This window comes from Phaeobacter sp. CECT 5382 (genome assembly GCF_001457775.1).
Lineage (GTDB): Bacteria > Pseudomonadota > Alphaproteobacteria > Rhodobacterales > Rhodobacteraceae > Pseudophaeobacter.
In genome coordinates, this window is sequence record NZ_CYSG01000017.1 from 1 (window position 1) to 57,671 (window position 57,671).

A 57,671-nucleotide genomic window follows, 5' to 3' on the forward strand; every position below is an offset into this window, starting at 1 on the left:
CACCGCCGATGGCCCCACCACGCGCCCCAGCCTGATCACGCCGCACCCCGACCGGGTGATGAAGCTGGACTGGTTCGCCGCGCGTGATTTGCATTGCCGAAACAAAGGCGTGCTCAACGCGGTTGCCGCCAATGGCACGCCGTTGTCTGATCATGAGTGCGTCTGGTGCGAGATCGAACTGCCCTAGTCCTGAAAAGACGCAGCCCTCTTCTGATCAGAGGGTGACGGCAGCAAAGGAAAGCCGCACTCGCAGGCCAGGATCGGCATTTTCCAGAGCCAACCCTGCCCCGTGCAAATCGGCAATCGCCTGGACTAGGCTCAACCCCAGCCCACTACCGGGCGTGGTGCGGCTTTGCTCCAGCCGATACAGACGGCGCAGCACGTTCTGTTGCTCCCCTTCCGGAATACCGGGGCCGTGATCACGCAACGTCAGCGCAACGCCCTGCTCATTTTGGCTCACGCTGATTGCGATATCGCTGCCTTCGGGCGTGTGCCGCAGGGCATTTTCCACCAGATTGGCCAGCATCTGCCCCAACAACCCCTTGTCGCCCAGCATCCAGACGGGCTGATCCGGCAGGGACAGTGTCAGGCGGCGGCCTTCTTCTTCCGCCACCGGCTCGTAGATTTCGGCAAAGGTCGCGGCAATCGCCGCCAGATCGGTGGGCACAAATCGCGATTTCGGCGATCCTCCTTCCAGCTGTGCGATCTGCAGCAGCGACTGAAAGGTTTCCACGATGCTTTGGGTTTCGACGATGGTCTGATCGGCAATCTGGCGTGCCTCGACGGGCAGATCCTCGATCTGCTGCAGATCTGCCAGCTGCACGGCGACACGCTGGATCGGGCTTTTCAGGTCATGGGCAATATCGGCCGAAACCTGTTTCAGCGCCGCCATCGAGCTTTCCTGTGCTGCAGCCATGCGGTTGACGCTGTCACCGATGCGCGCCAGATCACCCCGCGCCATGCTTTCGGGGGCCACCCGCGCGGTTAGCTCGCCAGAGGTCAGCCGCGACAGCACCGCATCCAGATCCGCCAGGATGCGCGCTGCACGCCGCGCCAGCAGCACGCCACCCAGAACCGCAATTGTGATGGTCGGCAACAGGCTGAACAGGAACACCCGCAAAAAGGTCTCACGCAGATCATGCAGCGGCTTGGCGCTTTGGGCGATGGTCAAAAGCCCGCCATGGATCCGCTCGCTCAGCAACAGGAACGATCCCTGCACCGGGGTTGGATCCGCCCCCAGAACCACCAGCCGAAAGCCCTCGTCTTTTTGGGTGATCGCGGCGTTGCCGGCAATGACCCGGCCACCGGGATGACGATAGCTGAGCAAGCGTCGGCGCGGGTCGGTTTCTGAGGTTTGGGCATTGACCAGCACCGCCAGCGCCTGCGCCGACGGTGTGGCGCGAAAGCTGATCATGTCCTGGATCAGGCTGTCCTGAATGGCGCGCTCCTGGGCGTTATGGGCCACATAGTAAGTCACCCCAAGGCTGAGCGCGCTGGTCAGCAAAAATAGCAGCGACAGCCACAGCGCCTGACGCATGGGCGATGATTTCAACAGCCCCAAAACACGCAGCTCAAAGGAGCGAAATCCTGCCTCACGCTGCAATGCGATACCCCGCACCACGCACGTTTTCGATCAGATCCTGATAAAAAGGCCTGTCGCCCTTACCCCGCAGTCGGGAGATATGAGTCTCGACCAATTGGGTTTGTGGATAAAAATTGATGCCCAAAACCGCCTCGAGCAGCATGGTGCGGGTCTGCACCCGCCCCTTGCGCCGCAACAGATGCTCCAGCAGGGTGAATTCACGCGGCAACAGCGGAATGTCCACGCCCGCGCGCGTCACCCGGTGATGCACCAAATCCATCTGCAGATCCGCCGCCTGCAGCGTGGTTTCCTGCTGCTGATAGCCCGGACGGCGCGCCAGGGCCGCAACCCGCGCAGAAAGCTCGCCAAAGGCAAAGGGTTTCACCAGATAGTCATCGGCGCCGGCCTCCAACCCCTCGATGCGGTCTTCTACCCCGCTGAGAGCGGTCAGCATGATCGCAGGGGTGCGTTGGCCTGCACCGCGCAGTGTCTTGATCAGCGACAACCCGTCCAGCCCTGGCAACATCCGGTCCAGCACCAAGATATCGTAGTCTGCGGTGGTGGCCTGCAATAGGCCATCGCGGCCATTGGCAACCAGATCAACCGTGTGGCCCTCCTGGCGCAATCCTTTGGCAACAAAAGGACCGGTGGTCTTGTCGTCTTCGATCACCAGAATTTTCATGCCGTCCCCCGTATTTTGCCGTGTCGCACCCAGAGCTGCCTGATGTCAGGGCAAAGCCGTGTTTGTGACATAGGTTCTCTGAGCGAAAAAATCACATTACAGATCTGTATAAAAGACGACAGGTCCTTGAAAGACTGCCCGCCCATCTTGCCAGCATCAGACAAATGCAATGCAAGGAACAGCCCATGACCCGCACCGCCCTTCTTTCTCTCAGTGCCGCAGCCTTGGCCAGCTTTGCCCCTTCGGCAGCACTGGCTGTCCCTGCTGGTGGCTATGCCGATCTGGTGGAAACCGTATCGCCATCGGTTGTCTATGTCGAAGTCACCAATAGCGGAAAAGGCCAGCCAAGCAGTCGCGGCCAGAAAGACCACAAACACGGCGAGCGCAACAGCGAAAGTCCTGGCCAGCGTCACGGCCAGGACCGCGGAGAACGCCAGGACAACCGTTTTGGCCGCCATGGCGATCAACAGCTCCAGGAATTCATGCGTCGCTTTGGCTTTCCCGATCAAGATTTCGGCCAAAACCGCGGCCAGAACCGGGATCACATCCGCCCGATGAAATCCGCAGGCTCTGGCTTTATCATCGCCGAGGACGGGCTGATCGTCACCAACAACCACGTGATCGCAGGCGCCAGCGAAGTCACCGTGACACTGGCTGACGGCAGCAAGCACGAAGCCAGCATCGTGGGGGCTGATCCGCTGACCGATATTGCCCTGTTGCAGGTGACCGTCGAAGATGCCCTGCCAGTGGTGGCATTCGGCACCTCCGAAGAGCTGCGCGTCGGTGAAGAAGTCATCGCCATGGGCAGCCCCTTTGGCCTGTCGGGCACTGTCACTTCGGGCATTGTGTCGGCCACCTCGCGCAATATCAACGCCGGGCCATTTGATGACTTTATCCAGACCGACGCTGCCATCAACCGGGGCAATTCCGGCGGGCCTTTGTTCAACGCCGAAGGCGACGTGGTCGGCGTCAACACAGCAATCTATTCCTCGGGTGGCGGCTCGGTAGGGATCGGATTTGCGGTGCCTTCAGATCTGGTGCGCGATATCGTGGCCGATCTGCAGGATGATGGTGAGGTCGACCGCGGCTGGCTGGGGGTTCAGATCAAACCGCTGTCGCCAGATGCGGCCAATGTTCTGGGGATCGAACCCGGCAAGGGCGTGATGATCGAAAGCGTGGTGGCGGATAGCCCTGCGGCGGCGGCGGGCCTCAAGGCGGGGGATGTGGTGCTTTCCTTTGCCGGGGCCGAGGTCAGCGAGCTGCGCGATCTGACCCGCGCCGTGGCAATGGAAGCCCCCGAGGCGCAGAGCGAGATCGAGATCCTGCGCCGCGGCAAGAGCCTCACCCTGGAGGTAACGCTGGGCAATCGGGCCAGCCAGGACGCCTAACCCACGCCATCAACATATCGAGATCCGGCGGTGCCTTGTTGGTTACCGCCGGGTTCGCATCCGGTCTTGCTTTTGCGTGCTGCAGTGCAGAACCGGCAAATGACGTTTGGTCGAATGCCTATTCCACCAATTTAAGCAGCTGCCCAAGACAAAACCTCTCGGCTAGGCTTTTCCCTCGGGAAGAGGAAACCCATCGGATGGGACAGCCAGGGAGAGGCAGCCATGAGCGACTTACAAACCCAATATCGGACCTGCAACATCTGCGAGGCCATGTGCGGGCTGATCATCAGCCATGACGACACGCAGGTGCACAGCATCAAAGCCAACCCCGATGACCCCTTGTCGCGCGGCCATATCTGCCCCAAGGCCATCGCCCTTCAGGATTTCCGCACCGACCCCGACCGCGTGACCACACCGCTGAAAAAAGTCGACGGCGCCTTTGTCCCGATCAGCTGGGATGAGGCCTTTGACTATGCCGCCGAGCGGTTGATGGCCGTACAGAACGCACATGGCAAAGACGGCGTTGGCGTCTATCTGGGCAATCCCAACGCGCATAAATTCGGCAATCTGCTCAACCTGCCGACGCTGGTCAAAGCGCTTGGCACCAGCAACCGCTACTCTTCCGCTACCGCCGACCAGATCCCGCATCACGTCGCCTCGATCCATATGCTGGGGCATCCGATGCTGATCCCGGTGCCGGATATCACCCGCACCGACATGATGCTGATCCTCGGCGGCAATCCGGTAGTGTCCAATGGGTCAATGATGACAGCACCGGGGTTTGGCAAACACATGGACGCGCTTCAGGCGCGCGGCGGCCGCGTTGTGGTCATCGACCCGCGCCGCACCGAAACCGCCACCCGCGCCGGAGAGCACCTATTCATCCGCCCCGAAACCGATGCGTTTTTGCTGCTGGCACTGATCCACGAGATCTTTGCCGCCGGGCTGCAAGATCTGGCAGCGCTGGCCGATGTCACCGATAGCATCGAGACGCTGAATCAAGCCGTGCAGCCCTTCACGCCGGAATTGGCGGCCGAACAGACCGGTATCGACGCGCAGGTGATCCGTGATCTGGCGCGCGATTTCGCCAGCGCCAAATCCGCCGTCTGCTATGCCCGCATGGGGGCTTCGACGCAAAGCTTTGGCAGCCTGTGCCAATGGGCCAATAACACGCTCAACATCATCACTGGTAATTTCGACAGCCCAGGCGGGGCAATGTTCACCACCCCGGCGCTGGATTATGTCGGCATGACCAGCCGCAAGGGCAAGACGCGCAGCTATCCGGAAAAACGCTCGCGGGTGTCTAATCAGCCGCTTTATAACGGTGAATTCCCGGTCTCGGTCATGGCCGAAGAAATGGAGACCCCCGGCGCGGGCCAGATCAAGGCACTGGTGACGGTCGCAGGCAACCCAGTGCTGACAGCGCCCAACGGGCAACGCATCGGGCGCGCGCTTGGTCAGCTGGATTTCATGATGTCGATTGATATTCATATCAATGACACCTCCCGCCACGCCGACCTGATCCTGCCCGCCACCGTCGCGCTCGAAGAAGACGTCTACGATATGGTGTTCCACAGCTTTGCGGTGCGCAACACGGCAGCCTTTGCCGGGCCGATCTTTGCGCCGCCCAATGGCAACCCCGCCGAATGGGAGGTGATCGCGCGACTTGCGGCCAAGCTCACCGGATCAAACCGCATCGGCCCCTCCCCGAGCGAAGTGCTAGGCATGTTGCTGCCGCAAGGCTATCACGCCGATAAAGTCTCGGTGGAGAGCCTGCTGGCCGCCCCCAACGGGTCGATCGATCTGGGCCCGCTGGTGCCCAATATCGTAGATCGGCTGGAAACACCGGATGGCCGCCTGAACCTCGCCCCTGAAGTGTTTCTGGCGGATCTTCCGCGGCTGTTGGATTTTGCCACTGCCGCCTCGACCGATTTCCCGCTGCTGATGATTGGCCGACGTCAGGTGCGCAGCCACAACAGCTGGACCCAGAACAGCCCGCGTCTGGTCAAGGGGCGCAATCGCTGCACCGTACAGATGAACCCACAGGATGCCGCGCGCCTGAAGCTGACAGACGAAGGGGATGCCTTGATCGAGAGCGCGGTGGGTCAGGTGACGATGCCGGTAGAAATCACCGATGATATCGCCCCCGGCGTGATCTCAATCCCGCAGGGCTGGGGCCAGCGCAAGGGTAAACTGGAGGCAGCAACCAAGGTGCAAACCGTGTCGATCAATGATCTGACGGATGACAGCCGCATTGATCCCATCAGTGGCAATGCCGCCTTTAACGGTGTGCCGGTCCGCGCCAGCGCCGCAAAATAGTGCGCCATAGCAACAACAGCAGCACAGGGTGCCTAGCCTGTGCTGCTGCTCCCTTTTCAGTCCTGATTCATCTCGGCCACGGCGGTCAGCGTGACCTCGACCGGCGCATTTGAGGGCAGGCTGGCGACGCCAACGGCAGCCCGGCTGCCAATGCAGCCTTCTCCCAGCTCTTCTGCCAACAGCTGGGACGCGTAGTCCGCCAATTTGGCATGGGCGGTGAAATTTGCATCCGCATTGAGGAAAACAGTCAGTTGCAGCACCACCGTGATCACTTCATCCGGGTGCAGTTGCGCACGGGCGGCGGTCAGGGCGTTGCTGGTCGCCAGCCGTACCGCATCGCGGTGGGTTTCCAGCGCATCTGCGGCCTGAATTTGGCCACTGAACTGCAAGACCCCATCGCGGCGCGGCGTCATGCCCGAGGTATAGATCATATCGCGGTGACGGCGTGCCGACACATAAAGCCCCTGCGGAACCGGCTGACCTTTCACGGGCTGACCTGTTGTCACGCTCATGCCCGATACCTCTCGACCATCTCGACAATCCGCTGTGCCGCGGCGACCGCGGCGGCGTGGTCCTGCGAGAAATTCAGCCGGATACTGTCGGAACAGTCAGTGCCGAATTCTGCCCCCGGCGTCACCGTGACCCCGGCCTGCAGGCGCAGCAGTTGGACAAACTGCGCATAACTCACCGCCAGTGCGGGCAGCTGCGGAAACAAATAGCTGCCGGCCTGCGGCGCGGCACAGCGAAGTCCCGCAGCGTGAAACACCGCCAGAACACCATCACGGATCGCTTGATGCTGGGTGATGCGCTGCTGCAGCCAGCCCTCGGGCTCTTGAAACCAGGTTTCCAGCGCGGCCTGATTGTACCCGGCCGCACGCAGTGAAACGATGGCCTGCAGCTGCTCCATCCGGGCGATGATCTCGGCACTGCCAAAGGCCACCCCCAATCGAAACCCGCTGAGAGATTCTGTCTTTGACGGGCCCATGATGGTCACAAGGTTTGCAGGCGCTTCCGGATGGGCGCGCAGGTGGCTGTAGCTTTCGCCCTGATACAGCATCCGCGAATAAAGCTGATCTACCACCACCGCCACATCATAGCGCACCGCCAGTCTGGCGATTTGCGCGATCACCTGCTCCGAACACACATGCCCGGTGGGATTGTTGGGCGTGGAAAACACCAAAACCCGCGTGCCCGTCTCAAAAGCCTGTTGCAACCGGTCCAGATCAGGGCCGTTTTCGTCGGGGCTATCAGCACTGTAGCGCAGCGGGATCGGCACCACCTCGCCGCCAAAAAACACTACCAGTTTGCGATTGGCAAAATAGTCGGGGTCAACCACTGCCACTTTGGTGCCCTGATCCACCAGCGCGCCAAGCGCCAGAAACAGCGCGCCCTGCGTTCCTGGGGTGATGATCAGCTGCTGCTCGGGCGAGATCGGCGCACCGGTGAAATCCGCCAGCCGGTTTGCCAAAGAGGCGCGGATCATGGCATCACCGCGGTATTCGGTATAGGCCTGCGCGCCGCCACGCTCAAAGCCTGCGTCCCAGGCAGCTTTGGCCCCGGGCGTGGGTGCAAAGGCATCCACATCGCCATGGGAGAAATCCACCGGCACTCCCGCGATCGGCGCGCCGCGCATCAGGGCTGCAAGATGGTCGGTCTGCTGGCGCAGTTCCTGACCGGGTGCGTTTTCCGCGCCCAGGGCGGCGAATTTTTCCGCAAGTGTTGCCATTGGCATAATCCTTTTCAGCTAAGCTGCGCGTTGGTCTTGGCCCATTGGCTAGCATCAATCAAAAAATACAGATAATATGTTTTCCTATACTCAGGAGTCACATATTCTATGGATACGCGTTTCATTGACTCACTGGTTCTCGTGGCGGAAACTGGCTCTTTTGCGGCCGCCGCGCGGGCCCAGAACCTGACCCCGGCCGCAGTCGCGCAACGGGTGCGCAGCCTGGAGGCGGAGCTGGGTGAGAGCCTGATTATCCGGGTTGGAAAACACGTGGCCCCGACGCCCGCCTGCCAGTCGGTGCTGGAACAGATGCGCCATATCGCCAGCGCGGTTGGCCAGCTGTCGCGCGACATCGACACCACTGGCCTTGGCGGCCCGCTGCGCATCGGTGCCATCTCGACCGCGCTGAGCGACCGGTTGCCGGGGGTGTTGAAATGCCTTGCAACACAGGCGCCCAAAGCCCGTCTGACGATCACGCCCGGCAGTTCTGAGGCGCTGTATACCAAGTTGCTGAACACCGATCTTGACGCCATCTTTGTGGTCCGGCCTCCGCTGGCCCTTCCCAAATCGCTTGGTGAAATCACGCTGGAAACGCAGGGCTATGTGCTGATAACCCAGGCAGATGACCTACGCCCGGCGTCAGACATTCTGACCCAGGACAAAGCGCTGATCTATGACCGCAACAGCTGGGGAGGCAACCTGATAGAGCCTTGGTTGCGACGCCATATCGCCCCGCACAGGATCCTGTGCGAGTTGGACGCCCTAGAGGCCATCGCCGCCGCTGTTTCGCAGGGGTTGGGTTTTGCCATCCTGCCCCATTGGCCGGGGATGGACGCCCTGCCCGGCCTGCGCCATCTCACCCTGCCTGATCTTGATCACCAACGTGAATTGGTTCTGCTGCACCGGCGGCTGAGCCCGGGAATTATCGATCTGCTGCGCCGTTAAACAGGTCCGTTTTGCGCCGCAAGGCTGTCAGTAAAACAGGATTTCAGCGCCGCAAGCGCCGGTTCCATTTCTGCCTCGTCAAAGCCGCAAAACCCCAGGATCAGGGCATTGTAGCCGGTCGCCACCGTGGCATATTTTGACAGGGGCTGCACTTGCACGCCGCGCGCTGCGGCCCGCCTGACCAGATCGGTATCGCGGAATCTTTCGTCCAGATGCAGGATGATCTGCATCCCCGCCTGAACATCCCTGATCTGCCCGTAGCCTGCGAAATCACGCATGAGGTGGTCCAACAGGAACCGGCGCCGTTCAGCATAGATCCGGCGCACCCGACGCAGGTGCCGGTAGAATTCACCCGAGTTCATGAACTCTGCCAACGGCTGCTGAGGCATGTAGCTTGCCTTCAGACCAGAACGCCGCATCCGCTGGCGCATCGCATCAATCAGATCCACCGGCACAATAGCATATCCCAGGCGCAGCGAATTGGAAAAGATCTTGGAAAAGCTGCCGATATAGATGGTGCGATTCAACCGATCAAACCCCGCCATCGCCGGGATTGGACGTCCCGCATACCGAAACTCGCTGTCGTAGTCATCCTCGACAATCCAGGCGGCATTGGCCTCGGCCCAGCGGATGTAGTCCAGCCGCCGGTTTGGCGACATAGCCCCGCCCAAGGGGTATTGATGCGAAGGCGTCAGCACCACAATGCGCGGGCCTGCCTGCTCCCCATCCGTCTGCGCCCCGTCTGGCTGCTGCTCCGGCAGCTCTGCGCCCTGATCATCAACGCCGACAAAATGCGGCACCAGCCCCTGTGATCTGACGAAACCCAGCAGTGGCAAATAGCCGGGATCCTCCAGCCCGACCAGATCACCTGCCACAGTCAGCGCGCCCAAGCAAATCTCCAGCGCGTCCGTCGCCCCGGCGGTGACGATGATCTGTTCCGGGCTGGCGGTGATACCGCGCCACTCGGCAACATGGGCGGCGATGGCCTGGCGCAGCTCATAATTGCCAAAGGTATTGCCCCCGACCAGCATCGCCTGCGGATTGGCACGACAGATCCGCGCCACCGTCTTGGCCCATTGGCGATGCGGAAACAGGCGCATGTCAGGCTGACTCGGCTCAAAGGGCATCGGCGGTAGAACCGCTTCGGGCTGGCCTGCAGACACAGGCTGCTCAGCTATGAGGGCAGGCTGCGCCAGCTCCACCTCACCCTGGGCGCAGATCGTATAGCCTGACCCCTGCACACTGTGCAGATAGCCTTCGGCGACCAGCTGTTCATAGGCGGTGACCACTGTGGAACGCGACACGCCAAGCTCGGTGGCAAAGACCCGCGTCGCAGGTAGCCGCCCGCCCTGCGGCAAGGCCCCGGAAATCGCCCGCATCCGGATGGCGGCACAGATCTGTTCAAAAACCGGGGTCTTTGCCTGGCGGTCGATTGCAAAGACCAGACCCGAAATATTCTGCATTTTGGAATGCCTGTTTTTAGGATCTTTCACAGATACTACCCAACCAAAATGCCCACAAGCCTACAGATCTTTGATCCACCCACAGGCAGATAGTTTAGTTTTTCTAATCTATTCTCAGAAAATCTGCGGGTGTAAAGATACATCCCACTTTCTAATATCGCTGCAATCAAACCCAAACCACCCGCACTGGAGGAAACGATGTTTCTCAGGAACGCATGGTATGTCGCCGCCTGGAGCGAAGAGATCAGCCATGATCTGCAACAGGTCAAAGTACTGGGCGAAAAGATCTGCATGTTCCGCACCCAGGACGGTGAAGTCATCGCGCTGGAGGATGCCTGCCCCCATCGCAAGCTGCCTCTGTCCAAGGGGCGGATCAAGGGTGACACTGTCGAATGCGGCTATCACGGGCTGACCTTTGATTGTGCTGGCCAATGTGTCTGGGCACCCGGGGCCGGGCGCATTCCTTCGGCAGCACGGGTACGGCCCTATCCGGTGCATGAAAAATACGGTCTGGTCTGGATTTGGATGGGCAATGCTGCAATCGCCGATGTCGAAGAAATCATCGATATTCCCAATTTTGACAGCCCGGACTGGGGTCTCAACCGGGGTGCTGCGATGGAGCTGAACTGCAACTATCTCTTGATGTGCGACAATCTGCTGGATCCGACCCATGTGGCCTGGGTGCACGAGACCTCATTTGCCACGCCCGCCACCAAGGACACGCCACTGCGCGTGACCAAAACCGACGAGGGCATCATCGTACACCGGTGGATGATGGATCACGAACCTGCCCCCTTTTACAAAAAGGTGGTCGAATTCAGCGGCAACTGCGATCGGCTGCAGCATTACGAGGTCCGCTACCCGGCCCATGCACTGATCAAGGCGGTGTTCACGCCGGCGGGCACCGGGGGGCCTGACGGACAGCTGGACCCAAAGACCTTTGTGATGGACAGCTACAATTTTATGACCCCCACCACCGAGACAGAGACCCGCTATTACTGGTTCCAGCTGCGCAATATCCGCCCCGATGATGACGCCCTGTCGCAAATGATGAGCGAGGACGTTCGCAAAGCCTTTGAGGAAGACCGCGCGGTGCTGGATGCGGTACAGATCGGCATGAGTGAGAAAACATCGCCGCATATCGATCTCAACATTGATGCCGGCCAGCTACGCTTTCGCCGCCAGCTGGAGGCGATGATCGCCGAGGAAGCCATGGTTGACGAAAAAATGGCCTAACCCCGCGCCGCCTATACAGTCAGACAAAAAGCCCATATGATCGCGCTTAATAATAAGGCAGTAGAGTGAGGGCAGCAGGGTTCATGAAGGCTACATTTCGCGACGTCAAAGCCGACATCATGGCCAAGATCACCTCTGGGGAATGGGCGCCGGGCGCCCATGTCCCCAACGAGATGGATCTGGCGGACACCTATGGCTGCGCGCGCGCTACAGTCAACCGGGCTATGCGCGAATTGGCAGACGAAGGCGTTGTGGAACGCCGCCGCAAGGCAGGCACCCGCGTGCGCATGGCACCGCTGCGACAGGCACGGTTCTCGATCCCCATCGTGCGCACAGAGATCGAAGACCAGAACTGTGAATACCGCTATGCGCTGGTCAGTCGGACTGTTCAGGACGCCCCCCACTGGCTGCGCGCGCGGCTGCAGCTGGCGCAGGACTGTCCTGTACTGCACCTGACCTGCATGCATTACGCCGATGGCCTGCCCTATCAGCATGAGGACCGCTGGATCAGCCTGACCGTGCTGCCGCAAGCTGAAACAGCCGATTTTACCGAACTGGGGCCCAATGAATGGCTGGTCTCTACTGTGCCCTTCTCGGACGCTGAAATCGCCTTTTCGGCCACTGTTGCCTCCACAGAAATGGCCGATTATCTCGGATGCACCCAGGGCGAAGCCCTGTTTACGGTCGAGCGGTCTACTTGGCTACAGGATCAGGCGATCACTTTCGTACGCCAAACATTCCGACCTGGCCACCGGATGACCACACGTTACTAGCTGAAGGCGTTCCACTGCCCCAATAAGGCGCCGCATTCGAAGCAGCACGGACCCGGTTGGATCCGTGCTGTTCCAATCAACCGTTCAGTCAGCCCAAAATACCCGGCAGGCGCAGATTGTGAACGCGTGCGCATTCCTTTGCGTCCTCGTATCCCGCATCGGCATGGCGCATCACGCCCGAGGCGGGATCGTTCCACAACACCCGCTCCAACCGTTTCGCAGCCGCATCGGTGCCATCGGCGCAGATCACCACACCTGAGTGCTGCGAAAAACCCATGCCAACACCGCCGCCGTGGTGCAATGACACCCAGGTCGCGCCTGAGGCCGTATTGGTCAGCGCGTTCAGCAACGGCCAGTCAGACACCGCATCCGAGCCGTCCATCATCGCTTCGGTTTCGCGATTGGGTGAGGCAACAGAGCCAGAATCAAGGTGATCCCGACCGATCACCACCGGCGCGCTCAGCTCGCCACTTTTGACCATCTCGTTGAAGGCAAGCCCTGCTTTGTGACGATCGCCCAGACCAATCCAGCAGATCCGCGCCGGCAGGCCCTGAAAGGCGATACGTTCATCAGCCATATCCAGCCAGTTGTGCAGGTGGGTGTTTTCGGGAAACAGCTCTTTCATCTTGGCGTCGGTCTTGCGGATGTCTTCGGGGTCCCCCGACAGCGCCACCCAGCGGAACGGGCCAATGCCGCGACAGAACAGCGGCCGGATATAGGCGGGCACAAAACCGGGGAAATCAAAGGCGTTTTCTAGCCCTTCCTCCAGCGCCATTTGCCGGATATTGTTGCCGTAGTCCACCGTCGGAACACCCATGGCGTGGAACTTGCACATGGCCTCGACCTGCACCCGCATAGAGGCGCGTGCGGCTCTATCCACTGATTTAGGGTCGCTTTCACGCCGCTCTTTCCATTCGCCCATGGTCCAGCCAAGCGGCAGATAGCCATTTATGGGATCATGCGCCGAGGTCTGATCGGTGACAATATCGGGCCGCATGCCACCGGCTTCTGCACGGCGCAGCAGTTCCGGAAACACCTCTGCAGCATTGCCCAGCAGGCCAACCGATTTGGCCTCGCCCGCTGCGGTCCAGCGTTCGATCATCGCGAGCGCTTCGTCCAGGGTTTTGGCCTTTTCATCCAGATATTTGGTACGCAGGCGGAAATCGATACTGTCGGGGTTGCACTCCACCGCCAGACAGCAGGCACCCGCGAAAACCGAGGCCAGCGGCTGCGCGCCGCCCATGCCACCAAGGCCACCGGTCAAGATCCATTTGCCGGTCAGATCACCGCCATAGTGCTGACGACCCGCTTCGGCAAAGGTCTCGTAGGTACCCTGCACGATGCCTTGCGTTCCAATATAAATCCAGGACCCGGCGGTCATCTGGCCGTACATCATCAAACCCTTTTTATCGAGCTCGTTGAAATGATCCCAATTGGCCCAGTGGGGCACCAGGTTAGAGTTGGCGATCAGCACACGCGGCGCGTCCTCATGGGTTTTGACGATTGCGACGGGCTTGCCGGATTGCACCAGCAGGGTCTCGTCTGCCTCCAGATCCTTGAGGCTGTCAACGATAAGATCAAAATCCTTCCAGGTGCGCGCGGCGCGCCCGATACCACCATAAACCACCAACTCATGCGGGTTTTCTGCGACATCGGGGTGCAGATTGTTCATCAGCATCCGCATCGGCGCCTCGGTCAGCCAGCTTTTGGCGGTGATCTCGGGCCCAGTGGGCGGAAAGATGTCGCGGCTGTTCTTGCGGGGATCGGTCATGAGTTTCCTCCGGTCTGCGGGGCCCAACTGGCCAAGTCTGTGAGAATGGTTTGAAGATGCACGCGCAGGCGGTTTGCCTTGGCCTCATCATAGGTCCAGGGTGCGGCCTCATTCGCCAGATAAGTGGATTGCGCCAGTTCCATCTGGATCGCATGCAGGCCTTCGTCGGGACGACCATAGTGGCGGGTGGTCCAGCCGCCCTTAAAGCGCCCGTTCAGAACCGCGCTATAGCCCTTGGCGACGGCGCAGGTCCCTACCACCAGTGCCTCGATCTGCGGATCACAGGTTGTGCCCAGATTGGTGCCGGTGTTGAAATCTGGCAAGGTTCCGTCAAACAGATACGGGATGTTCGAGCGGATCGAGTGGCAGTCAAAAAGTATGGCAAACCCATGCAGCGCTTTGATGCGCTGCAGCTCGGCCTCCAGCGCCGCGTGATAGGGCGCATGATAGCGCAGGCGACGCGTTTCCACCTCAGTCGCATCTGGCTCCTGATCCCAGATCGCATGCCCGTCGAAATCCGTCAGGGGCACCAACGTTGTGGTGTTCTGGCCGGGATATAACGACACCCCGGATGGGTCGCGATTGGCATCGATCACATAGCGATGGAAGGTGGCGCGCACGGTGGTTGCCCCACCCCAATTTCCGTCCAAAACCCCATCATAGAGCCTATCAACATGCCAATCTGTGTCATCCAGCCCCCTGCCCCGCGTGTTTAGCTTTGCCGCCACTTCAGCGGGCACAAAGGTACCGGTATGCGGCAGGCCGAGCACCACGGGACTGTCGCCGCGCTTGATCTCTACAGGAGACATCATGCCGACAGATCCGGCATTGCGATATCGCGCACATTGGCGATATCGCCATTGGTAATCAGGGCGGCGGCCACCTCGATATCCGGCGCGGTGTAGCGATCATCACCCAGAGGCGGTACCACCGCGCGAAGCTTGGCCATCACATCCTGCAAGGCCGCACTGGTGGGCAGCGGCGCGCGGAATTCAACGCCTTGTGTCGCGCAGAGCAGCTCAACCCCGAGAATACGTTCCAGATTGGTCAGCATCTGCCCCAGACGTCGCGCGCCATGAGCGGCCATCGACACGTGGTCTTCCTGGTTAGCTGATGTTGGCGTACTGTCGGTCACGCAGGGATTGGCGAGATGCTTGTTCTCGCTCATCAGGGCTGCCGTGGTGACTTCGGCGATCATATAGCCGGAATTCAGACCCGGATTTGGGGTCAGAAACGGCGGCAGATCATGGCTCAGCACCGGATCAACAATCAGCGCAATGCGGCGCTGTGCGATGGCGCCAATCTCGGCAATGGCCAGCGCGATCATATCGGCGGCAAAGCCAACGGGTTCAGCGTGGAAATTGCCGCCCGACACGATCAGATCGGCTCCGACCAATACCAGCGGATTATCGGTGGCGGCATTGGCTTCGATCTCCAACGTGGTGGCAGCCTGACGCAACACATCCATCGCGGCGCCCACGACCTGCGGCTGGCAGCGGATGCAATAGGGATCCTGCACGCGGGCATCACCGTCACGATGACTTTCACGAATGACCGAGCCCGCCAGCAGGGCGCGCATGGTGGTCGCGGCTTCGGTCTGGCCACGGTGACCGCGCAAGGAGTGGATTTCGGGCTGTAGCGGCGCGGTTGAGCCCATGATGGCATCAGTGGTCAACGCTGAGGTCACCAGCGCGCTTTGTGCCGCAGCCCAGGCGCCAAACAGTCCCGCCAGCCCAAAGGCGGTGGAAAACTGTGTGCCATTGATCAACGCCAGCCCTTCTTTGGGGCCCAGCTCCAGCGGTGCAAGACCGGCAGCGGCCAGCGCCGCATCACCTGGCATCACGCTGCCCTGATACTCGGCCTCGGCAGCGCCCATCATAACCGCAGCCATATGCGACAGCGGTGCCAGATCGCCAGAGGCCCCAACCGAGCCCTGCGCCGGGATTACAGGCGTCACGCCGCGCTCCAGCATCGACTCCAGCAGGTCGACCACGGCCAGCCGCACACCGGAGGCTCCCCGCCCCAGGCTGAGCAGTTTTAGCACCATCATCAGCCGCGCATGAGCACGTGGGATGGCAGGACCCACGCCGCAGCAATGGCTGAGGATCAGATTGCGCTGCAATGTGGCGGTGTCTTCGGCGGCGATCTTGACGCTGGCCAGTTTGCCAAAGCCGGTGTTGACACCATACACGGCAGCCTCGCCTGCAGCGGCAGCTTCGATACGGCTATGCGCCTCTTCAATAGCCGGACGGCAAGCCGCGTCCAGGCGCACCGCGCATTCCTCGCGAAAGACGCGTTCCAGATCCGCCAGCGAGGCAGCACCGGGGGTGAGTGTCAAAATTTGAGCCGTGGTGTCCGTGGTCACAAGGTGCCTCCAAAAATACGGGCGTGAAGCGGGTTGAAGCCGATGCGATAGGCCAGTTCTGCCGGGTGGGAGGCGTTCCAAACCGCCAGATCGGCGCGCTGGCCAACTTCGATCGTGCCGCAATCGGTCAGCCCCAGCGCGCGGGCGGCATGGGTTGTCACCCCGCGTAGCGCTTCTTCAGGGGTCATGCGAAACAGGGTACAGCCCATGTTCATCGCCAGCAAAAGGGATGTCATTGGGGCTGATCCAGGATTGCAGTCCGTGGCCAGCGCCATCGGCACCCCTGCCGCGCGCAACAGATCAATCGGCGGCATCTGGGTTTCGCGCAGGGTATAAAATGCGCCGGGCAGGATCACGGCCACGGTGCCCGCCGCCGCCATGGCATCCACGCCTGTGCCATCGAGGTATTCGATGTGATCCGCCGACAGTGCGCCATAGCTGGCCGCCAGCTTGGCACCGCCCAGATTGGACAGCTGTTCGGCATGCAGTTTCACCGGCAGGCCAAGTTCGCGTGCGACGTCAAACACCCGCGCGATCTGATCCGGCAAAAAGGCAATGCCTTCGCAAAATCCATCCACCGCATCCACCAGCCCCTCGGCATGGGCCGCGCGCAGGGTTGGGATGCAGATCTCGGTGATGTAAGCATCGCTGCGGTCTTTGTATTCGGCAGGAACCGCATGGGCCCCAAGGAAGCTGGTCACGACGCGAATGGGGCGGTGATCGGATAGAGCGCGCGCTGCCCGAAGCATGTTCAGCTCTGTCTCGCGGTCCAGTCCATAGCCAGATTTCACCTCGATCAAAGATACGCCTTCGGCCAGCATGGCATCGACGCGTGGTAGCGCCTGTGCCACCAGATCCACAACCGAGGCCGCACGGGTGGCGGCCACGGTCGAGATGATACCGCCTCCTGCCCGCGCGACTTCTTCGTAGGTGGCGCCATTCAGTCGCAGCTCGAACTCAGCGGCGCGATTGCCGCCATGTACCACATGGGTGTGACAGTCGATCAGCGCGGGTGTCACCAGTCGGCTACCCAGAGAGGTCTGTGCCAGATCGGCATAGTCTGTCGGCAGCTCTGTGCCAGGGCCGACCCAGGCGATCTTGCCGTCGACCACAGCAATCGCTGCCGCCTCGATCAGCCCATAGGCCCCTGCCCCCTCTGCTGTCCCGCCTGCCAGGGTCGCGGCGCGGACATCCGTGAAAACCTGCGTTTCTGCCTGCATCATAGCCTCTGCAAAATCTGACTTCTCTCTTTTCTAGTACAAATCAATATGTCATATGTCTATACATAAAAAGAGGTATATGATGACGGCTATCTTTGCAAACCACGCTCTTGTGGCAACCGGCTGGGCGCAAAACGTGCGCATCACTCTTGACCAGGGTTGCATCACTGGTGTGACCCCGAATTCCAAGGCTGCCCCGGAAGACACCCGCGTCGACTGCCTGCTGCCAGCGCTGGCCAATCTGCACAGCCACAGCTTTCAACGCGCCATGGCGGGGATGACCGAATACCGTATGGCAGGTCGTGATAGTTTCTGGACCTGGCGCGATCTGATGTATCGGTTCACCGCCCATCTGAGCCCCGACCAGATCGAGGCCATCGCAGCCCTAGTGTTTCTGGAGATGCAGGAAGCTGGTTATGCCTCGGTAGGAGAGTTTCACTATCTGCACCACCAGCCCGATGGAACGCGCTATGAGAGTTTGAGCGAGCTTTCGGACCGGATCATGGCCGCCGCCAACACCACCGGCATTGGCCTTACGCATCTGCCGGTGCTCTATAGCTATGCCGGGGTCGGCAAACAGCCGCTGGAAGCGGGCCAAAGCCGGTTTGGCAATGATGTAGCACAGTTCTGCCAGCTGGTGGACCAGGCAAAATCCAACATCACTGCCCTGCCCGCCGACTGCCGCGTGGGCATCGCCCCGCATTCACTGCGCGCCACAGCCCCGGATGATCTGGCCCAGGTGCTTGCGGCGCACGGTCAGGGCCCGGTGCATATCCATATCGCCGAGCAGCCCAAAGAGGTTGCCGAGGTTCAGGCCGGGATGGGTGCGCGCCCGGTCGAATGGCTGCTGCACAACGCGCCTGTCGATCGAAACTGGAGCCTGATCCACGCCACCCATATGACCGAGGCCGAGACCCGCGATATGGCCCGCTCCGGCGCTGTCGCCGGGCTGTGCCCGATCACCGAGGCCAATCTGGGCGACGGTCCCTTCAATGGTCCCAGCTATCTGCAGGCGGGCGGTGCCTTTGGGGTGGGATCCGATTCAAACGTGCTGATCTCGCTGACCGAAGAGTTGCGCACGCTGGAGTATTCGCAACGCCTACGCGATCTGTCGCGCAATGTTATGGTTCTCAAAGAAGGCTCGGTTGGTCAGGCGCTCTATACTGGGGCGGCGCGCGGCGGTGCACAGGCACTGGGGCGTGCCGCCGGAGAGATCACCATTGGCCAGCTCGCCGATCTGGTAGCCATCGATAGCCAGCACCCATCGCTTTGTGCGCTGAAACCTGATCAGCTACTGGATGGGCTGGTCTTTGCCGCCAAGGATCACGTCGTCACCGATCTGTGGTCCGCAGGCCGTCACGCAGTTGAGGCCGGCCGCCACAAGGCCCGTGACCAGATCATTGCAAAATATCGTCAGGCCATGGAGCAATTGTTGGCTGTACTTTAGCGGTTTGTACTCTAGGGTTCTGGGCCCTTTTCTGGGCTCGTATATGTCGAGCGCCTTGCCAGGCCCGTCAAAAGCTCCGCCGCAAAAAAACGACGGAGCAGAAAGCCCCGTCGTTTGATCTTGAACGGATCGGTTTCAGGTCAGAAGTCCTGCCACATATCCTTTGCAGCATTGCCATCCATCTGAACCGAAGCCTGAGAGGCTGGCATCTCGTCAAGGTCCCAATCCGCCTCCCCATGCGCCGACGGCGCGGCACTGGCCGCCGGAGCTGCCATCGGGGTCGCTGCAACTGGGGCTGTCGGACGATGCGCTTTGCCTGCGACCTTGAACTGGCTCACCAGATTGGTCAGCTCGCCTGCATCGGTATTGAGCAAATGCCCCGCCGCCGTTGCCTGTTCAACCATGGCAGCATTCTGCTGGGTCACCTGATCCAACTGGGTCACCCCCGTATTGATCTCGTTCAGGCCGGTGGACTGTTCCACCGCCCCTTCGGCGATATCGCTTACCAGTTTCGAGATATGGCCGACGCGCTGAGTGATGCTTTGCAGGGCATCGCCAGCTTTTCCGACCAGATCTACGCCGCGCTCCACCTGTTTTGAGCTGTCGCCAATCAGCGTCTTGATCTCCATCGCCGCATCCGACGACCGCTGAGCAAGGGCGCGCACCTCGGAAGCCACAACCGCAAAACCGCGACCCGCTTCGCCTGCCCGTGCGGCTTCGACGCCAGCATTCAGCGCCAGAAGATTTGTCTGGAAGGCGATGTCGTCGATTACACCAATGATCTGACCGATATGGCTGGAGGACTGCTCGATTTCGGTCATGGCCGAAACAGCACTTTGCACAACTTCACCGCTGGCTTCGGCTTCCTGTTTGGCCTCGGCCATGATGCCTTCGACGCTACGAGCGCCCTCAGCTGCGGATTTCACGCTTGCTGTCAGCTCTTCCAGAGCGGCGGCTGTTTCTTCCAGTGTTGCCGCCTGGCTTTCGGTGCGATGGGACAGATCATCCGAAGATTGGCTGATCTCGGATGCACCGTTGCGGATACTATCTGCGGCATCGATCACCTTGGACACTGTGTCATTCAGGGTCGAAACGGTCTTGTTGAAATCAGCGCGCAGGGCTTCGTGGTCGCTGCCAAACGCCTCGCGAATATCGGATGAGAAATCACCCTGTGACAAACGTACCAGACCAGCACTAAGGGTTTCCACCACATGCTGCTGCTGCTTTTGCTGGTCTGCACGGGCTTCTTCGGCGCTTCGAGCGCTGCGCAATTTTTCCTGCATCGCAACAAGGGTCTTGCCGATCTCGCCAACTTCATCGCCCCGTTTCGCATCGGGGACGTCTGCGTCCAACTGTCCGGCTGACACATCCGCCATATTGGCACAGATACGAACAATTGGTTTGGTGATCGAGCGCGCAAACAAAGCGCCCAACACAGACAGAATTGCGGTCACCACAAGCGTAATGACAATCAGCAGATTACGCTTTTTATTAACCGGCGCCATCAGTTCGTCAACGTCCTGTTCGACGACCATTGCCCAGTTGGCATAGTCCAGCCCAACGGGGTTGGTGTAAGATACAACTTCGTGACCATTCAGGCCGATAGCCGCCTCGTAGAAATGGCTCTTGCCATCAAGGGCTGCGGTAATGTGATCGCGGGCCGAAAGTTCCTGCAGAACCTCATGACCGCCTTCGAAACGAGACTCAGTTCGCGCCAGGTTGTCATCACCGACAATAAAGATCTCTGTGGTCTCGCCGAGCCCATCGATGTTGTTTGACATAGCACTGAGGATGGCGACTGGCATCTGCAGCGCCAGAACACCCAGGAACTCATTTGTAGGCCCGTAAAGCGGGGTTGCGATAAATCCGGCGGCGGCACCGTTGCTGGGCGCATAGGGTTCCAGATCGACAAAGTGATAAGATCCGGCTGTACTTCTGTTTGTCTCGCGGAACAACTCTGCGAGAGTGGAATCCTTATAGGGACCGTTCATCAGGTTCGAGGTATAGTCCGTCTCTTTGAACACTGAATAGACGATATCGCCCTCTGGGTTGATCAAGAAGGCATCATAATACCCCTTGGTTTCGATCAAGGTTCGGAACCCGTTATGATAGTGCTCATGATCGTAGTGATAGACTTCATCGCCAGAGGCGCGATCTAGCAGGTGCTTTGACCCAGTCGCATTTGGATTGTCAGTGACATAGGCTTTGGTCAGGATATTCCCTGCCTGTGGGCCAAGCGCTGCCCAAGATTTGGAGAAGGCCTCCATAGCTTCGGTGGTTGCAGGGGATGCACCCATTGTCTGCAGATCGGCTTTGACAGTCGTCATTAACTGCTTAATCGCAGAGCGCCGGTCGGCAACCAGCGACGCCATCTGTTTCTCAATTGTGGTGTAGGCGTATTTCTGGAAGTTATAAAGGGTGACGCCGATGAGTATCGTCCCCATGAGGATACTGAAACTAATGATAAAAAGGGGAAGCTTTTTCGAAAGCTTCATAGATCGTACATTGATCATGACATTCTCCAACTATGGTCCGTCCAAGGATCTTCACTTGGACGGGTGAGAGTTAAAAAACTGACAAGTACAATCTTTGGGTGTTTTCCTGATAAACCTAAGCCTCCTTTGAGTGGTCTTTTGACGCTATCCTGCGTCAAAAGACAATAAAACTGAGTTGTCGGAGACATTTGGTGCCAAAAAAATAAGCGCTTTCGCCGAATCCTCACGAATCATCTCAATCGGAGACCGCCATCAGCTCCAAAGGGAGGGGCTGCTAATAGTCTGATGTTACTTTCAAAGGTCGATTACTCCATAAGCCTTTGAAATTTATCCATAATTAAAATTGTCAGCTGACAATCACACGGAACAGGCTGCTTTTTCCCGGTTTTTCAGGGCCAAAAGCATGGGACGCACGGAAAATCCCCCGGCAGATGCCTTTTGGGCAAGGCGACGTAGATAGGCTCCGGGGCTTCGGATTTCAGACGCCCGCTGTAGAATGCAAAGCACTGAAATGGCGGCTTCCAAGGGTCCCATATGCTGTTTGGCCTGTGACAGCACAGGTTGATCAATTCCCAGCATTGGTGCCAGCCGATCTCCTAGATGGAGCAGGTCCTGCCAGCTGCGCACAGGGTTTGGAAAAAACGCCAGGGCTTCACTGCAGCTGCCTAGGATTTGGTTTAGCTCTAAATCCCGATGTGCAGGACAGGTACTCTTTGTTTCTAGTCTCGCCTTGTCAGAGCAATCATTGGACAATGTCAGTTCGGAATTTTCCAAAGCTGTTTCCGATGCATTTTTTTCTAAGCCTTCAGAGTCAAAATCTTGTTTTAATGAATCCTGTATGTGCCGCTCATTTTGAACGTCAGTGGTGCTCATTTCGGCGGCAGCAAGATCACAGAAGCGGGGACGGGCAGGGGGCGTATCCTGATTTGACAGTGCTTCGGAAAGAGCGGTTTTCAATCCGGTAAGGGCATCCAGGTCGGGTTTGCGGCGCAGCACCTGACGGGCCTCTTCGACCAGAGGGCAAGCGGGGTTCTGCTCCAGTCGGCTTTGCCGGAGCACAGCAACATGATCGCGCAGGATCATTAGCTGGTGATGCGCCGTACGGGCCTGTGCGGCCTGCTGCACAAGGTGGTCGCTATGGCGAGCCAACGGAGAGAGATCGAACCCATAGGCCTGCTGCACCGCGCCAGTGATGCGCCGGGCAAAGCGTTTATGATTGGCGCTTGCATGACGGCTGACAACCCCCAGCGAGACCAGCTTTGCCAGGTGTCGCCGCAGCGTGCTGTCGGGCATGCCATTCAGCCGTGAGGCCAGCACCCTGTTGGAGGGAAAGACAATGCAGCTGTTCACATCCGGGGTCAGGGTCCGGTCAGGCCAGAACGTCAAAAGGGCCTTCAGAACGCCTAGCGTGCGGTGGTTCAGCTCATACAGCGTGGCGGCATCTGTCAGGGCCTGCAACAGGGCCCATTTATCATATGGATCTGTGGGGGCAGTTGCCGATGCATGGGATCCTTTTGCAGGATGCTGCGACAAGGCAGCCGTCCTCGGCCGCCCAAATTCGCTTTGGGACGCGTGTTTCATAGTGAAATTCACGAAAGACAATAAAATACAGGCCCCGCAAGAACAGCGGAGTTGACAGGGTCAGGGAAGGGGAGGTATCTCGAAGGTGCTAAGTTTGAGAATGGCCTTCCGGGATGCGTCTTGGGGGGCTTTTCTTTTTGCTACTGTCCTCTGGCTCGTGCCTCCTGTTTAAGTTTCTTATGGGTCATCTGGTGCGGGTCAGTCGTCCTGTGGCGTCTGATCTTGCTGCCAGCGGGCATGCAGATCTTTCAGCAGCTCATCGGCATGCTCGTTCAGCCAGACATCAAACCCGTCAGCGGTACGGGCAGGCACGTTCAGCGTCAGCCCCCGTTTGGTGCTACGAATATCGGCCAGCGCCTTGCCGTCAACGCCGCGCAGCGTGCGTGGTTTGCTGGGGGCAGGGGGGCTGGGTTTTGTTGCGGATTGCTTTTGCCCGGCCCGTTCAAAAATCGCCTCAAAGCGCGCATCTGAATCGCCTTCGCTGAATTCGGGACGGTTTAGATAGGCCATGGCCCGTGATTTGGCGGCGCTGTCCTCAAAGAGTTTCGCCAGCGCCAGCCAGCGGTCGCGGCCAATGCCGGGGGCAGATCCGATCTGGCGCAGAAAGGGCAGATCAAAGGCCTGGCCGACCTTCAGCATGCGGCTGACCATTGGCAGGTCGATCGAAAGTGCTGCGGCAATTGTCTGCCGGTCATAGTCGCCGTCATGCAACTGCGCGGCGAAACTTGCCTTTTCTATGAAAGACAGATCTTGGCGGGCGGTGTTTTCCTGGCCCTGGGCCAACACCAGCGCATGATCGTCCAGCTGGCGGACCATGGCCTTGACCGGGAGACCAAGATCCTTGAGCGCCTGCAAGCGGCGGCGCCCATAGACGATCTCGTAGCGTCCAGACAGTTTGGGATGCGGGCGCAGCAGAACTGGCACCTGTTGACCATAGGTCGCAAGACTGTCGCGCAGCTGCGACTGCGCGGCGCTGTCGTGACCCAAGCGGTCCTCGACACCGGCGTCATCAATCAGGCTGGCGTCGATATCCTGCACTGCATTTTCCTGCAGTTTCGACAGGGACGACTGCAAAGCCCCCACAGCCCCGCGCGGCATCATGCGGGCCGCCGCAGATTTGGTGGCCGGTGGTGTTGTCGGCGTTTCGGCGCTTTTTGTCGGGCCGGGTGTCAGAATACCTTTGCGTGCCATCAGCGTCCCCAGGCCTTTTGGATCAGGTTCTCGATTTCATCATTCACCAGGTTGAGCGAGTCCAGCGCGCGATCATAGGTGTTGCGGTGAAACTGCGAGCGTTCAACCTCGTAGACGGTTTGTTGTGTCAGGCCGGCGTCGGAAATCGCAGTGGATTTCAGCATCGGTGCCACCATGACCTCGTCGTCGAAGAGCTGACGCAGAAAGGCGACCACCTGCTGCTGCGGCCCGTCGTTCGGCTCATAGCGATTGATGAGAAAACGCAGGAAATCGAAATCCATGCTGGCCCCCGCGTTGGAGACCACATCCAGAAGATCGGCACTCATCTGCAGAAACTGCGACATCGAGGCGACGTCCAGCATATTGGGCACGATGGTGATCAGGATGCCCGTAGAGGCACAAAGCGCCGACATGGTGAGATAGCCCAGCTGCGGCGGGCAATCAAAGATGATCACATCGTAGTTAGCCTCAACTTCGGCCAGGGCGGCGGCCATGCGGGCAAAAAACGCCGGCTGCACGTTGTTGATCAGCGCCTGTGGTGTCTCGTGCTCAAATTCCTGCAACATCAGCCCACCCGGAGCGAGGTCGATCCCGGTGAAAAACGTCTGCTGGATAACCTGGCTCAGGGGCAGGGGCTCGTCATAGCGGATCGCGTCATAGATGGTGCCGGATTCGAGGAAATCATATTCGGGGCGATAGCCAAACAGCGTCGTCAGCGAGGCCTGCGGGTCGATATCGACACATAGAACGCGATAGCCTTTCAGTGCCAGCCGTTGGGCTGCATGGATGGAGGAGGTCGTCTTGCCGGAGCCGCCTTTGAAATTGAGAAAGGACAGCACCTGCACCTTGTCACCTTCGCGCCGACCGCGCAGATAGGTGCCCGGCGTCTTAGCTCCGGCTTCCAGAACCTTGCGGATCTCCAGCAGATCACCGGCGGTGTAGTGCCGTCGGCCACCAGGGGTCATATGGACCTCGGGGATGCGGTTGTCAAAATGCAACTTGCGCAGGAAGGATGCGGAAATTCCCAGCAGATCAGCGGCCTCGCCAGCACTGAAACGTCGCAATTCCTTGCGCGCGTCCGGGGCAAATACCTTGAGCATATGGCTTTCAAGCGCAGCCGTGAGATTTTCGGCATTCTCACGCACACGCTGGTTTATATGGATCGGATGTGTCACCACTGTCCTCTGTCTTTTGGCCCTATTTCAGGCTCTGCTCTGGTAACGCTGTTTTTCGTCAACGCTATTTTTACCGTTTCTTTAAGCAAGTCGGAGCGGCCAAAGCAACAGATTCTTTTGCCTATCTATCCACGGGTTATCCACAGGTGGACAGGTTTCCGTTGAGGTTTGAGCTCTTGCATTGGTTTAACTGATTGTAAAATATGTAATTTTTTTGCTTTCGGCTCCCAAAAGTGCCTGCAAGCCGAGCCGACGAGTGAGGCCTTTCCGCAGGTCTCCCGGCCAGCCCGCAGGGGATCCTAGCTATGCGAGCGCCGAATCAAGCGGGCAGGTCAAATTCAGTCTAATCCTGCTAAACAGGCCCAATTCAGGCTCTAAATAAGCCTATGCGAGCTTTGGTGAGACGCGTTGCCCCGTCACGTTGCTGAATATTCGGTGTCGCTCAAGCGCGGGTGCCGCCATCGTAAAACTGCCTATGCGCGCCCCAGATAGAAAACATTTGGGTGCAGAGTCGGGTCAGGCTAAGGTCGTTGGAACAAATTTTTGATACCGTAATGAGTGAACATAGCCAAATGGACAGCATTGCACGACACAGCGGATCCACCAGCGGGTCCGATGTTGGATCCTACAATGGTTCCTACAGTGGATTTTCCGACCACAGCAGCCTGAAACATTTCAATCAATTGGCCACGCCGATCTGGGTTTTTGATGTCGACAGGCATCAGGTCTGGTGGGCAAATCCGGCGGCACTGGAGTTCTGGGAGGCCAAAACGCTGGCCGAGCTGCAACAGCGGGATTTTTCCTCTGACAGCGACATGGTGCGCATGCGTCTGCGCCAGATCGTCGGGCAGGCCAATGGCAATGAACGCCTGCAGGACACCTGGACGCTGTATCCCAACGATGCTCCCAAAACCGTCATCCTATCCTTTCTACCGGTGCTGATCGAAAAGGGTGTGAGCGCGGTTCTGATCGAGGTGAAGCAGTTCATCGACAAATCCGCCGACGAAGAGGCCATACGCATTCTTGAAGCCGCCAAAGCTTCGGCATTGATGGTCAGCACCTTTTCGCTGGAGGGGCGATTGCTGGCGCAAAACCCGGCCGCGCTGAGTTGCTATGGGCGGCCATCCCTAGCCATGAATGACAATGATATGGCTGGCCGCCTCAAGGATCCGGCAATGGCCGGGCGTCTGCTTGAAATCGCAAGAACTGGCAAAAGCTGCGACACCGAACAGGTCGTCTGGACGCAGAACGGGGCCAGGGTTCACCGCATACGGGCCCGCCGAGGGCGTGATCCGGTAACCGGCGCCTTTGTCACCGTTGTCAGCGAAGAGGATGTGACCGAACAGGCCTCATTGCGTCTGCGCATGCAGGAGCTGAACACCGAGCTGGAAGCCCGGGTTGCCGAACGTACAAGTCGGCTGCGTGACAGCGAGGAACGCTATGCGCTGGCGACCCAAAGTGCTGCGATCTGGGACTGGGACGTGCAGCGCGACCATCTCTATGTCTCGCCAAGTTTCATCAAATCACTGGGCTACGAGGCTGGACCTTTTCGTGAACCTCTGAGCTCGGCAAGGATTGCTGATTTCATTCATCCGGATGACCTGAGCTCCTGCCTTGCGGAGCTGGAACGACATCTGCAAGAGCCCTGTCAAGCCTTTGAACACGACCTGCGGCTGAAGACGGGATCGGGTGGCTATCGTTGGTATCAAGGGTCCGGAAGATGTCTGTGTGATCGCGACGGCACGCCGGTCCGTTCAGTGGGTTTGCTGACAGATATTAGCGACCGAAAAGAGCTGGAAGCCTCGCTCTTTGCTGCCCATCGCCTAGAAGCGATTGGCCAGCTGACGGGTGGAATTGCCCATGATTTCAACAATCTTTTGACGGTGATGCAGGGCAATGCAGAGCTGCTGAAAGTGGTGGATGATCCGAAACATGAACTCGCCGAGGCGATCAAGGTGGCGGCACAAAAGGGCGCCGAACTGACCCGGCACTTGCTGGCCTTTTCGCGCAAGCAAACCTTGGTGCCCAAGCCGGTGGATCTGGCCCTTCTGGTGTCTCAGATGGGTCGAACCCTGCCGCGGCTCCTCGGCGAGGAGATCTCGGTGAAAATCTCAATCGCGGCTGACCTCTGGCCGGCCTATGCGGATGCCAGTCAGGTCGAGAACGCCATTTTAAATCTGGCGGTAAATGCGCGGGATGCCATGCCCAGCGGCGGGCAGTTGCACATCCTGTGTCGCAACAGGCCCATTGCGGCCGTAGAACCCGGGGACAGCAAGGCCGCAGCGCTTCAGCCCGGTGATTATGTTGAATTTGTCATGTCCGATAGCGGGCAAGGCATGCCTCAGGTGGATCTGGATCGTGCCTTTGAACCCTTTTTTACCACCAAAGAGGTCGGCAAGGGCAGTGGCCTGGGTCTGTCGATGGTCTATGGGTTCTCGCGGCAATCCGGTGGCGATACCCAACTACAAAGTGAGCCGGGGCAGGGCACGCAGGTGTCTGTTTTTCTGCCGCGCTCAAACCAACTGCCGCCAGGGCTGGTCTGTGCACCGCAGGCCGTGGTCAGGCCGGGGCAGGGGGAGAGCATCCACCTGTTGGAAGACGACTCGGCCGTTCAAAGCACATTGCGCGGTATTCTGGAGAGTCTGAATTACCGCGTCAGCCTGTCCAGCGACGCGGCGACCGCCCTGCAGGTGATGAGTGTCGGCCCGCCGCCTGATCTTATTCTGGCGGATGTGGTCTTGCCCGGAGGAGAAAGTGGTCTGGAATTCGCCGAGCGGATCCGCACGATTTTTCCGAAGACCAAAGTGGTCTTGATGTCGGGCTACCCACAGGACCAGCTCAGCGATGCTTCGGCAGAGGTCGGGCATGTCTTTTTGCAAAAACCGATGGAGAAAGCGCAGCTGTCAGAAACCCTGCATACGGTGCTGAACTCCAGGTAGGCGCAGCATGGCCCGCTATGCAAGGCAGGGCGAGCCGCTTCACCGTGGGTTCTGGCTGCGAAACCTCTGCGGTGACAGGCCTGTGGTCGCCTCAAAGGCGCGGCTGAAGGCGCTACGGCTGCGAAACCCTACTTGTGCGGCAACCCGTTCGATCGGCTGTGTGCTGCTATGCAATAGTTCGGCTGCGCGGCGCATGCGCAGATCGCGCAGCAACTCCATGGGGCCACTGCCATAGGCGGTATGGAACTTCTGCGCAAAACTGCTGCGGCTCATGCCGCACAGCGCGGCGAGGCTTTCGACCGAATGCGGTGCCTCGGGACTGTCGAGCATCTGCTGAAGGGCCGGCCACATGCGTTGATCGCGCAGCGCGGCCATCCAGGCCAGCCCGCCATCCATCACACCGACTCGGCGCCGGATGAGCTCGATCATGCATTGCATCAGCAAGGCCCGGATCATCGCCCGGCTGCCATGCCTCGGTCGGGATAACTCGTACAACAGCTGCTCAATCGGGGCTGCCAGAACCTGATCCCCGGTCCGGTTCTCCACCACGGGTGCGCGGATCAGGTCCACCAGATTCTGCATCTGGCGGATCGTCAGGCGCACGCGGGCACAGATCGCCACCAGCTTTCCCTGCGTTTCGCCCTGGGATTGGTGGATGAGATGCGCCAGATTCAACCGCTCGGGATTACAGGTCGGCAGTGGGTCGCCAACTGCACCGAAGCTACGCAAGACATGAGTGTTGAGGGCAGGCACAAGAATGAGAGAGCCGCGCGACACCGGCACTGGTGGGCGCCCGGATATGACCAGCTCACCGGCGCCGGCCAGCACATAATGCAGCGTTGCTGCCGAATCCTTTTCCAGCCCCAGATCACAGGCACCGTTCAGCTCGCATAGCGCAAAGGGATCCACCCGGATCTCCATTTCATCAAGAATGTAATTCATATCCATGACGGCACCCTAATCCGTAAAGTACCAAATGATACACATTAGCGATGATTTCGGCCAAATTCTGGACCAATAGGCACAGAGCACGCGCGATCTATCCTGCATCACCATTTGTAAGGAGACAGACCATGTGCACCGATCACGACCACAATCATGACCACGCGGATCACAAGATTTCTCGCCGGACCGCGCTGCGGGGCGGTTTGGCCACAGCTGCAACAGCCGGGGCAGCCCTTGCAGGATCCGCAGCCGGAACTGCAGCCAATGCCCAAGAGGCAGCAGACCCCTATGCCCCCACGCCAAACCCTGTGCTGCCCCCCAGCAGCATGGTTCTCGATCTGAAGCGGACTGCGCTGGTGGTGACTGATCCGCAGAACGATTTCCTGTCTCCTGACGGCGTCACCTGGGGCGTTGTTGGCGAAAACGTCACCCGCAACAATACCGTTGCCAATATCGAGGCCCTGTTCAAAGCCGCCAAGGCCGCTGACATCACCGTCGCGGTTTCTCCGCATTATTACTACCCGACCGATCATGGGTGGAAATTCGAAGGGACGCTGGAAAAACTGATGCACAAGATCGGCATGTTCGACCGGCCCGGCGCGTTGAACACCGAGGGTTTTGAAGGCTCTGGTGCCGATTGGCTGGAACAGTACAAACCCTATATCAACGACGGCAAAACCATCGTCACCTCACCACATAAGATCTATGGTAACGACACCAACGATCTGTCACTGCAGCTGCGCAAACAGGGCGTGGATCAGGTCGTTCTGGCCGGCATGTCCGCAAACCTGTGCACCGAAAGCCACATGCGTGAGCTGATCGAGCAGGGATTTGAAGTCGCGGTCGTCAGCGACGGTACAGCGGCGGCGGTGGTTCCGGATGGGGATGGCTATCTGGCGGCCCTGACCAATTTCCGCTTTATTGCCAATGCGGTATGGACCACCGAAGAAGCAGTGAAACATCTGAGCGCATAGGCGCGCAAACAGCCGGCTTCAGGGTGAAAGTCTGACTTTCGCCCTGAAGTGGTTCCTCTCAGCTGTGGGACGGTCTGGATAGATATAACATAAGACAGATTATGAGTTTTCAACTTGATCGAGGAGGTTGCGGGGCTGACGCATCCGGCCCTTTCTTGTGGCGACGCTGGGGCTTTCTCAGGGCTTCAAAGCCGATCACGACGTCCAGCAATTCGCTGGTGATCTCGCTCTGGCGCAGGGAACGCATTTCGGATCGCAAAGCGTCGAGCCGGTCATCGATCGAGCGCTCGGCCTGTTGCATGAGACTAAGCCGAGCGGCGTTTTCTGTCACCAATGCTTCGGCAGCGGCCTTGAAAAGGCTGCTGAACAGATGCCCCCGCAGCAGGCTGCGAAATAGATCCTCTGGCTTCATGGCAAAATCCGGCAGGCTGCGGGACCCCCAGGGGCGGTTCTGCAACTGCGTCACCAATGCCGGGTCCAGCGGCAACAAAGTCCGGATGGTGGGGCCATGTTCACCAGAGTGGCCTGAAAACTGGTTCGAAGAATGGCCCGAAGAACCCTCTGCGCTCTCGGGGATGGGGCTGCGAGTGCAATAGGCCAGTGAAACAGAGAGTTCGCCAGGGTGAATTTCCTGCCTGATCTCGTCCAGGCGCTGTGTCAGCAGATTGGCAAGTCGACCGATCCCATCCACAGATGCAGGCGGGAAAAAACTGTCCTGCACAGGGATCTTGCAGCTGTCCAGCGCATCTACCAGCTGGGCTCCGACGCAGAGGGTGATCGTCTCATCGGCCTCAAAACTGTCGGCTTTCTGGTCGAGATACTGGTCAATATGAGCGGCGATACCCTCATTGTAGCTGCCACATAGCCCATGGTCCGACCCAAAGGCGACAATCACCCGTGAAACGATCTTCGGCCTGGGCGCGACAAGGTCGCCATGCGGGCCCATAGCCTGCAAAAAGGCCTGCAACCCGTCCAGAACCGTGTCGTGATAGACATGGATGGAACGGGCAGCCTTTTCATAGGGGGCTGAATTGATCACCGAAAGGGTTTTCATCGTATGCACGATATTGCGGATACCCTGCATGCTGGCGGTTCTGCGGGTCAGGGTTTCAAGCGTCTGTGCCATCGCGCCCTCGCAGCCAGTGCCGGGCCTTTTGGCCAAGCGTGATCATCCGTTTCCGTGCCTCGTCATCTAGAGGATCGTTGCGGTCAATCAGGGCGGCGATATCTGCCAGATCCCGGGCTGCCGCGATCCGGATGTCGGCCATCACCGCAAATGTGTCTTCCTCGCTCAGCCCGTCGAACTGGCCATCCATTGCCGCGACCAGCACCGCGAGCTGCTCCACTGCGGCAATTGGGTCGCGTTCGGCCTGCCGCAACGAGGCCCGCACGGCGGCGCCACGGGTCAGACGTGCCCGCGTGGCGTCATCAAGACGGGTGCCGAACCGGGCGAAATCCTCCAGCTCTTCGAATTGCGACAGAGTAACCCGCAGATTGCCAGCCACGGCGCGAAACGCCTTGCTTTGCGCCTTACCGCCCACCCGCGACACCGACACCCCCAGGTCAACCGCCGGAAATTGGTTTTTGCGCACCAGACGCGGCGATAGATAGATTTGCCCGTCGGTGATCGAAATCAGGTTGGTTGGGATATAGGCCGAAAGGTTTTCCGCCTGGGTTTCCACCACCGGCAAAGCCGTGATCGAGCCACCCCCGGCGGCGACCGTGAACTGTCCGGCGCGCTCCAGCAGGCGGGCGTGAATATAGAAAACATCGCCCGGAAAAGCTTCGCGTCCAGGTGGGCGGCGCAGCAGCAATGACAATTCTCGGTAGGAGCGCGCATGGTGGGTCAGATCATCCAGCACCACCAGAACATCTCGGGACTGGCTGGCGAAGTACTCTGCCATTGTCATCGCCGCATAGGGTGCCACATAGGCAAGGCCAGTTGCGGTTTCGTCTCCGGCAGAGATCACAATGGTGCGTGCCAGCATGCCCCCTTGCTCCAGCGCGCCGATCACCTTGGCGACCGCATCGCCGCGCTGGCCGATGGCGCAATAGATGCACAGAACATCGGTGTTTTTCTGATTCAGAATGGCATCCACCGCGATCGAGGTTTTGCCCGTCTGGCGATCCCCGATGATCAGCTCGCGCTGGCCCAAACCAACGGGGACGGCGGCGTCGATGATCTTGATCCCTGTGGCCAGCGGACGCGCGATGGCCTGACGGTCCAGAATGGGTGGGGCTTCGGCCTCGACCTGCCGCATCGCCTGTGCCTTGATCGGGCCCTTGCCGTCGCGCGGGTTGCCAAGAGCATCGACCACCCGCCCCAAAAGCGCCGGGCCGACCTTGGTGCTGACAACCTTGTGGGTGCGCATCACGGTTTCACCAATCTGCACCCGCTCCGAGGGGCCAAGCAGCACCACGCCAAGGCGCCCCGGCTCCAGATCCAGCACAATGCCGCGCAGGCCACTGGCGAATTGCAGCAATTCATCAGACAACGCGCGCTCCAGCCCGGCGACAATGACGATGCCATCGCCGACCTCGACCACTTTTCCGACCTCGCTCAGACGCGGCGCAGGCGAGGGGCTGTTCAAAAGCGCATCCAAAAGCCTGTCGGGATGGGCCTCAGGAGGGGTGTTTTCAGATCTCATGCGGCTGCGCCTTCAGATCGGCTCCGGCGGCGAGCTGTTCCTCGATCAACGCCGCCAGATCATCGACATAGCTGTCGACGGTCCAGGCCAGCTCTGCCCCGCCCAGGCGCAGCTCAAGTCCCGGTGCCTGAGCCGCATCCGTAGCATATTCCACTGCAATCCCGGGAAATTGCTGTTGCAGGCCCGTGGTCACAATCTCTTGCGCGGCGGGCGTCAGGGCGGCATGGCTGGTGACAAGCGCCGCATTGCAGGATCCCGCAGCGCGATGCAAATCGGCGGCCATTGGCGTGATTTGCGTCACCAGGTGATGCGCCATCTGGGTCTCGAGGTTCTGATCCGCCAGATCGCACAGGGCCTTGCGGGTCAGGGATAACAGAGCCCCGGCGCCCGCTTTGTGCAGTTTGGCGATGTATTTGGCGCGCTCTTCATCAAGGTGGATCGCCCAGTCCTGGCGCTCCCGTTCCAGCCTCTGATGAGCCTCTGCCAACAGGCTGTCGCGCTGCGCTTCGGCCTGTTGTTGCGCGCTATCAGTCATCTCTGACTGCCTGAAACGCAGGTCTGACAATTGCTCGCGAAAATCCGCTTCGGCTTCGGCGGCCTGTTCTTTTGCCACCACGGCGGCCTGCATGCGCTGGGTGATTTCTGATTCACGTGCGTCGATACCGTCCAGAATTGGCCGGTAGAGAAACCGTTTCAAAAGCCAGATCAACACCAGGAAATTGCCGATCTGCGCCGCAACAGTGATCCAGTCGATAGACATCGCTCAGCCGCCTGCCGCCTGCGAAGCCGCGAGGGCCGCATTCCAGAAGGGATTGGCAAAGATCAGGATCATCGCGACGACAAAGCAGTAGATGGCGGTGGATTCGATCATCGCAAGACTGACAAACAGCGTCCGCGACAGGGTCGCGGCGGCATCGGGCTGCTGGGCAATCGCGCTGAGCGCGGTCGAGGCGGCACGCCCTTCGCCCAAGGCTGGGCCCATGGCGCCAAAGGATACCGTGATCCCAGCAGTAAAGATCGAAATGAAGGCAATGATAGAGAGATCGGTCATAGGGTTTCCTTTTCAGGCAATGCGGATTGGGAAGGCTTGGCCGGGCTGGTGGCGCTGGAAATGTAGACCGTGGCCAGGATGGTGAAAATATAGGCCTGTATCATACCAGTGAGCAGACCCAGCAGATCCATCACCACCGGAAAGAAAAACGGTGCCACGCTCAGCAGGATCGCGGCGATCACTGCGCCGCTCATGATATTGCCATAAAGGCGCATGGTCAGTGATATGCCGCGGGTGAACTCCGAGATGATATTGAAGGGCAGCATCACAAATGAGGGCTGGATATAGGTTTTCAGATAGCCGCCAATGCCCCGGCTGGTGATGCCAAACAAGGGCACCGCCAGCACCACCGCCAGTGCCAGTGCAGTGGTGGTCGACAGTGACGAGGTCGGCGGGGTGAACCCCGGAATGACCAGCAGCAGGTTTGAGGCGGCGATAAACAGAAACAGAGTTCCGGCAAAATACAACAGATGACGCGATGGGTTGGGAGCGATTTCCTGGATCTGTTCCTGAATGCCCTGCACGATGACTTCCAGAGTTGTACGCCAGCGGTTTGGCGGCACATCCGGGCGCAGATTGCGGGTGACCAGCATCGAGGCCCCGGTCAGGACAGCCATCACCACCCAGGTGTAGAAAATGGTGGCGTTGATCGCGATCCCCCAGATCTCAAACAGCAGGGTTTGATCCGGCGACAGGGTCATGGCGTCTCTCCGGTTACTTTGTTTGTCGGCATCCTAGGCTGCTCTGCATCAGCAGGTGGCGGTGGAGGTGAGGCAGGAGCAAGCCGGGCAAGACTGGTAAAAACTGTCCGGATCAGAAAAAAGGCCAGCCCATATCCGGCAAAGGCCCAGGGTCCGCCCTGTGCTGCAACCAGCCAGCCGACGGCCAGCAGGGCGGCGATTCGCAGCACCGCGCTAAGCGACAAGATGCGGATCGGGCTGTTGGTCCGCAGTGCCAGCCGCATGCCAAGCCCGAGGCCGGCAAAGAACAGCACGCTCATGCCCGCGCCACAGGCAAAACCCAATGCAGCGGCGGTCCAGTCGAATGCAATCATCGGTCTTTTCCTTCCTTGTCAATTTGCGACCAGGCGATAAAGCCCCCCAGAACCACGCCCCCCAATATCAGCGCAATGCTCCACGAAAACGTCTGCGGCGCCACCCGGTCCAGCCACATCCCCAGAAACGCCCCGCCCACCGTGGGCACCGCCACTGACCATCCGATCATGCCAAAGGTGGCAATCCCGCGCAGTGGGCTGGGCTCGGGATGATCGCGGCGCGCCTTCATCCGTTTTGCCTGGCGGCCGATCTCTTCGGCGGGTTTGTCATCCTTGGATTTCCCAGGTCTCGTGACAGGTGGCTTCATGGCTGTGGCCTGCGTAGTTCTGCAAAGCGTCGCACCATATCCGCCTCCAGTCGAGACAGAGCAGAGCGCGCCAGCCGTTCTTCTTCGTCCATCTGCACAAAACTGCTCTGGACCATCTCCTGTAGGGTTGTCAGATCCTCGCCGCGTACGCCGCGCAGGGTCGCCACCGTGACATGATGGCCTTTTTTCACCAGCATGCCTTCATCCAGACCAAAAATCTCTTCGTCCCCGTCCTGCGTGTCATCTGCCAGTCGCAGGGTCAGCACCGAAGGCACCAGGGCAGAGACAAAATCGATGTGATTGGGCCAGATCCCAAAGGCACCATCAGGCCCCACTGCTGTCAGCGCTATGGCCTTTGCTTCGAACAGGGTCCGGGTCGGCAGGCGCAGGGTGACGGTCATTTCAGGTCTCATGCTCATGGCGCCGCCTGCAGGTCATCCAGACCGCCGATCATGTAGTAAGCACTTTCTGGCAGGTCGAATTCGGTCTGGTTCAGGATTGTTTCGCAGCCCAGCAAGGTGTCGGCGATGGGCACCATCTTACCCTGCGCGCCGGTAAAAGATCCGGTGGTGAAAAACGGCTGGGTCAGGAACCGCTCTAGCCGCCTGGCACGGGCCACGGTGGCGCGGTCGGCGGCTGACAGTTCTTCAAGGCCAAGCATGGCGATAATGTCACGCAGTTCTTCGTAGTCCGCGAGGGTACGGCGCACCGCGCGGGCAATGTCGTAATGGCGCTGACCGACCACGGCTGGCGTCAGCATTACCGAAGCCGAAGCCAGCGGGTCCACCGCCGGATAGAGCCCCTCGCTGGCGCGTTTGCGCGACAGCACCACCGAGGCCGAGAGATGTGAAAAGATATGCGCCGCCGCCGGGTCGGTGAAATCATCGGCCGGCACATAGACCGCCTGAATGGAGGTGATCGCACCACGCCGGGTCGAAGTGATCCGTTCCTGCAGTGCCGCCAGTTCGGTGGCCAGCGTTGGCTGATACCCCACCCGCGATGGCATCCGCCCCATCAGGCCGGAAACCTCTGATCCGGCCTGCACAAAGCGAAAGATATTGTCGATCAGCAGCAGGACATCCTGCTGTTTTTCATCACGAAAATATTCCGCCATGGTCAAAGCGGTATTGCCGACCAGAAATCGCACGCCGGGGGCTTCATTCATCTGGCCAAACAGCATGACAGTTTTTTCGCGCACGCCAGCCTCGCCCATTTCGCGGTAGAGTTCTTCGGCCTCGCGCGAGCGTTCGCCGATGCCGCAGAACAGGCTGACGCCCTTGTGGTGTTGAATGGTGTTGTTGATCAGCTCGGTGATCAGCACGGTTTTACCAACGCCTGCGCCACCAAACAGGCCGGTTTTGCCGCCGCGCTCGATCGGGGACAGCAGATCAATCGCCTTGATCCCGGTCTCCATGATCTGCGCCTGCAGCACCCGCTCGCTCAGCTCTGGCGGCGGCTGGTGGATCGAGCGGCGGACTTTGGTTTCGGGCGCGGGGCGACCATCAATCGGTGCGCCAAACACATCCAGCATCCGGCCCAGAACCGCGTCACCAACCGGCACCGTGACAGGACCACCAGTGGCTGTGACCGTCATGCCGAGGCCAAGCCCGCGCACCGGTGCCATGGCCATCGCCCGCACCAGCCCGTCTCCAAGCAGGGCGGCAACCTCCAGTGCGACCTCTCCGGCATAGAGCAGATCGTAGATCTGTGGCACCTTGCCCGCAAAGGCGATATCGACCACGCCGCCGCGAATGGCCGCGATAGTGCCATCTGTCTGGATCTCTGCCTCAGTCTGCTGGGTGGAGCCTCTGGCCGATCTGCTGCTCATCTGGTCATCCTATATTCTTTTGACGGATTTGCATGCCTGCGCGACCTTCGAGAAGTTGCAGGGCATCCGCCAGACGGCCAATGCCTGCGCTGCCGCCCAGCTTGGCAAAACCACCTGATCCTCGATCGGGGCCCCGGCCTCCCCCCCGGCACCGGCATTGGTGTCTTCGGCCATCTGTTCTCTCCAACGGGTCTGAGTCTCTCGGCCAAACCTGGCAGGGATCGGGCCTGGGGATATTGATTTGCGTCAACGGGTAAACGGATCACTTTAATTTATTGGGTCGTGAACATTGGGTCGCGTCAATGGCTTGAGGCGATGGTCTGGCGAAATCGCAGCAGGGCAATGATGAAAAAAGCCAGGCTGAGCAGCACCATGATCACCATATCGAACCAGACGGTTTCCAACCCGGCCCCCCGATAGAGGATCGCCTGCGAGAAGGCGACAAAATGGGTTGAGGGCGAGATCTGCATGATTGTTTGCAGCCAGTCGGGAATACTTTCCATTGGCGTGGTGCTGCCGGACAGAAGATTCATGACGATCAGAACAGGCATCACCAGAAGGCCAAACTGCGGCATGGATGTGGTGAAGGTTGCAAGCAGAATGCCAAGCCCGGTGACCGAAACCAGATAGAGCACCGACCCTGCGATAAACAAGGGAATGGATCCGGCAACGGGAACCGCCAGAACCCCCTGCACGATCAGCCACAAGGACAGGATCGCGCCGATGATGATCGCCAGACCATTGGCCCAGATCTTGGCCAGCATGATCTCTGATGGCAGGACCGGCATCACCAGAAGGTGCTCGATCGTGCCATGTTCACGCTCGCGGATCAGGGCGGCCCCGGTCAACAGGACCGACAAGATCGTGACATTGTTGATCACCTGCATCACCGAGGAAAACCAGACCGATTGCAGGTTTGGATTGAACTGCGCGGTGATGATCAGATCAATCGGCAGGCTGCTTGAACTGTCATCCCCGGCGACAAATTTATTGACCTCGGCAGTGATGATCTGCTGCAGAAAAACAGCGCCATTACCTGCCTGCGCCATCGCCGTGGCATCGACGCTCAATTGCAAAACCGGTTGCTGCCCCGCGATCACATCAGCCTCGAACCGCGGTGGAAAGGACAGCACAAAGACATAGTCGCTATCGTTCATCAGTCGATCGACATCGCTCGCCGCAATCTCTTGCGGACGGTCAAATTCCGGCGGTAAGATGGCCTCAATGATGCGGCCGGACAGCTCTGACCGGTCCAGATCAACATAGGCGACCGAGGCATTGGAGACCTCGAGTTTGGCCCCCGTAGCCACCGCATAGACCGCGAAGCTGAAGATATAGACGATCAGAAACAACAGCACCGGATCGGCGCGCAGGCTGCGCAACTCTTTCAGACCCAGGATAAAGATGTTGTATAGCCACTGTTTCATCTCATTTTTCCTGCTTACGCAGCGCCAAGATCGACGCCGCGATGAAAAACAGCGCGAACCCAACCAACGCGATATGGTTCTGCCACAGCTCGGCAAAGCCAAGCTCTTTGGTGAAAGTGCCGACGCTGATCTGCTGATACCAGGCGGAAGGAAAGCCCAGACCGATCATCCGGCCACTGCCTGACAGCGATGACACCGGCACCAAGAGGCCCGAGAAATTGACCGCCGGAATGATGGCCACAACCGCCGTCGCAAAGGTCGCAGCCACCTGCGATTTGGTGAAGGTCGAAATCAGCACTCCAAATCCGGTGGAAGCAACAACATAGAACAGAGTTCCCACCAGCAGGGCTGTCATCGAGCCTTTGACCGGCACCTGAAAGACCCAATAGGCCATCGCCAGCAACGTGAAAAAACTGACCATGGCAATGACCACATAGGGCATCTGCTTGCCCAGAAGGAACTCGCTGCGGGTCACCGGGGTGGAGCGGAAATTGGCGATGGATCCGGTTTCCTTTTCGCGCACAACCCCCATGGCCGACATCATCGCGGGGATCAGAACAAGCATCAGCATGATCACCGAAGGCACCAGCGCAAACACACTTTTGAACGCCTGATTGTAACGATACCGGGTTTCAGTACTGGCATAGCTGGTGTCGATCACAGAGCCATAGGTCCGTTCGGACTGGTCCTCGATATAGGACAACGCCAGGCCCTGCATGTAGCCACGGGCGGTCTCGGCGCGAAACGGCATTGCGGCATCTATCGCGACCCGTACTTCGGGCTCTTCACCCCGCAACAGCGCGCGGCCAAAATCAGGTGGGATTTCCACCGCAATTGCAATCTCTCCGGCGCGCAGCCGGGCAGCCAGTTCAGCAGTACTATAGGCGGGGTCACGTTCCTCAAAGAAGCGCGAGCCAGAGAAGGCCTCCAGCAGGCTGCGGCTTTCGGCGCTTTGGTCCTGATCCAGCACCGCATAGGGCAGGTCTTCCACGTCAAAGGAAATACCATAGCCAAAGGTCAGCATCAAAATAATAGGCCCGAGAAAGGCGAAGGTCAGCCGCAGTGGATCGCGCAGGATTTCCAGTGTTTCGCGCCTGGTATAGGCCCACATCCTGGCAAGGTTGAAAAAAAGACGTCGGCGCGGCGCAGGTTGCACGTCGGATACCAGTGTCGACCCACCTGCCTGTAGGTCTGGCTGATCGACAGCCTGAGGGACACCTTGTGGGGCTGCTGTTTCGCTTTCATCAGCGGCCTGCTTTAGATAGCTGATAAAGGCGTCATTCAGAGTTGGCGCGCCACTTTCCTCGAGAATTTCCTGCGGGGCACCTATGGTCAGAACCCGGCCTGCATGCATCAGCGAAATCCGGTCACAGCGCTTGGCCTCATTCATGAAATGGGTGGAGACAAAAATGGTCACGCCATCATTGCGCGACAACCCGATCAGGTGCTGCCAGAAGGCATCGCGTGCGACCGGATCCACCCCCGATGTTGGCTCATCCAGGATTAGCACCTCGGGCGAATGGATGACGGCGACGGCCAGTTGCAGCCTTTGACGAATGCCCAGTGGCAGCGCATCGGGGCGTTTGTCGGCATCCTCTTCCAGCTCGAAACTCTGCAGCATCTGCGCCACCCGCCCGGCCCGCTCTGCCAGCGGGATCCGGTAGAGTTCGGCATGCAGATCAAGATTCTGGCGCACCGTCAGCTCTGAATACAGCGAAAAGGACTGCGACATATAGCCGACACGCTGGCGGGTGCGCATATCGCGGGCATCCAGTGTCTCGCCAAACAACAGCGCCTCGCCGCTGCTGGCTGGCAAAAGACCCGTCAGCATTTTCATCGTCGTGGTCTTGCCGCAGCCGTTGGAGCCGAGAAAGCCAAAAATCTCGCCGCGGGCAATTTTGAACTCAACACTGTCGACGGCGACAAAATCGCCAAACTTGCGGGTCAGGGATTTTGCCTCGACCGCGTATCCGGTTGCGGTGGGCTGGAATGGCGGCACCACGACCTCTTGGTGGCCGGCGCGCACGGATTCCGGCAGCATAGCAATAAAGGCCTGCTCCAGAGTGGGTTGCTGGGCCTGATTGCGCACCTCTTCGGGGGTGCCAGTCGCGGTGATTTTTCCGTCAGATACAGCCGCCAGCCAGTCAAACCGCTCGGCCTCCTCCATATAGGCCGTAGCGACGATGACGCTCATGGTGGGGCGTTGCGCGCGGATATGATCGATCAGATCCCAGAACTGCTGGCGCGACAGCGGATCAACGCCGGTTGTCGGCTCGTCCAGGATCAGCAGGTCCGGGTCGTGAATGAGCGCCGAACACAGCGACAGTTTTTGCTTCATACCGCCCGAGAGTTTTCCGGCGGGGCGATCGGGAAAAGGGTCAAGACCAGTCGCCTGCAACAAATCCGCAATGCGGGCCTGGCGTTCGGCCTGCGGCTGGGCAAAAAGGCGGCCAAAAAAATCCAGATTTTCGGTCACCGTCAGCGTCGGATACAGATTTCGCCCCAGCCCTTGCGGCATATAGGCGATCCGATAGTTGCAGTCCTGCAGGTGGCGGCGGTCGCGAATGTCCCCTTCCAGCACCTGAATGTCACCGGATTGAAGTCGGCGCACACCTGCAGCCAGCGCCAGCAAAGTAGACTTTCCGACGCCATCCGGGCCAATCAACCCGGCCATGCAACCGGCAGGAATATCCAGATCGACATCTTCGAGGGCCAGCGTCGCGCCATAGCGATGGGTCACCGCCCTGAGCTGGACAACCGGTGCTGCAGCTTCTTGGGCAGTTTCCTGGTTTGCAGCTCCTAGGGTCATTGCGGCAGGCGAACAGCTAGCTTCGCGGGCCAATCGGCGGCTTCATCGACCAGAACATATCCGAGCCCGGGAACACCCGCCCGGGCGCGGTCCTGATACTGCGCCAGCAGATCCGGCCCGATAGTCAGCTTGACCCGAAACATGAGCTGGTCGCGTTCATCCTGGGTTTCGACCGATTTGGGCGTGAACTGCGCGGTGCTGGCGACAAAAGTGACCGTCGCTGGGATGACATAGTCTGGAATGGCGTCCAGAATGATGCGGGCGTCGGCGCCGATGGCCAGTCGCCCGGCATCGCGTGACGGCAGGTAGATCGACATATACATATCCGTCAGATCAGTCAGCGTGATGACCGTCCCGCCTGCGGCCATGACCTCGCCGACATGGGCCAGCTCATATTGCACCCGTCCTGCCCTTGGCGCGGTGAGGCTGGTATCATCAACCAGCGTTTGCAGCCTGTCGACGCCCGCCTGCGCGGCCGCAATTGTGGCCTCAGCCAAAGGAATACCGGCCTCGGCGGCGGCCATGGCCGCCTGCGCCGTCTGAAAGACGGTACGCTGCTGATCAAGCCGCGTCTGAGAGGCAAAATCATCCTCCGCCAGCCGCTGAACCCGAGCGAATTCCGCTTCGGCTGTGGTCAGTTCCGACTGGCGCTGATGCAGTAGGGCCTCGGCCTGCAGTTTTTGCTGTTCCGCTTGCAGCACAGTTGCTTCTGCTTGATGCAGCTGCGCCTCAAGCTCGGCAGATTCCATCTTGGCAATCAGTTGCCCGGCCTCTACCCAGTCTCCTTCGGACACCAGAATGTCAGTCACGCGACCGGAAATTTTGGTAGAAACATCAATGCGCTCTGCCTCTATTCGACCATTGGATGCGCTGATGCCTTCGGGCAGGGCATCCTTGTTTCCAGGTAACAAAGACAGATCAGCAAGGCCGCTTTGCAGCTTTTGAACCATAGCGTTTTCGCTCTCGCTTGTGGCGAGGAAATAGCCACCCACGCAAAGGGCCGCCACCAAGGTTGTAAGGCCTGTAGATGGTTTCATCTGGTGTGTTCCTTTGCTGCGGTGCTTTCGAAGACATAACAAGCAAATTCCGTCTGGTATTTGACCAATGTCAAATACCTGTCTCTTGAATGTGGTTTAAATCGAAGCCGAGACTGAGGGTGCTGAACAGCCTGACAATCGGACCTGCAAAAATTTTATGCAGCGCCGACAAAAGATGCCCGTTTTTGCACCCCTAGTCGCGTTAAAGTGGCAAAAATGACAGCTTTTCCGGACAGGCGCAGGCCTGCAGTTGGAGGAATACGAATGGGTCGCCCCGAATCACATATTTCAGAGTCCGCCAACATGACCAAGAAACGCACCGCAGATTCAGGCGCGGGTTCAAGCGTAACTTCTGGTGCAGCCGCAAAGGCAGCTTCAAAACTGGAAAAGATCGCAAAGATCTCGCGGCGGCTGGCGGCCCTGCATGTACCGGATCTCGATCATGTTCCAGAGCTGAAACAATCCGCCGCCGTGGCAGAGTATCTGGACCGTGCGAGCCATGCCACCCTGTCAAAGGTCACAGGCGGTGTCTCTCCCACGGCCCTTGGAGGGGCCTATCTCGACTGGCTGGTGCATCTGTCGACCTCGCCCGGCAAACAGGTAGAGCTTACGCAGAAAGCCTTTCGCAAATGGTTGCGCCTGTCACGCTATGCCATGCGCTGCGCCACGTCTGACAGCGACACCGCCCCCTGCCTTGAGCCGCTGGAGCAGGACAAAAGGTTCGCTGGGGACGCCTGGCAGAAGTGGCCCTACAATCTGATCTATCAGTCGTTTTTGCTGAACCAGCAATGGTGGCACAACGCGACAACGGGTGTGCGCGGAGTGACAAAGCAGCATGAGAATGCTCTGGAATTCACCAGCCGCCAGGTACTCGACATGTTTTCCCCGTCCAACTACCTGCTGACCAATCCCGAAGCGCTGGCCAAAACCCGCGAGGAAGGCGGCCAGAACCTGATACGCGGCTTCAATGCTTGGCTGGAGGATATGGAACATGCCAGACTGGACGCCCCCGTTGCCGGTATCGAGGCCTATCGTCCCGGTCAGGAAGTGGCCACAACGCCGGGCAAAGTGGTGTTTCGTAACCGTTTGATCGAGCTGATTCAATATGAGCCCACAACAGAAAAAGTGCGCCCCGAACCCATCTTGATGGTGCCCGCCTGGATCATGAAATACTATATCCTTGATCTGTCTCCCGAAAACTCGATGGTCAGGTTTTTGCTGTCACAGGGCTATACGGTCTTCATGGTCTCCTGGCACAACCCGGATGCCGAAGATCGCAATCTCGGCATGGATGACTACCGCCAGATGGGCGTCATGGAGGCCATCGACGCGATCAACACCATCATCCCCGGTGAAAAGATCCATGGCGTCGGCTACTGCCTTGGCGGCACCCTACTGTCGATTGCGGCCGCAACCATTGCCCGCGATGACGGGGATCCCTTTGCCTCGCTGAGCTTCTTTGCCTCTCAGATCGATTTCACCGAACCGGGCGAATTGCAGCTGTTCATCAATGAAAGCCAGCTGGCCTTTTTGGAGGACATGATGTGGGAGCAGGGCTATCTGGACATCAACCAAATGACCGGGGCCTTTCAGACCATCCGCTCTGCGGATCTGATCTGGTCCAAGGTTCTGCACAGTTATCTGATGGGCGAGCCCGCCAATATGTTTGACCTGATGGCCTGGAATGCGGATGGCACCCGGATGCCGTTCCGGATGCATTCGGAATACCTGCGCTCTCTCTATCTCGACAATGATCTCACCGAGGGACATTTCAAAGTCGACGGGCGACCGATCTCGGTGACCGATATTCATGTGCCGGTGTTTTCCGTGGGCACAGTCAAAGACCACGTGGCCCCCTGGCATTCTGTATACAAGATGCACCTCTATCTGGATACCGAGCTGACGTTTGTGCTCACCAGTGGTGGCCATAACGCCGGCATTGTGTCCGAGCCCGGCCACAGGCACCGCAGCTATCAGGTCGCCACCACGCGCCATGATGATCACTACGTGGATCCTGAAACCTGGGCGGCTAATACCCCAGTCAAAGACGGGTCCTGGTGGCTGGAATGGAGCGACTGGCTTGGAGAACGCTCAGGCGTGCCGGGCCCGCCGCCGGTCTTGGCCAATGCGCTGGCCGATGCTCCTGGAACCTATGTTTTTGAAAAATAGACCTGTTTCATACGCCTGATTCAAAACCCCGGGCCGAACATGTCTCTCACCTATACGGATTGAAAAATGACCAAGAAATCTATCAACTGGAAACCTGACCTCAGCTATCCCAGTGGCAAAGGAGCCACCGAGCAGCACTTTTCGGCCGCAGCAAACGGCGATGCGCTGGAGATCGACACCCACCCCTGGGGTGACGCCGACCTCATGGTCAACGGCGAACGTATCGCCCATGTCGAGGGCCAAAAATCTGCCGGTGATGCCTTCCGCGAAATCGAAGCCGTAGCGGAAGACATCGAAGCGCAGAAATCGCAGTCTGATGAAGCTGACTCCAAATCCTGAAACCTGACCCAGGCCCTGTTCCGGGCCAGCTGCAGAGGGCTGAAGTCAATGCAATTCATTGAGAACAAGACATTCGACGAGATCAAAGTCGGTGACAGGGCCGATCTGACACGCAGGCTCAAGCCGCAAGACATCGAATTGTTTGCGGTGGTGTCGGGCGACATCAATCCGGCGCATCTGGACGCCGAATACGCCCAGTCCGATATGTTTCACAAAGTCATCGCCCATGGCATGTGGGGGGGCGCGTTGATCTCTGCTCTGCTGGGGACCGAACTGCCGGGACCTGGCACAATTTACGTGACCCAAAATCTGAACTTTCGCCGCCCCGTCGGTCTGGGGGATACGGTCACGGTGCAGGTCACGGTCACCGCGAAAGACGCGGCCCTTCATCAGGTCACGCTCGATTGTCTCTGTACCAATCAGGATGGCGACACCGTCATTCAGGGGCAGGCACTGGTCATTGCCCCCGACAAAAAGGTCCGCCGCCCGCGTGTCGCCCTACCCGAGGTACACCTACATGACCGTGGCGACGGGTTTGAGGATCTGATCCGGGCCACCAAAGATCTTGCCGCGATTCGCACGGCTGTAGTGCACCCCTGTGATGAGCTCTCCCTTGGCGGCGCCCTTGCGGCGGGTGATAAGGCGATCATCCATCCAGTTTTGATCGGGCCAAAGGCCAAGATCGAAGCCACCGCCGCGCAAATCGGGCGGGATCTGACGGGGATCGAGATCATTGATACGCCCCATAGCCATGCCGCCGCAGAAACAGCCGTGGCGCTGGCCCGCGAAGGCTCTGTCGATATGCTCATGAAGGGCAAGCTGCACACTGATGAATTGCTTCGCCCCATTCTTAACAAAGAGACAGGCCTGCGCACCGAGCGACGTCTGACTCATGTCTTTGCGCTGGACGTGCCGCATTATCCAAAACCGCTTTTGGTCAGCGACGCCGCGATCAATATTGCGCCAACACTGCAGACCAAACGCGATATCGTTCAAAACGCCATAGACCTGGCCCGTGCAATCGGAATCTCTGTGCCCAAAGTGGCGATCCTGTCGGCGGTGGAGACCGTGACCGCAACGCTGCCCTCGACGCTGGATGCTGCAGCACTGTGCAAGATGGCGGATCGCGGCCAGATCACTGGCGGGGTGTTGGATGGGCCGCTGGCCTTTGACAATGCGGTGTCAAAGGCTGCGGCCGAAACCAAGGGGATCACCTCCGCCGTCGCGGGGGATGCCGATATTCTGGTGGTGCCCGATCTCGAAGCTGGCAATATGGTGGCAAAACAGCTGATCTATCTAGCCGGGGCCGAGGCTGCCGGGCTGGTGCTTGGTGCCCGCGTGCCCATTGTTCTGACCAGCCGGGCGGATGGGGTGCTGTCACGTCTGGCCTCTGCCGCCATAGCGCAGCTTTTTGTTCATTCTCAGCAAGGCGAGCAAAGGTCATGAGCGGTGCTATTCTGACCCTCAATGCGGGATCATCCAGCCTGAAATTTGCGGTGTTTTCTGCCGCAGGCAGCGACGACACACCGATGATCAGCGGCAAGATTGCAGGCATTGGCGACAGGCCGGTATTTTCCGCCCTAGGCGCAGATGGCAAGGCGCTGGAGGCTGGCACATGGCAAAATTTGGACCCCAGCCTGAGCCACGACGCGATCATTGCACGCCTGCTGCCTTGGCTTTCGCAACAGCTGGGCACAACACCGCTGTTAATGGTGGGGCATCGGGTGGTGCACGGGGGGCAATCCTATGCTAATCCGGTTCTGATTGACGATGCCGTTTTGGCCAGCCTTGAAGCACTTGCGCCGCTGGCCCCGCTGCATCAGCCGCATAATCTCGCGGCCATTCGCGCAGTTGCAAAATGGCAGCCTGATCTCGCGCAGATTGCCTGTTTCGATACCAGCTTTCATCGCAGTCAGGACCGGTTGGCGCAGATGTTCGCCCTGCCTCGTGCGCTGAGCGACGAAGGGATCCTGCGCTATGGTTTTCATGGCCTTTCCTATGACTACATCGCCAGCGCGCTGCCAGAATACCTTGGCAAGACCGCCAAAGGCCGCGTGATCGTCGCGCATCTTGGCAATGGGGCCAGCATCTGCGCGATGAAAGGCGGAAAAAGCGTGGCGACCAGTATGGGGTTCACTGCCCTTGACGGGCTGATGATGGGGCGCAGATGCGGCAGCTTGGACCCTGGTGTGCTGCTTTATCTGATGCAGTCCAAAGGCATGGACGCCACCCAAATCGAAACTCTTTTGTACCGACAATCCGGCCTGTTGGGCGTGTCCGGGATTAGCAACAACATGCAGGTGCTACAGGACAGTGACGACCCGCATGCGCGTGAAGCGATTGACCTGTTCTGCTATCGCGCTGCCAGTATTCTCGCCGGGCTTATACCTGCCATCGGCGGGCTAGACGCGCTGGTTTTCACCGCTGGGATCGGCGAAAAATCCGCCCTGATCCGGCAACAGATCTGCGACCAGCTGGCTTGGCTTGGGATCTCGCTACAGACAGAGGCAAACGGCAGGAATGCGATCCGTATTTCAACGCCGCAGTCAAAGGTCCCGGTGCTTGTCTTGCCAACCAACGAGGAGATCGTCGTTGCCAAGGCCTGTCGCAAAATGTTGGCCTGAGCGCTGGCTGCAGCCCCCCTATGCCCATACTTTCGCCAATTCTGACCTACGTTGGGGCATCATTTCATCAGCCCCTAGCGGTTGTCGGCCAGCAGCGCTACAGTTTTTGGAATGAAGCTTGAATGTTGCTTTTGGGCTCGAACGATCAACCTGACCTAATTGACTTTACTGGCCAGAGGGATTGGGATTGTAACAAATAAGTTCGTGAGACGTCACAGGTATTTAATATAGGCCATAAATGCAGAAATGCGCCCGCTATTGGTACCCCACGATTAACACCATGACGAAGCAAGGGAATGACGATGAAAAACAGCAGTATTCTGATCGTAATTGGCAAACAGGCCTCTTTGGACGACCTTGCAAAACAGTTAGAAACCATCCGCGCCCTGCCTGCGCGGGCGGTGGTTCTGATCATCGGGGAAATGCCGCAATACCCCTATGGCACCCTTGGTGTCCCCACTGGTGGCATCGCTGATTTTTCGGTCGAATGGCAGGAATCCGTGGCTGCCAATACCGAGGCGCTGAAGGTCAAAACCGATGAGGTCGAAGCCCTTTTGCAACAGCATGGCCTGTCCGGCGAAGTCGCCAGCGTAGCCTGCGAAGCCGCAATGGTGAGCGAAGCCGTCGCCCGCCACGCAATGCTTTGTGATCTGGCGCTTGTCGGCCCCGATCTGCGCCAGTCAGAGACCCTGTTTCAAGAGGTCAGCAACGGGATCCTGTTCCAGTCTCCTGTCGGCATGCTGATCAACGATACCAACGGTACAGCATTGAAACAGCCAGAGAAAATCTTTGTCGCCTGGAACACCGGGCTGCATGCGGCGCGGGCAGTGCATGCGGCACTTCCAATGCTGCGCGGGGCCAAGGAGGTGGTCATCGGCTCCATTGATCCTGTGATGACCCAGTTGCGCGATGGCGAGGATCCCGGTGTTGATGTTGCCAAATGGCTGACCCACCACGGCTGCACGGTTGTCGTTCGCCAGTATCCAGGCGGTGGACAGGATGTCGGGGATTGTATTCTGGACCGGGCCGCGGAATGCGGCGCTGATCTGATCGTCATGGGGTCCTATGGCCATTCCAGAACCCGCCAGGCATTTTTTGGCGGCACCACCCGGACGCTGCTTGAACAGACGGAGAAAACCGTTTTTCTGGCACACTAGTTTCTTGAACTGTCTTGTGCAGACTTCTGAAGTCACTTTCAGGATCTGAACAAGCACACGGTCCAATACAGGCACACTGTCCAATTCTGTCAGATCCCATCCAGCTGGGGGGCTGCCAGTTTTGGGTGGGGTGCCGTGGTTTTCGGATATTGCTATTTTGTTGCGTCGTGGCTCTCATCTTTAGAGTGCTGAAAGCCCTCTGCATCGCCATATTCGACAAACTCGGAATAATGGTCGTGCAGCCCCGCCATACGTTTGGCATGCTTGATAGGGCACCAGTGTTTTTCCGTGCGCGCCGCGATTTCACGCGCATAGCCCAGCAGCCCATTGCCATAGGAACAATAGAGACAGTTGAACTTTTCCAATCCATTCAGATAGGACAGCTGATTACGATCAAAGGTGATGTAGTCGGCGCGGCGCACCTTTTCGATGCGATAAACCGGAAAACAGATTGCCTGATAGACCGACACAAATATGTCCAGCAGGACAAAAGGTATGATCACCGCATAGATAACCGGCGCCGTTAGCACCACCAGCGGCCGGGCCTCGACCATATAGGACACCAGCTTTTGTTGGAGCGCCTTGTGGCGTTGGCGGACCTCTTGTTCGAAAACAACCCGGTTTTGTTCAAGCCGGTAATTGAAAGCTGCACGGCGACAGGCAAACTCATCTTCCAACTCGTCTTCCAATGCGCGGATGCGCGCGACCAGGCTGGCAACTTTATCGGTCATTTGTCCGTCTCCCCAGATGATGAATGCGTTCTGCTCAGCCCGTATCCTTAGCCCCATCTTCTATAGCAGCTAACCCCTGCCCGTCATCTGCTGTGTCACTGGCGGGCCGCGCAATCGGTGCAAACTCCACAGGGGTAATGGTTTCCTTTTCCAGCAACAGCGCCGCCCCGGATTTGAGTTCCTCCAGATGTGCCGACAGGATCTCTTTTGCCGCACTATAGGCCTCATCAAGCAGTTTTCGCACTGCTAGGTCGACCTCGCGCGCGGTTTCGGGTGCATAATCCTTGGCCATCATACCATACGCATTCTGCCCCAGATACTGCCCCGACTTTTCCTCAAGAACCGCCTGCCCGACACTGGCAACCATACCAAAGCGCGTCACACATTCGCGCGCGATATCCGTTGCCTTGGCCAGATCATCCGAAGCCCCGGTCGAGACCTCCTGAAAGATCAGATCTTCGGCAGCCCGCCCGGCCATCAGCACGGTCATACGGTCCTTTAACTCGGCAAAGGTGATCAGAAACCGATCCTCCGTCGGGCGCTGCATGGTATAGCCAAGCGCGCCGATCGAACGCGGAATGATCGAAACCTTATGCACCGGGTCGGCATGCGCAACATTTGCCGCGGCCAGTGCATGCCCCATCTCGTGATGCGCCACCCGACGCCGCTCTGCCACGCCGAGGACGCGCGATTTGCGCTCAACCCCGGCCACGATCCGTTCCACAGCTGCCGTCAGATCCGCCATGGTCACCTTGTTGCCATCGCGCCGGGTGGCGAGGATCGCCGCCTCGTTCACGAGGTTTGCCAGATCGGCGCCGGTGAACCCCGGTGTGATTGCCGCAACCTGATCCAGATCCACATCCGGCGCCAGAGCAATGCCCTTGATATGCACCTTGAGAATGGCAGCGCGGCCCTTGCGCTCGGGACGGTCCACCACGATTTGTCGGTCAAACCTGCCGGCCCGCAACAGCGCTGCGTCCAGAACCTCGGGGCGGTTGGTCGCCGCCAGCAGAACGATACCGACGCGCGGGTCAAAACCATCCAGCTCAGACAACAGCTGGTTCAGAGTCTGCTCTTTTTCGTCGCTGCCGCCAAAGCCCGACACTGCCGATCGCGCCCGACCCAGTGCGTCCAGCTCATCGATGAAGATGATGCAGGGGGCCGCCTTGCGGGCCTGCTCAAACAAATCGCGCACCCGCGCGGCACCAACACCCACGAACATCTCGACAAATTCGGACCCCGAAATCGAAAAGAACGGCACGCTGGCCTCGCCCGCAACGGCCCGCGCCAGCAGCGTCTTGCCGGTGCCCGGAGGCCCGACCAGCAAAATGCCCTTGGGGATATGCGCCCCAAGGCGGCCGTATTTGTCCTTGTCTTGAAGGAAGGAAACGATTTCCTGCAGCTCGGCCTTGGCTTCATCCACCCCGGCAACATTGTCGAAGGTGACGCCGGTTTCGGTCTCCAGATAAACCTTGGCTTTGGACTTACCGATGTTCACCAGACTGCCAAAGCCGCCCTGCCCCCCGGCCGACATACGCCGGATCAAGAACATCCACAGTCCGAAAAACAACAGAACCGGCGCCACCCAGGAAATCAGGCTGGTGAGCCAGGTCTGATCCGTGCCGCCGGTAAAGGCAGTGTCATACTGCTCCAGCTCGGCTGCAAGATCCGCATCGACCCGGTAGGCAACGAAATAGTCCTTGCCCTCCACCGGCATTTTGAAACGGCCCTGCACCTTGGTTTCGGTGACTGTCAGTTCTGCCACATCACCACGTTCAAGATAGGTCAGAAATTCACTGTATTGTAGGGTCTGAACACTGCGCGCGCCCAGCCAGAGCTGCACCGCCATCCAGATCAATGCCGCCGTGAGCCAGAAACTCCAGTTGAACTGTTTTTGCTTATCCATTCTCTTTCGGGCTCTCTTTTTAGCTAAAACAATCTGGGTATAGATTTGGCCCGAAATACGCGGCCCCCAAATTTCGAGGATTTCGCGGGATCACATCCGGAAAGGGCTACGGGAAATCATCACCAAGGCCAGCCCCGTGCTGAGAAAATCGATCCCGACCAGCAGGCCAAGCACCACGGTCGAGGCTTCCGACAAGACGGCAAAGATATAGACGCCAAGGCCAAGGCTGATCAGCGCTGATGTCATGCCCCAGCCCCAGCCAGGAGCAGGCCGCAGCCAAAACGAAAATGACGCCTGCGCCAGCCCCGTCAGCACAAAAATCGCAGCAACCAGAACTGTCAGGGCAACCAGACCCTGAAGCGGATAGAGCAACATCAACAACCCCACCGCAAGCGTGATCAACCCCACCAGCAACTGCCACAGAAACTGGCCAGTGCCGCGAAACTGCATGGCCCCGACCACGGCCACGATCCCACTCATCGTGAGCAGCCAACCGATCAGTACTTCCAACACCAAAGAGCTGGCAAGGGGCATGATCACCGCGGCCGCGCCCAAAAACACCATAACAAGGCCGACCCAGAACAACCCTTTGCCCATTTCCACATTCCTCATTTCCATCGCCCCTCTGTTCACCCCACTCCCGGATTTCACCCAATCCTAAGCAGGGCAATCTCGTTTATCTCGTCAGGCTCGATCATCAAATTACAGGCATGATGAACCACCAGGAGACCAGCCCGCAGCAACCCGTATCGGGCCGCTGCGGATCATGAAAACGCATTGTCTGGTTTTAATCTTCGGCCCCAGTCTGGTTGATCTGCATCGAGACAAAGGTCGGCTCTCCCATCCGTTCCAGCAGGGACAGCTGGAGTTTGAGCCAAGTCATGTGCCCTTCTTCGTCCAGAGCGGTGCGTTCAAATAGATCGCGGGTGCCGATATCCTGCGCCTCATCCGCGACACGGGCCGCCGTTGCGTAGAATTTGACCGCATCTTTTTCATCGACCAGATCGGCCTCGAACATCGCTTTCAGGGTTTTCGACGCTGTTGGCACCTTGGCTGCTTTCAAGCTGGGTGAACCGCCCAGAAACACCATGCGCCGGGCATAAGCCTCGGCGTGGCCCAGCTCTTCGAGCATCTCTGCGCGCATCTTGTCGGCCAGCTTGTCCAGGCCCCAGCTTTCGACCGTCAGAATATGCAGCAGATACTGGTTAACGGCTGCCAGCTCCATCGACAGGGCCTTTTGCAGGTTTTCGAGTGTTTTTGTGGTCTTCGCCATATTATGTCCTTTCACAGACCTGAACCCGGGTGCCCGTTTTTGCACCGGGGCTTCGTAAATTGGGGCTTTGCACATTGGGCTATCGGTAGCTCCTTGCGCGTTTTCTGGCGCGTTATTCGCTCCAGGCGTGAACATGTACGTCGTGCCCGGAATGCCCTTTGAGGATCTTCACCGCGAGATCTTCGCGATCCTTGTCGCGGGTGCGGACCCACATCAGAATGCCGCCGTGACTGATCTGGTTGGCGTAGTAGTCCTTGTGATGCTGACCGACGCGACGCGCCAGCAGGGTGCCAATGACCGCAGACGGGCTACCCCCGATGGCAATCGCTGCAATCGAAGCCGCCAGCGTGCTGGCAGGAGTCAACATTGCCGCCATCGCAATAAAGGAGCCGACAAAAAAGAACCCCCCGGCAATAGCGCCCTGAAGCTCTCCAATTGCTTCTTCCGAGACAAAATGTGCCCGCGGGGCAGCCGGGTCATCTTCCAGATTTGCTGACGTCCAGTAGGCTTTACCGAGTTTTTCTTCCATCGCCTCTTTGCTGCCCAAAAGGCTGATGTCAGAGTGATGAAACCCGGCGGCGCGCAGATCGTAAAAGGCCGCCTGCTGGGTCTCGAAACTGTCAAACACCCCGACGGCTTCGGGGATGTTGATATAGGTCAGATGTTGCTCAGATGGCGTTCCTTCGGTCACCTTTGCGTTCTCTTCCGGAGTCTTTTTGGACATGGGGCACCTCGTTTCATATAAAGCGAAACTACCCCATCCGACCGTCAGATTAATTGATACATATCAAGTACCAAAAATCATATCTCTTCAGCCTGACCAGCGCCACAGACCCTATGGCGCTGGTGTTATGGCGCGGGCATCCAGATGGCATCGGGCGGGTCATTCTCGAGCTGTTCGACCTGTCGGCGCAGCTGGGTGTTTTCGTCAACAAGTGAGAGAACCAGCGCCGCTCCGGGCAGGTTTAGGCGCAGATCGGCCTGCAGCCGCCGGACTTTGTGAACCAGCGTGATACTGGAGCTTTCGAAGGTCCAACTGCTGCCTTCGGACACAGCACCGCCGCCTCTGTGGCCAGTACTTTCCGGCTCCAGAATACCTTCCTGCACCAGTTCAATGATCCAATCCGCCGAGCATCCGCTGATGCGGCACAGATCCGTCAGGGACAATGAAACCAGAACTTCGCTCATGGGGACAAGTGCGTTTGAAGTTGTCATGGCTTACCCTCCCAGGCCCTGGCGGGGATTATAGTTCATCTCCTGCGCCAGTTGTTCATAAAGTTCCCGGGCCTTTGCAGTCTCGCTTGGCGGGATGACGATCTTGACCACGGCAAACAGGTTGCCTGCGGGTTTTCCGGGGATGCCCCGTCCCTTCAGACGCAGCTTCTTGCCGGTCTGGGCATGATTCGGGATCGAAAGCTCAACCTTGCCGCTGGGCGTGGTCAGGCTGATACGCGCACCCAAAACCGCCTCCCAGGGGGTGACCGGAAGGTCCATGAAGACATCCCTGCCATCGACGTGAAAACCGGGTTCTTCCTTGATGCTCACCTCCAGATAAAGGTCACCTGCCTTGCCATGACCGATTCCCGGAGCCCCCTGCCCGGCGAGCCGGATATGCTGGCCTTCGGTCACCCCTTTCGGGATTGCCACGCGAATGGATTGCTCGCGCAAAACCACATGGCCGGTTGCATCAAGCTCCGGCTTGCGCAGGGTGAAATCACGACTGCCGCCATGATAGGCCTCCTGCAGGTCGATAATGATCTTGGCGTGGTGATCCTGCCCCGGCGCCTGATAGTGCTGTCGGCCGCCGCCAGTGCTTCCACCATAGGAATACCTCTGTCCGCCGGCCTGTCCGCGGCGCGCAAACAGCTCGTCAAAAAAGCTGCCGAACTGGTCAGAGTCGGCCTCGGTATAGCCGCCGCCAGAGAAGGCAAACCCATCATCCCAGTCCGGTGGCGGCCGGAAGGATTGCCCTTCTTTCCAGTCCGCCCCAAGCTGATCATAAGCCGCGCGTTTTTCCGGATCCTGCAGAACCTCATAGGCTTCGCCCACGTCCTTGAACTTTTGCTCGGCCTCCGCCGCATCATCGCCGGTGTTCACATCCGGATGATATTTGCGCACAAGCTTGCGATAAGCCCGCTTGACCTCATCCTGCGAGGCCGTTCGTTCGACACCCAGAACTTTATAGTAGTCTCTATATTCCATATTCGTACCCCGCCCCGCAATTTGCGGTACCTTGTGGCCTATAACCTATATCTTGTTGCTCAGCGGCCATTGGAGAACGCCAGAGCCCCTCATTTGAATCCCCGAGTTTAAGATCAAGCTAGCACAGTTCCCCCTTGCCAAATTGATCAAGCTCAAATGGCTCTAGATAGATCAGCTCCAAAGAAAACCGGCAGACCCTCCGCAGCCATTTCAGGCCGCTATAATAGGCTTCGGGGCCAACCTGAGCAGGCATTCCCCGAAGACTAGTAACCGGGCATCAAACTGCATTCACGCCAAGAACTTGGAACGGTTGCCTCCAATAAAGCACAAAAGATGTTTCGCGCGCGATACATCCAACCACAAGGCTGCTATCCCGGTTTATCCTGTCACGGCACACATGTTGCGATGGCACTTTGCATCTGATCAGAGTGGTGTAGGCTTTGCCCCATGATGAATTTGCCCCACCTCAGCTTTTTACGCTCTTTCGAGGCCGCGGCGCGGCGTCTCAGCTTTACCAGCGCCGCCGAAGAGCTGAACTGCACCCAGTCTGCGGTTAGCAATCATGTGCGCTCGCTTGAAGAATTCATCGGCCGGCCCCTGTTTGTGCGCCATCCCCGATCACTGTCGCTTACGGATGTCGGGGCGGCCTATCTGCCTTCGGTGCGCCATGCCTTGCAGGAGATCGACCAAGCGACGCAGTCACTGACCCTGCAAAGCCACAAACGCGAAGTGGTGATCTCCTGCCCTGTCAGCTTGGCGGAAAGCTGGCTGCCGCCTGTAATCCAGGGTTTCAGGGTCCAGCATCCCGACATTGACCTCACCCTGCATGGCACCGTCTGGACCGATGTTCAGGATGCGGTCTCTGACATCTCGATCACCATTTGCCACCGGGACGACGTGCCCGCCGACAGACAAAGCCTGTGGGATGAGCGGCTGACGATAGTCTGCGCCACGGACTATCGCGTCAAAGGCGCGCGTCTTGAACGGTGCCAACAGCTGGCTGACGCGGATCTGATCCACGTTCTGGGTCGGCCTGCCTATTGGGATCTCGTGCTGGCCCAGCTCGGTATCACGGGGCTGGATCTGAACTGCGGGCAGCGCAGCAATGTTACAAATCTGTCGCTGGCGCTGGCCTGTCAGGGTTTGGGCTGCGTTGCGCTACCACGTTCACTGGTCATACCCTATCTCGAGCGCGGGCTACTGCGCGAACCCTTTGAGATCACGGTCGCAAGCCCCTGGGGTTATTACATTTCCCCGCCAGGAAAGGCCGCAACGCCATCGGTAAAGCTGTTTCACGCCTGGCTTTTGCAGACGGCAGAACAGGTCGCGTGCTGACACCGCGCCCGCGCCGACCATGTTAGCTCCGCAGGCGCATACCTTCGGGGTCAAAAGGTGCCTCCGCCAGACGTGTGGCGCGATGCGGCGCGCCAAGGATGTAGATCTCGACCTGCGCGCCAACCGGCACCAATTGCGGGTCGCAAAATCCCAGCGCCAGTGATTTTCCAACCGAATAGCCAAAGGCACCAGAAGTCACACGCCCTGCGGGCCTGCCATCCGGGGTGAAAATAGGTTCGCCTCCGGTGGCATCCGCCTGCTGCGTCACCTCGACCTCAAACATGGCCAGCACCTCACGCGGGGGAGTGTCGTGGATCGCCAGATAAGCCTCTTTGTGCAAGAAATCCTTGTCCAGCTTGATCAACCCGGCCAGCCCGACCTCCTGTGGCCAGTATTCCTGACTGTATTCCCGCCCCCAGGAGCCATAGCCCTTTTCGATGCGCAGGCTGCCCAAAGCGCGCCCGCCAACCGGCCCTCCGCCAAGGTCGCGCGCCACTTGCAGCAGGGCTGCATAAAGTGCGACCTGATCACCCGCATCACAGTGCAATTCCCAGCCCAGATCGCCGGTGAAGGACACCCGGATTGCCAGACAGTCGATCCCCGCCACGGTGATCTGGCGCGAGTGCATGAACCGAAATCCCTCGTTTGACAGATCCGCATTGGTCAGCAGTTGCAATGCGTCCCGCGCTCTGGGGCCAGCGATATTGAATCCGACAATCCGGTTCGTCGCCACCTCAAATCGGGTCTCAGCAGGCAGGTCCACCATGTTGAAAAAACGCTGATGATAGCGTTCCGCCATGCCAGAGCCGATCATCATATAGGCGTCCTCCGCCGTTTTGGTGATGGTGAAATCCCCGGCCACGCCACCGCGCACCGAAATCAGCGGCGTGAGGCAGGAGCGCCCGATCTCTGTCGGCACCCGATTGGCCACCAGCCGGTCAAGCCAGTCGTGGGCGCCCGCCCCCGTGATCACATAGTTGGCAAAGTTCGAAATATCGATGACACCCAATGTGTTGCGCAGCATCTCGACCTCTTGCCCCACCGGCTGAAACCAGTTCTGGCGGGCAAAGCCCGCAGTCTCGACCACACCGGGCTGATCCGCGAACCACAAGGCGTGCTCCCAGCCACAGTTGAGACCAAAGACCGCGCCCAGTTCCTGTTGCATTTCATAGGCCGGACGGGTGCGGGCAGGTCGGCCCGCCGGGCGTTCCTCGTTTGGGAAATGGATTTTGAAACGATGGGTATAGGCATCTTGGACGCGGTCTTTGGTGAACTTTTTGTCGGCCCAGTCGCCAAACCGCGCCAGATCCCAGGCAAACATATCGTGCTGCGGCTCTCCGTCGATCATCCATTGCGCCGCCAGCAGCCCCAGCCCGCCAGATTGCGAGAACCCCGGAATGATGCCACCACATAGAAAATAGTTCTGTAGTTCCGGCACTGGTCCCCAGAGTGCCGATGCATCCGGCGACCAAATCATCGGCCCGTTAATCACCCGTTTGACCCCCGCCGTGGCCGCCAGAGGCACCCGTTCGGTGGCGCGGATGACGTTTTCCATG

Annotated in this window: 49 protein-coding genes and 1 pseudogene (1 of these 50 running past the window's edge); 15 read left to right on the forward strand and 35 right to left on the reverse strand. The window is 59.0% G+C overall.

Annotation, left to right across the window (positions count from 1 at the left end; translation table 11 throughout):
* Window positions 1–187, forward strand: a pseudogene (locus PH5382_RS20035) (endonuclease); the annotation flags it as partial.
* A gap of 27 nt (window positions 188–214) precedes the next feature.
* Here the strand turns inward: PH5382_RS20035 and PH5382_RS15480 are convergent.
* Both PH5382_RS15480 and PH5382_RS15485 read right to left on the reverse strand, forming a co-directional pair.
* Entirely contained in the window at window positions 215–1,618 is a 1,404-nt protein-coding gene (locus PH5382_RS15480; RefSeq protein ID WP_058335348.1) for a sensor histidine kinase, read from the reverse strand.
* Window positions 1,593–2,264 (reverse strand): response regulator, encoded by a 672-nt coding sequence (locus PH5382_RS15485; protein ID WP_058335303.1) that lies wholly within the window; start codon window positions 2,262–2,264, stop codon window positions 1,593–1,595. Before PH5382_RS15485 ends, PH5382_RS15480 begins: the two co-directional genes overlap by 26 nt.
* Before the next feature lie 185 nt (window positions 2,265–2,449).
* Here PH5382_RS15485 and PH5382_RS15490 point away from each other — a divergent pair, with 185 nt between their 5' ends.
* Window positions 2,450–3,652 (forward strand): S1C family serine protease, encoded by a 1,203-nt coding sequence (locus PH5382_RS15490; protein WP_058335349.1) that lies wholly within the window; start codon window positions 2,450–2,452, stop codon window positions 3,650–3,652.
* A 222-nt stretch (window positions 3,653–3,874) separates the two neighbouring features.
* Window positions 3,875–5,971 (forward strand): molybdopterin oxidoreductase family protein, encoded by a 2,097-nt coding sequence (locus tag PH5382_RS15495; protein WP_058335304.1) that lies wholly within the window; start codon window positions 3,875–3,877, stop codon window positions 5,969–5,971.
* Between the two features lie 56 nt (window positions 5,972–6,027).
* Here the strand turns inward: PH5382_RS15495 and PH5382_RS15500 are convergent, their stop codons facing one another.
* Together PH5382_RS15500 and PH5382_RS15505 are read right to left on the reverse strand one after the other, a co-directional pair.
* Entirely contained in the window at window positions 6,028–6,483 is a 456-nt protein-coding gene (locus tag PH5382_RS15500) for a RidA family protein (protein ID WP_058335305.1), read from the reverse strand.
* Entirely contained in the window at window positions 6,480–7,697 is a 1,218-nt protein-coding gene (locus tag PH5382_RS15505; RefSeq protein WP_058335350.1) for a pyridoxal phosphate-dependent aminotransferase, read from the reverse strand. The genes PH5382_RS15500 and PH5382_RS15505 overlap by 4 nt, the downstream gene beginning before the upstream one ends.
* Before the next feature lie 108 nt (window positions 7,698–7,805).
* Here PH5382_RS15505 and PH5382_RS15510 point away from each other — a divergent pair, with 108 nt between their 5' ends.
* A complete protein-coding gene (locus PH5382_RS15510) occupies window positions 7,806–8,642 on the forward strand; it encodes a LysR family transcriptional regulator (RefSeq protein ID WP_058335306.1) in 837 nt (278 codons plus the stop codon).
* Here the strand turns inward: PH5382_RS15510 and PH5382_RS15515 are convergent.
* The gene (locus PH5382_RS15515) at window positions 8,639–10,105 is read right to left on the reverse strand and encodes a MocR-like pyridoxine biosynthesis transcription factor PdxR (protein WP_058335307.1); all 1,467 of its coding nucleotides are present in this window, start codon (window positions 10,103–10,105) and stop codon (window positions 8,639–8,641) included. The genes PH5382_RS15510 and PH5382_RS15515 overlap by 4 nt on opposite strands.
* A 198-nt stretch (window positions 10,106–10,303) precedes the next feature.
* Between PH5382_RS15515 and PH5382_RS15520 the strand changes: the two genes are divergently transcribed.
* Window positions 10,304–11,341 (forward strand): aromatic ring-hydroxylating dioxygenase subunit alpha, encoded by a 1,038-nt coding sequence (locus tag PH5382_RS15520; RefSeq protein ID WP_058335308.1) that lies wholly within the window; start codon window positions 10,304–10,306, stop codon window positions 11,339–11,341.
* An 83-nt stretch (window positions 11,342–11,424) separates the two neighbouring features.
* On the forward strand, window positions 11,425–12,114 hold the full coding sequence (locus PH5382_RS15525) for a UTRA domain-containing protein (protein WP_058335309.1): 690 nt from the start codon (window positions 11,425–11,427) through the stop codon (window positions 12,112–12,114).
* A gap of 88 nt (window positions 12,115–12,202) precedes the next feature.
* Here the strand turns inward: PH5382_RS15525 and hutU are convergent, their stop codons facing one another.
* The 4 genes from hutU to hutI are packed head-to-tail and all read right to left on the reverse strand — an operon-like array spanning window position 12,203 to window position 17,470.
* Entirely contained in the window at window positions 12,203–13,885 is a 1,683-nt protein-coding gene (hutU, locus tag PH5382_RS15530) for a urocanate hydratase (RefSeq protein ID WP_058335310.1), read from the reverse strand.
* Window positions 13,882–14,694: an N-formylglutamate deformylase gene (hutG, locus tag PH5382_RS15535; RefSeq protein ID WP_058335351.1), complete on the reverse strand. Its 813-nt coding sequence runs from the start codon at window positions 14,692–14,694 to the stop codon at window positions 13,882–13,884. The genes hutU and hutG overlap by 4 nt, the downstream gene beginning before the upstream one ends.
* Entirely contained in the window at window positions 14,694–16,226 is a 1,533-nt protein-coding gene (hutH, locus tag PH5382_RS15540) for a histidine ammonia-lyase (RefSeq protein ID WP_058335352.1), read from the reverse strand. Before hutH ends, hutG begins: the two co-directional genes overlap by 1 nt.
* A 20-nt stretch (window positions 16,227–16,246) precedes the next feature.
* Window positions 16,247–17,470 carry an imidazolonepropionase gene (hutI, locus tag PH5382_RS15545; RefSeq protein WP_058335353.1) on the reverse strand — a complete coding sequence of 408 codons (1,224 nt, stop codon included), beginning with the start codon at window positions 17,468–17,470 and terminating at the stop codon, window positions 16,247–16,249.
* Between the two features lie 82 nt (window positions 17,471–17,552).
* On the opposite strand from hutI, the gene PH5382_RS15550 reads away from it, so the two are divergent.
* Entirely contained in the window at window positions 17,553–18,917 is a 1,365-nt protein-coding gene (locus PH5382_RS15550) for a formimidoylglutamate deiminase (protein WP_058335311.1), read from the forward strand.
* A 140-nt stretch (window positions 18,918–19,057) separates the two neighbouring features.
* Here PH5382_RS15550 and PH5382_RS15555 read toward each other — a convergent pair whose 3' ends face one another.
* The 4 genes from PH5382_RS15555 to repA form a co-directional block, all read right to left on the reverse strand.
* On the reverse strand, window positions 19,058–21,430 hold the full coding sequence (locus tag PH5382_RS15555; protein WP_058335312.1) for a methyl-accepting chemotaxis protein: 2,373 nt from the start codon (window positions 21,428–21,430) through the stop codon (window positions 19,058–19,060).
* Between the two features lie 339 nt (window positions 21,431–21,769).
* A complete protein-coding gene (gene repC, locus PH5382_RS15560) occupies window positions 21,770–22,993 on the reverse strand; it encodes a plasmid replication protein RepC (RefSeq protein WP_082645712.1) in 1,224 nt (407 codons plus the stop codon).
* 198 nt (window positions 22,994–23,191) lie between these two features.
* The gene (gene repB, locus PH5382_RS15565) at window positions 23,192–24,184 is read right to left on the reverse strand and encodes a plasmid partitioning protein RepB (RefSeq protein WP_058335314.1); all 993 of its coding nucleotides are present in this window, start codon (window positions 24,182–24,184) and stop codon (window positions 23,192–23,194) included.
* The gene (gene repA / locus PH5382_RS15570; RefSeq protein ID WP_058335354.1) at window positions 24,184–25,359 is read right to left on the reverse strand and encodes a plasmid partitioning protein RepA; all 1,176 of its coding nucleotides are present in this window, start codon (window positions 25,357–25,359) and stop codon (window positions 24,184–24,186) included. The genes repB and repA overlap by 1 nt, the downstream gene beginning before the upstream one ends.
* A gap of 554 nt (window positions 25,360–25,913) precedes the next feature.
* On the opposite strand from repA, the gene PH5382_RS15575 reads away from it, so the two are divergent.
* A complete protein-coding gene (locus PH5382_RS15575) occupies window positions 25,914–28,298 on the forward strand; it encodes a hybrid sensor histidine kinase/response regulator (RefSeq protein WP_231751904.1) in 2,385 nt (794 codons plus the stop codon).
* Between the two features lie 39 nt (window positions 28,299–28,337).
* On the opposite strand, the gene PH5382_RS15580 is transcribed toward PH5382_RS15575, so the two are convergent.
* A complete protein-coding gene (locus PH5382_RS15580) occupies window positions 28,338–29,246 on the reverse strand; it encodes a helix-turn-helix domain-containing protein (protein ID WP_058335316.1) in 909 nt (302 codons plus the stop codon).
* A 125-nt stretch (window positions 29,247–29,371) separates the two neighbouring features.
* Between PH5382_RS15580 and PH5382_RS15585 the strand changes: the two genes are divergently transcribed.
* Window positions 29,372–30,217, forward strand: a complete 846-nt coding sequence (locus PH5382_RS15585; RefSeq protein WP_058335317.1) for a cysteine hydrolase family protein — start codon at window positions 29,372–29,374, stop codon at window positions 30,215–30,217.
* Between the two features lie 109 nt (window positions 30,218–30,326).
* On the opposite strand, the gene PH5382_RS15590 is transcribed toward PH5382_RS15585, so the two are convergent.
* The 13 genes from PH5382_RS15590 to PH5382_RS15645 form a co-directional block, all read right to left on the reverse strand.
* The gene (locus PH5382_RS15590; RefSeq protein ID WP_058335318.1) at window positions 30,327–31,343 is read right to left on the reverse strand and encodes a F0F1 ATP synthase subunit gamma; all 1,017 of its coding nucleotides are present in this window, start codon (window positions 31,341–31,343) and stop codon (window positions 30,327–30,329) included.
* Entirely contained in the window at window positions 31,327–32,865 is a 1,539-nt protein-coding gene (locus PH5382_RS15595) for a F0F1 ATP synthase subunit alpha (protein WP_058335319.1), read from the reverse strand. Before PH5382_RS15595 ends, PH5382_RS15590 begins: the two co-directional genes overlap by 17 nt.
* Window positions 32,855–33,625 carry a F0F1 ATP synthase subunit B family protein gene (locus tag PH5382_RS15600; RefSeq protein WP_058335320.1) on the reverse strand — a complete coding sequence of 257 codons (771 nt, stop codon included), beginning with the start codon at window positions 33,623–33,625 and terminating at the stop codon, window positions 32,855–32,857. Before PH5382_RS15600 ends, PH5382_RS15595 begins: the two co-directional genes overlap by 11 nt.
* A 3-nt stretch (window positions 33,626–33,628) precedes the next feature.
* Entirely contained in the window at window positions 33,629–33,916 is a 288-nt protein-coding gene (locus PH5382_RS15605) for a F0F1 ATP synthase subunit C (protein ID WP_058335321.1), read from the reverse strand.
* Window positions 33,913–34,617: a F0F1 ATP synthase subunit A gene (locus PH5382_RS15610; RefSeq protein ID WP_058335322.1), complete on the reverse strand. Its 705-nt coding sequence runs from the start codon at window positions 34,615–34,617 to the stop codon at window positions 33,913–33,915. Before PH5382_RS15610 ends, PH5382_RS15605 begins: the two co-directional genes overlap by 4 nt.
* A complete protein-coding gene (locus PH5382_RS15615) occupies window positions 34,614–34,970 on the reverse strand; it encodes an N-ATPase subunit AtpR (protein ID WP_197410059.1) in 357 nt (118 codons plus the stop codon). The genes PH5382_RS15610 and PH5382_RS15615 overlap by 4 nt, the downstream gene beginning before the upstream one ends.
* On the reverse strand, window positions 34,967–35,278 hold the full coding sequence (locus PH5382_RS15620; RefSeq protein ID WP_058335323.1) for an AtpZ/AtpI family protein: 312 nt from the start codon (window positions 35,276–35,278) through the stop codon (window positions 34,967–34,969). Before PH5382_RS15620 ends, PH5382_RS15615 begins: the two co-directional genes overlap by 4 nt.
* The gene (locus PH5382_RS15625) at window positions 35,275–35,697 is read right to left on the reverse strand and encodes an ATPase (protein ID WP_058335324.1); all 423 of its coding nucleotides are present in this window, start codon (window positions 35,695–35,697) and stop codon (window positions 35,275–35,277) included. Before PH5382_RS15625 ends, PH5382_RS15620 begins: the two co-directional genes overlap by 4 nt.
* A complete protein-coding gene (atpD, locus tag PH5382_RS15630; RefSeq protein ID WP_058335325.1) occupies window positions 35,694–37,106 on the reverse strand; it encodes a F0F1 ATP synthase subunit beta in 1,413 nt (470 codons plus the stop codon). The genes PH5382_RS15625 and atpD overlap by 4 nt, the downstream gene beginning before the upstream one ends.
* Before the next feature lie 9 nt (window positions 37,107–37,115).
* A complete protein-coding gene (locus PH5382_RS19820) occupies window positions 37,116–37,280 on the reverse strand; it encodes a hypothetical protein (RefSeq protein ID WP_156414940.1) in 165 nt (54 codons plus the stop codon).
* Between the two features lie 125 nt (window positions 37,281–37,405).
* A complete protein-coding gene (locus PH5382_RS15635; RefSeq protein ID WP_058335326.1) occupies window positions 37,406–38,533 on the reverse strand; it encodes an ABC transporter permease in 1,128 nt (375 codons plus the stop codon).
* Window position 38,534: 1 nt separating this feature from the next.
* A complete protein-coding gene (gene rbbA, locus PH5382_RS15640) occupies window positions 38,535–41,342 on the reverse strand; it encodes a ribosome-associated ATPase/putative transporter RbbA (RefSeq protein ID WP_058335355.1) in 2,808 nt (935 codons plus the stop codon).
* A complete protein-coding gene (locus PH5382_RS15645; protein ID WP_156414941.1) occupies window positions 41,339–42,379 on the reverse strand; it encodes an HlyD family secretion protein in 1,041 nt (346 codons plus the stop codon). The genes rbbA and PH5382_RS15645 overlap by 4 nt, the downstream gene beginning before the upstream one ends.
* Window positions 42,380–42,682: 303 nt before the next feature.
* Between PH5382_RS15645 and PH5382_RS15650 the strand changes: the two genes are divergently transcribed.
* The 5 genes from PH5382_RS15650 (at window position 42,683) to PH5382_RS15670 (ending at window position 48,668) form a co-directional block, all read left to right on the forward strand.
* Window positions 42,683–44,548, forward strand: coding sequence for a PHA/PHB synthase family protein (locus PH5382_RS15650; protein ID WP_082645716.1), 1,866 nt, complete (start codon window positions 42,683–42,685; stop codon window positions 44,546–44,548).
* Window positions 44,549–44,614: 66 nt separating this feature from the next.
* Window positions 44,615–44,887: a hypothetical protein gene (locus PH5382_RS15655; protein WP_058335327.1), complete on the forward strand. Its 273-nt coding sequence runs from the start codon at window positions 44,615–44,617 to the stop codon at window positions 44,885–44,887.
* Window positions 44,888–44,935: 48 nt separating this feature from the next.
* Complete coding sequence (locus PH5382_RS15660) at window positions 44,936–46,333, forward strand: bifunctional enoyl-CoA hydratase/phosphate acetyltransferase (RefSeq protein ID WP_058335328.1); 1,398 nt, start codon at window positions 44,936–44,938, stop codon at window positions 46,331–46,333.
* On the forward strand, window positions 46,330–47,511 hold the full coding sequence (locus PH5382_RS15665; RefSeq protein WP_058335329.1) for an acetate/propionate family kinase: 1,182 nt from the start codon (window positions 46,330–46,332) through the stop codon (window positions 47,509–47,511). The genes PH5382_RS15660 and PH5382_RS15665 overlap by 4 nt, the downstream gene beginning before the upstream one ends.
* A gap of 302 nt (window positions 47,512–47,813) precedes the next feature.
* Window positions 47,814–48,668 carry a universal stress protein gene (locus PH5382_RS15670; protein ID WP_058335330.1) on the forward strand — a complete coding sequence of 285 codons (855 nt, stop codon included), beginning with the start codon at window positions 47,814–47,816 and terminating at the stop codon, window positions 48,666–48,668.
* A 152-nt stretch (window positions 48,669–48,820) separates the two neighbouring features.
* On the opposite strand, the gene PH5382_RS15675 is transcribed toward PH5382_RS15670, so the two are convergent.
* From PH5382_RS15675 to PH5382_RS15705, 7 genes are all read right to left on the reverse strand, one after another.
* Window positions 48,821–49,399 carry a hypothetical protein gene (locus PH5382_RS15675; RefSeq protein ID WP_058335331.1) on the reverse strand — a complete coding sequence of 193 codons (579 nt, stop codon included), beginning with the start codon at window positions 49,397–49,399 and terminating at the stop codon, window positions 48,821–48,823.
* Between the two features lie 34 nt (window positions 49,400–49,433).
* Window positions 49,434–51,305: an ATP-dependent zinc metalloprotease FtsH gene (gene ftsH / locus PH5382_RS15680; RefSeq protein WP_058335332.1), complete on the reverse strand. Its 1,872-nt coding sequence runs from the start codon at window positions 51,303–51,305 to the stop codon at window positions 49,434–49,436.
* A gap of 90 nt (window positions 51,306–51,395) precedes the next feature.
* Window positions 51,396–51,917: an HdeD family acid-resistance protein gene (locus PH5382_RS15685; protein ID WP_197410060.1), complete on the reverse strand. Its 522-nt coding sequence runs from the start codon at window positions 51,915–51,917 to the stop codon at window positions 51,396–51,398.
* 175 nt (window positions 51,918–52,092) lie between these two features.
* On the reverse strand, window positions 52,093–52,578 hold the full coding sequence (locus tag PH5382_RS15690) for a bacterioferritin (protein WP_058335334.1): 486 nt from the start codon (window positions 52,576–52,578) through the stop codon (window positions 52,093–52,095).
* Between the two features lie 112 nt (window positions 52,579–52,690).
* Window positions 52,691–53,302 carry a hypothetical protein gene (locus tag PH5382_RS15695; protein ID WP_231751905.1) on the reverse strand — a complete coding sequence of 204 codons (612 nt, stop codon included), beginning with the start codon at window positions 53,300–53,302 and terminating at the stop codon, window positions 52,691–52,693.
* A gap of 125 nt (window positions 53,303–53,427) precedes the next feature.
* The gene (locus PH5382_RS15700; RefSeq protein WP_082645715.1) at window positions 53,428–53,793 is read right to left on the reverse strand and encodes a chaperone modulator CbpM; all 366 of its coding nucleotides are present in this window, start codon (window positions 53,791–53,793) and stop codon (window positions 53,428–53,430) included.
* Window positions 53,794–53,796: 3 nt separating this feature from the next.
* Window positions 53,797–54,780 (reverse strand): DnaJ C-terminal domain-containing protein, encoded by a 984-nt coding sequence (locus PH5382_RS15705; protein ID WP_058335336.1) that lies wholly within the window; start codon window positions 54,778–54,780, stop codon window positions 53,797–53,799.
* Window positions 54,781–55,227: 447 nt separating this feature from the next.
* Between PH5382_RS15705 and PH5382_RS15710 the strand changes: the two genes are divergently transcribed.
* Window positions 55,228–56,115, forward strand: a complete 888-nt coding sequence (locus PH5382_RS15710) for a LysR substrate-binding domain-containing protein (protein WP_058335337.1) — start codon at window positions 55,228–55,230, stop codon at window positions 56,113–56,115.
* Between the two features lie 22 nt (window positions 56,116–56,137).
* Here PH5382_RS15710 and PH5382_RS15715 read toward each other — a convergent pair whose 3' ends face one another.
* Window positions 56,138–57,671 carry the 3' portion of a GcvT family protein gene (locus PH5382_RS15715; RefSeq protein WP_058335338.1) on the reverse strand. Its footprint extends 884 nt past the window's final position, so only the last 1,534 of its 2,418 coding nucleotides appear in the window; the start codon falls outside the window, past its right edge; the stop codon is at window positions 56,138–56,140.

What these genes read in the sequence shown, in the direction of transcription:
- PH5382_RS15485 (WP_058335303.1), bottom strand. Translation starts at nt 2,264, where the DNA reads ATGAAAATTCTGGTGATCGAAGACGACAAGACCACCGGTCCTTTTGTT.
- PH5382_RS15490 (WP_058335349.1), top strand. Translation starts at nt 2,450, where the DNA reads ATGACCCGCACCGCCCTTCTTTCTCTCAGTGCCGCAGCCTTGGCCAGC.
- PH5382_RS15495 (WP_058335304.1), top strand. Translation starts at nt 3,875, where the DNA reads ATGAGCGACTTACAAACCCAATATCGGACCTGCAACATCTGCGAGGCC.
- PH5382_RS15500 (WP_058335305.1), bottom strand. Translation starts at nt 6,483, where the DNA reads ATGAGCGTGACAACAGGTCAGCCCGTGAAAGGTCAGCCGGTTCCGCAG.
- PH5382_RS15505 (WP_058335350.1), bottom strand. Translation starts at nt 7,697, where the DNA reads ATGGCAACACTTGCGGAAAAATTCGCCGCCCTGGGCGCGGAAAACGCA.
- PH5382_RS15510 (WP_058335306.1), top strand. Translation starts at nt 7,806, where the DNA reads ATGGATACGCGTTTCATTGACTCACTGGTTCTCGTGGCGGAAACTGGC.
- PH5382_RS15515 (WP_058335307.1), bottom strand. Translation starts at nt 10,105, where the DNA reads ATGCAGAATATTTCGGGTCTGGTCTTTGCAATCGACCGCCAGGCAAAG.
- PH5382_RS15520 (WP_058335308.1), top strand. Translation starts at nt 10,304, where the DNA reads ATGTTTCTCAGGAACGCATGGTATGTCGCCGCCTGGAGCGAAGAGATC.
- PH5382_RS15525 (WP_058335309.1), top strand. Translation starts at nt 11,425, where the DNA reads ATGAAGGCTACATTTCGCGACGTCAAAGCCGACATCATGGCCAAGATC.
- hutU (WP_058335310.1), bottom strand. Translation starts at nt 13,885, where the DNA reads ATGACCGATCCCCGCAAGAACAGCCGCGACATCTTTCCGCCCACTGGG.
- hutG (WP_058335351.1), bottom strand. Translation starts at nt 14,694, where the DNA reads ATGTCTCCTGTAGAGATCAAGCGCGGCGACAGTCCCGTGGTGCTCGGC.
- hutI (WP_058335353.1), bottom strand. Translation starts at nt 17,470, where the DNA reads ATGCAGGCAGAAACGCAGGTTTTCACGGATGTCCGCGCCGCGACCCTG.
- PH5382_RS15550 (WP_058335311.1), top strand. Translation starts at nt 17,553, where the DNA reads ATGACGGCTATCTTTGCAAACCACGCTCTTGTGGCAACCGGCTGGGCG.
- PH5382_RS15555 (WP_058335312.1), bottom strand. Translation starts at nt 21,430, where the DNA reads ATGATCAATGTACGATCTATGAAGCTTTCGAAAAAGCTTCCCCTTTTT.
- repC (WP_082645712.1), bottom strand. Translation starts at nt 22,993, where the DNA reads ATGAAACACGCGTCCCAAAGCGAATTTGGGCGGCCGAGGACGGCTGCC.
- repB (WP_058335314.1), bottom strand. Translation starts at nt 24,184, where the DNA reads ATGGCACGCAAAGGTATTCTGACACCCGGCCCGACAAAAAGCGCCGAA.
- PH5382_RS15575 (WP_231751904.1), top strand. Translation starts at nt 25,914, where the DNA reads ATGAGTGAACATAGCCAAATGGACAGCATTGCACGACACAGCGGATCC.
- PH5382_RS15580 (WP_058335316.1), bottom strand. Translation starts at nt 29,246, where the DNA reads ATGGATATGAATTACATTCTTGATGAAATGGAGATCCGGGTGGATCCC.
- PH5382_RS15585 (WP_058335317.1), top strand. Translation starts at nt 29,372, where the DNA reads ATGTGCACCGATCACGACCACAATCATGACCACGCGGATCACAAGATT.
- PH5382_RS15590 (WP_058335318.1), bottom strand. Translation starts at nt 31,343, where the DNA reads ATGGCACAGACGCTTGAAACCCTGACCCGCAGAACCGCCAGCATGCAG.
- PH5382_RS15595 (WP_058335319.1), bottom strand. Translation starts at nt 32,865, where the DNA reads ATGAGATCTGAAAACACCCCTCCTGAGGCCCATCCCGACAGGCTTTTG.
- PH5382_RS15600 (WP_058335320.1), bottom strand. Translation starts at nt 33,625, where the DNA reads ATGTCTATCGACTGGATCACTGTTGCGGCGCAGATCGGCAATTTCCTG.
- PH5382_RS15605 (WP_058335321.1), bottom strand. Translation starts at nt 33,916, where the DNA reads ATGACCGATCTCTCTATCATTGCCTTCATTTCGATCTTTACTGCTGGG.
- PH5382_RS15610 (WP_058335322.1), bottom strand. Translation starts at nt 34,617, where the DNA reads ATGACCCTGTCGCCGGATCAAACCCTGCTGTTTGAGATCTGGGGGATC.
- PH5382_RS15615 (WP_197410059.1), bottom strand. Translation starts at nt 34,970, where the DNA reads ATGATTGCATTCGACTGGACCGCCGCTGCATTGGGTTTTGCCTGTGGC.
- PH5382_RS15620 (WP_058335323.1), bottom strand. Translation starts at nt 35,278, where the DNA reads ATGAAGCCACCTGTCACGAGACCTGGGAAATCCAAGGATGACAAACCC.
- PH5382_RS15625 (WP_058335324.1), bottom strand. Translation starts at nt 35,697, where the DNA reads ATGAGCATGAGACCTGAAATGACCGTCACCCTGCGCCTGCCGACCCGG.
- atpD (WP_058335325.1), bottom strand. Translation starts at nt 37,106, where the DNA reads ATGAGCAGCAGATCGGCCAGAGGCTCCACCCAGCAGACTGAGGCAGAG.
- PH5382_RS19820 (WP_156414940.1), bottom strand. Translation starts at nt 37,280, where the DNA reads ATGGCCGAAGACACCAATGCCGGTGCCGGGGGGGAGGCCGGGGCCCCG.
- PH5382_RS15635 (WP_058335326.1), bottom strand. Translation starts at nt 38,533, where the DNA reads ATGAAACAGTGGCTATACAACATCTTTATCCTGGGTCTGAAAGAGTTG.
- rbbA (WP_058335355.1), bottom strand. Translation starts at nt 41,342, where the DNA reads ATGACCCTAGGAGCTGCAAACCAGGAAACTGCCCAAGAAGCTGCAGCA.
- PH5382_RS15645 (WP_156414941.1), bottom strand. Translation starts at nt 42,379, where the DNA reads ATGAAACCATCTACAGGCCTTACAACCTTGGTGGCGGCCCTTTGCGTG.
- PH5382_RS15650 (WP_082645716.1), top strand. Translation starts at nt 42,683, where the DNA reads ATGACCAAGAAACGCACCGCAGATTCAGGCGCGGGTTCAAGCGTAACT.
- PH5382_RS15655 (WP_058335327.1), top strand. Translation starts at nt 44,615, where the DNA reads ATGACCAAGAAATCTATCAACTGGAAACCTGACCTCAGCTATCCCAGT.
- PH5382_RS15660 (WP_058335328.1), top strand. Translation starts at nt 44,936, where the DNA reads ATGCAATTCATTGAGAACAAGACATTCGACGAGATCAAAGTCGGTGAC.
- PH5382_RS15665 (WP_058335329.1), top strand. Translation starts at nt 46,330, where the DNA reads ATGAGCGGTGCTATTCTGACCCTCAATGCGGGATCATCCAGCCTGAAA.
- PH5382_RS15670 (WP_058335330.1), top strand. Translation starts at nt 47,814, where the DNA reads ATGAAAAACAGCAGTATTCTGATCGTAATTGGCAAACAGGCCTCTTTG.
- PH5382_RS15675 (WP_058335331.1), bottom strand. Translation starts at nt 49,399, where the DNA reads ATGACCGATAAAGTTGCCAGCCTGGTCGCGCGCATCCGCGCATTGGAA.
- ftsH (WP_058335332.1), bottom strand. Translation starts at nt 51,305, where the DNA reads ATGGATAAGCAAAAACAGTTCAACTGGAGTTTCTGGCTCACGGCGGCA.
- PH5382_RS15685 (WP_197410060.1), bottom strand. Translation starts at nt 51,917, where the DNA reads ATGAGGAATGTGGAAATGGGCAAAGGGTTGTTCTGGGTCGGCCTTGTT.
- PH5382_RS15690 (WP_058335334.1), bottom strand. Translation starts at nt 52,578, where the DNA reads ATGGCGAAGACCACAAAAACACTCGAAAACCTGCAAAAGGCCCTGTCG.
- PH5382_RS15695 (WP_231751905.1), bottom strand. Translation starts at nt 53,302, where the DNA reads ATGTCCAAAAAGACTCCGGAAGAGAACGCAAAGGTGACCGAAGGAACG.
- PH5382_RS15700 (WP_082645715.1), bottom strand. Translation starts at nt 53,793, where the DNA reads ATGACAACTTCAAACGCACTTGTCCCCATGAGCGAAGTTCTGGTTTCA.
- PH5382_RS15705 (WP_058335336.1), bottom strand. Translation starts at nt 54,780, where the DNA reads ATGGAATATAGAGACTACTATAAAGTTCTGGGTGTCGAACGAACGGCC.
- PH5382_RS15710 (WP_058335337.1), top strand. Translation starts at nt 55,228, where the DNA reads ATGATGAATTTGCCCCACCTCAGCTTTTTACGCTCTTTCGAGGCCGCG.